This window comes from Achromobacter sp. K91 (genome assembly GCF_003576205.1).
Taxonomy (GTDB): Bacteria; Pseudomonadota; Gammaproteobacteria; order Burkholderiales; family Burkholderiaceae_B; genus Achromobacter; species Achromobacter aegrifaciens.
This window is the reverse complement of sequence record NZ_QWFB01000044.1, coordinates 112,109-169,184: the sequence shown is the minus strand read 5'-3', so window position 1 is coordinate 169,184 and position 57,076 is coordinate 112,109. Positions and strand designations below refer to the sequence as shown.

Annotated in this window: 48 protein-coding genes and 1 pseudogene (2 of these 49 cut by a window edge); 13 read left to right on the top strand and 36 right to left on the bottom strand. The window is 66.7% G+C overall.

Going from position 1 to position 57,076, the window contains the following annotated elements; all coding sequences use genetic code 11:
• Positions 1-222, bottom strand: partial view of a ribonuclease activity regulator RraA gene (locus tag DXK93_RS22560; RefSeq protein ID WP_054454693.1) — the beginning only. It extends 489 nt beyond the left edge of the window; only the first 222 of its 711 coding nucleotides appear in the window; its start codon is at positions 220-222; its stop codon lies off the left edge, out of view.
• Positions 223-277: 55 nt separating this feature from the next.
• Entirely contained in the window at positions 278-2,008 is a 1,731-nt protein-coding gene (gene araD, locus DXK93_RS22555; protein ID WP_119451167.1) for an L-arabinonate dehydratase, read from the bottom strand.
• Positions 2,009-2,131: 123 nt separating this feature from the next.
• Here araD and DXK93_RS22550 point away from each other — a divergent pair, with 123 nt between their 5' ends.
• Both DXK93_RS22550 and DXK93_RS22545 read left to right on the top strand, forming a co-directional pair.
• Positions 2,132-2,821, top strand: coding sequence for a GntR family transcriptional regulator (locus DXK93_RS22550; RefSeq protein WP_054454703.1), 690 nt, complete (start codon positions 2,132-2,134; stop codon positions 2,819-2,821).
• 119 nt (positions 2,822-2,940) lie between these two features.
• Positions 2,941-3,405 (top strand): surface-adhesin E family protein, encoded by a 465-nt coding sequence (locus DXK93_RS22545; RefSeq protein WP_119451166.1) that lies wholly within the window; start codon positions 2,941-2,943, stop codon positions 3,403-3,405.
• Positions 3,406-3,434: 29 nt separating this feature from the next.
• On the opposite strand, the gene DXK93_RS22540 is transcribed toward DXK93_RS22545, so the two are convergent.
• From DXK93_RS22540 to DXK93_RS22525, 4 genes are all read right to left on the bottom strand, one after another.
• The gene (locus tag DXK93_RS22540; protein ID WP_119451165.1) at positions 3,435-4,547 is read right to left on the bottom strand and encodes an acyl-CoA dehydrogenase family protein; all 1,113 of its coding nucleotides are present in this window, start codon (positions 4,545-4,547) and stop codon (positions 3,435-3,437) included.
• 123 nt (positions 4,548-4,670) lie between these two features.
• Complete coding sequence (locus DXK93_RS22535) at positions 4,671-5,498, bottom strand: alpha/beta fold hydrolase (protein ID WP_233564590.1); 828 nt, start codon at positions 5,496-5,498, stop codon at positions 4,671-4,673.
• Positions 5,499-5,501: 3 nt separating this feature from the next.
• Complete coding sequence (locus DXK93_RS22530; protein ID WP_119451164.1) at positions 5,502-6,797, bottom strand: O-acetylhomoserine aminocarboxypropyltransferase/cysteine synthase family protein; 1,296 nt, start codon at positions 6,795-6,797, stop codon at positions 5,502-5,504.
• Between the two features lie 37 nt (positions 6,798-6,834).
• The gene (locus tag DXK93_RS22525; protein WP_119451163.1) at positions 6,835-7,974 is read right to left on the bottom strand and encodes an aminotransferase class V-fold PLP-dependent enzyme; all 1,140 of its coding nucleotides are present in this window, start codon (positions 7,972-7,974) and stop codon (positions 6,835-6,837) included.
• A 168-nt stretch (positions 7,975-8,142) separates the two neighbouring features.
• Between DXK93_RS22525 and DXK93_RS22520 the strand changes: the two genes are divergently transcribed.
• Together DXK93_RS22520 and DXK93_RS22515 are read left to right on the top strand one after the other, a co-directional pair.
• Positions 8,143-9,165, top strand: coding sequence for an amino acid ABC transporter substrate-binding protein (locus DXK93_RS22520; protein ID WP_119451162.1), 1,023 nt, complete (start codon positions 8,143-8,145; stop codon positions 9,163-9,165).
• An 84-nt stretch (positions 9,166-9,249) separates the two neighbouring features.
• Positions 9,250-11,352: an ABC transporter permease subunit gene (locus tag DXK93_RS22515; protein ID WP_233564589.1), complete on the top strand. Its 2,103-nt coding sequence runs from the start codon at positions 9,250-9,252 to the stop codon at positions 11,350-11,352.
• A 35-nt stretch (positions 11,353-11,387) separates the two neighbouring features.
• On the opposite strand, the gene DXK93_RS22510 is transcribed toward DXK93_RS22515, so the two are convergent.
• The 16 genes from DXK93_RS22510 to DXK93_RS22435 form a co-directional block, all read right to left on the bottom strand.
• Positions 11,388-12,104 (bottom strand): SDR family oxidoreductase, encoded by a 717-nt coding sequence (locus tag DXK93_RS22510; RefSeq protein ID WP_119451160.1) that lies wholly within the window; start codon positions 12,102-12,104, stop codon positions 11,388-11,390.
• Between the two features lie 122 nt (positions 12,105-12,226).
• Positions 12,227-12,649 carry an SCP2 domain-containing protein gene (locus tag DXK93_RS22505; RefSeq protein WP_119451159.1) on the bottom strand — a complete coding sequence of 141 codons (423 nt, stop codon included), beginning with the start codon at positions 12,647-12,649 and terminating at the stop codon, positions 12,227-12,229.
• The gene (locus DXK93_RS22500; protein ID WP_119451194.1) at positions 12,646-13,539 is read right to left on the bottom strand and encodes a U32 family peptidase; all 894 of its coding nucleotides are present in this window, start codon (positions 13,537-13,539) and stop codon (positions 12,646-12,648) included. The genes DXK93_RS22505 and DXK93_RS22500 overlap by 4 nt, the downstream gene beginning before the upstream one ends.
• Positions 13,536-14,552, bottom strand: coding sequence for a peptidase U32 family protein (locus DXK93_RS22495; protein ID WP_119451158.1), 1,017 nt, complete (start codon positions 14,550-14,552; stop codon positions 13,536-13,538). Before DXK93_RS22495 ends, DXK93_RS22500 begins: the two co-directional genes overlap by 4 nt.
• Before the next feature lie 78 nt (positions 14,553-14,630).
• Entirely contained in the window at positions 14,631-15,302 is a 672-nt protein-coding gene (locus tag DXK93_RS22490; protein WP_054454724.1) for a response regulator transcription factor, read from the bottom strand.
• A gap of 11 nt (positions 15,303-15,313) precedes the next feature.
• Entirely contained in the window at positions 15,314-17,251 is a 1,938-nt protein-coding gene (locus DXK93_RS22485) for a type IV pili methyl-accepting chemotaxis transducer N-terminal domain-containing protein (RefSeq protein WP_119451157.1), read from the bottom strand.
• Positions 17,252-17,330: 79 nt separating this feature from the next.
• Positions 17,331-17,828, bottom strand: a complete 498-nt coding sequence (gene mobB, locus DXK93_RS22480; protein ID WP_082401034.1) for a molybdopterin-guanine dinucleotide biosynthesis protein B — start codon at positions 17,826-17,828, stop codon at positions 17,331-17,333.
• Positions 17,825-18,484: a carbonic anhydrase gene (locus DXK93_RS22475; protein WP_054454736.1), complete on the bottom strand. Its 660-nt coding sequence runs from the start codon at positions 18,482-18,484 to the stop codon at positions 17,825-17,827. Before DXK93_RS22475 ends, mobB begins: the two co-directional genes overlap by 4 nt.
• Before the next feature lies 1 nt (position 18,485).
• Positions 18,486-19,484 carry a GTP 3',8-cyclase MoaA gene (gene moaA / locus DXK93_RS22470; RefSeq protein WP_119451156.1) on the bottom strand — a complete coding sequence of 333 codons (999 nt, stop codon included), beginning with the start codon at positions 19,482-19,484 and terminating at the stop codon, positions 18,486-18,488.
• The gene (locus DXK93_RS22465; protein ID WP_054454740.1) at positions 19,481-20,242 is read right to left on the bottom strand and encodes a peptidylprolyl isomerase; all 762 of its coding nucleotides are present in this window, start codon (positions 20,240-20,242) and stop codon (positions 19,481-19,483) included. The genes moaA and DXK93_RS22465 overlap by 4 nt, the downstream gene beginning before the upstream one ends.
• 22 nt (positions 20,243-20,264) lie before the next feature.
• Complete coding sequence (narI, locus tag DXK93_RS22460) at positions 20,265-20,948, bottom strand: respiratory nitrate reductase subunit gamma (RefSeq protein ID WP_054454742.1); 684 nt, start codon at positions 20,946-20,948, stop codon at positions 20,265-20,267.
• A 19-nt stretch (positions 20,949-20,967) separates the two neighbouring features.
• Complete coding sequence (gene narJ / locus DXK93_RS22455) at positions 20,968-21,615, bottom strand: nitrate reductase molybdenum cofactor assembly chaperone (protein WP_054454743.1); 648 nt, start codon at positions 21,613-21,615, stop codon at positions 20,968-20,970.
• A 14-nt stretch (positions 21,616-21,629) separates the two neighbouring features.
• Positions 21,630-23,195 (bottom strand): nitrate reductase subunit beta, encoded by a 1,566-nt coding sequence (gene narH / locus DXK93_RS22450; RefSeq protein ID WP_119451155.1) that lies wholly within the window; start codon positions 23,193-23,195, stop codon positions 21,630-21,632.
• Positions 23,192-26,932 (bottom strand): nitrate reductase subunit alpha, encoded by a 3,741-nt coding sequence (locus tag DXK93_RS22445; protein ID WP_119451154.1) that lies wholly within the window; start codon positions 26,930-26,932, stop codon positions 23,192-23,194. Before DXK93_RS22445 ends, narH begins: the two co-directional genes overlap by 4 nt.
• 154 nt (positions 26,933-27,086) lie before the next feature.
• On the bottom strand, positions 27,087-28,475 hold the full coding sequence (locus DXK93_RS22440; RefSeq protein WP_054454746.1) for a NarK family nitrate/nitrite MFS transporter: 1,389 nt from the start codon (positions 28,473-28,475) through the stop codon (positions 27,087-27,089).
• A 10-nt stretch (positions 28,476-28,485) separates the two neighbouring features.
• Positions 28,486-29,763 (bottom strand): nitrate/nitrite transporter, encoded by a 1,278-nt coding sequence (locus tag DXK93_RS22435; RefSeq protein WP_054454748.1) that lies wholly within the window; start codon positions 29,761-29,763, stop codon positions 28,486-28,488.
• 234 nt (positions 29,764-29,997) lie between these two features.
• On the opposite strand from DXK93_RS22435, the gene DXK93_RS22430 reads away from it, so the two are divergent.
• Entirely contained in the window at positions 29,998-31,248 is a 1,251-nt protein-coding gene (locus tag DXK93_RS22430) for an NnrS family protein (protein ID WP_119451152.1), read from the top strand.
• Between the two features lie 3 nt (positions 31,249-31,251).
• Here DXK93_RS22430 and DXK93_RS22425 read toward each other — a convergent pair whose 3' ends face one another.
• From DXK93_RS22425 to DXK93_RS22405, 5 genes are all read right to left on the bottom strand, one after another.
• A complete protein-coding gene (locus tag DXK93_RS22425) occupies positions 31,252-32,082 on the bottom strand; it encodes a hypothetical protein (RefSeq protein WP_119451193.1) in 831 nt (276 codons plus the stop codon).
• 61 nt (positions 32,083-32,143) lie between these two features.
• Positions 32,144-32,350, bottom strand: coding sequence for a hypothetical protein (locus tag DXK93_RS22420; protein WP_125470364.1), 207 nt, complete (start codon positions 32,348-32,350; stop codon positions 32,144-32,146).
• Positions 32,351-32,434: 84 nt separating this feature from the next.
• Positions 32,435-32,701, bottom strand: coding sequence for a hypothetical protein (locus DXK93_RS22415; protein WP_119451151.1), 267 nt, complete (start codon positions 32,699-32,701; stop codon positions 32,435-32,437).
• A 40-nt stretch (positions 32,702-32,741) separates the two neighbouring features.
• Complete coding sequence (locus DXK93_RS22410) at positions 32,742-33,824, bottom strand: flavodoxin family protein (RefSeq protein WP_119451150.1); 1,083 nt, start codon at positions 33,822-33,824, stop codon at positions 32,742-32,744.
• A complete protein-coding gene (locus tag DXK93_RS22405; protein WP_082401036.1) occupies positions 33,821-34,291 on the bottom strand; it encodes a low affinity iron permease family protein in 471 nt (156 codons plus the stop codon). The genes DXK93_RS22410 and DXK93_RS22405 overlap by 4 nt, the downstream gene beginning before the upstream one ends.
• Before the next feature lie 116 nt (positions 34,292-34,407).
• On the opposite strand from DXK93_RS22405, the gene DXK93_RS22400 reads away from it, so the two are divergent.
• Positions 34,408-35,493: a calcium:proton antiporter gene (locus DXK93_RS22400; protein WP_054454757.1), complete on the top strand. Its 1,086-nt coding sequence runs from the start codon at positions 34,408-34,410 to the stop codon at positions 35,491-35,493.
• A gap of 22 nt (positions 35,494-35,515) precedes the next feature.
• On the opposite strand, the pseudogene DXK93_RS22395 reads toward DXK93_RS22400, so the two are convergent.
• The 6 genes and pseudogenes from DXK93_RS22395 to DXK93_RS22370 form a co-directional block, all read right to left on the bottom strand.
• Positions 35,516-36,289 (bottom strand): annotated as a pseudogene (locus DXK93_RS22395) (FAD-dependent monooxygenase); the annotation flags it as partial.
• 106 nt (positions 36,290-36,395) lie between these two features.
• Positions 36,396-38,267, bottom strand: coding sequence for a PepSY domain-containing protein (locus DXK93_RS22390; protein WP_119451149.1), 1,872 nt, complete (start codon positions 38,265-38,267; stop codon positions 36,396-36,398).
• 70 nt (positions 38,268-38,337) lie between these two features.
• Complete coding sequence (locus DXK93_RS22385) at positions 38,338-40,812, bottom strand: TonB-dependent siderophore receptor (protein WP_119451148.1); 2,475 nt, start codon at positions 40,810-40,812, stop codon at positions 38,338-38,340.
• Between the two features lie 120 nt (positions 40,813-40,932).
• A complete protein-coding gene (locus DXK93_RS22380) occupies positions 40,933-41,985 on the bottom strand; it encodes a FecR family protein (protein ID WP_119451147.1) in 1,053 nt (350 codons plus the stop codon).
• 2 nt (positions 41,986-41,987) lie between these two features.
• The gene (locus tag DXK93_RS22375) at positions 41,988-42,650 is read right to left on the bottom strand and encodes an RNA polymerase sigma factor (RefSeq protein ID WP_119451146.1); all 663 of its coding nucleotides are present in this window, start codon (positions 42,648-42,650) and stop codon (positions 41,988-41,990) included.
• A gap of 99 nt (positions 42,651-42,749) precedes the next feature.
• Positions 42,750-43,217, bottom strand: a complete 468-nt coding sequence (locus DXK93_RS22370) for a YMGG-like glycine zipper-containing protein (RefSeq protein WP_119451145.1) — start codon at positions 43,215-43,217, stop codon at positions 42,750-42,752.
• Between the two features lie 301 nt (positions 43,218-43,518).
• Between DXK93_RS22370 and DXK93_RS22365 the strand changes: the two genes are divergently transcribed.
• Complete coding sequence (locus DXK93_RS22365) at positions 43,519-44,244, top strand: hypothetical protein (protein ID WP_147400261.1); 726 nt, start codon at positions 43,519-43,521, stop codon at positions 44,242-44,244.
• Here DXK93_RS22365 and DXK93_RS22360 read toward each other — a convergent pair.
• Entirely contained in the window at positions 44,241-45,086 is an 846-nt protein-coding gene (locus DXK93_RS22360; protein ID WP_054454772.1) for a DUF4189 domain-containing protein, read from the bottom strand. The genes DXK93_RS22365 and DXK93_RS22360 overlap by 4 nt on opposite strands.
• Before the next feature lie 370 nt (positions 45,087-45,456).
• Between DXK93_RS22360 and DXK93_RS22355 the strand changes: the two genes are divergently transcribed.
• The 6 genes from DXK93_RS22355 to DXK93_RS22330 all read left to right on the top strand — a co-directional run bounded on the left by DXK93_RS22355 (position 45,457) and on the right by DXK93_RS22330 (position 55,140).
• On the top strand, positions 45,457-46,020 hold the full coding sequence (locus DXK93_RS22355; RefSeq protein WP_054454773.1) for a hypothetical protein: 564 nt from the start codon (positions 45,457-45,459) through the stop codon (positions 46,018-46,020).
• A gap of 14 nt (positions 46,021-46,034) precedes the next feature.
• A complete protein-coding gene (locus tag DXK93_RS22350) occupies positions 46,035-46,808 on the top strand; it encodes a hypothetical protein (RefSeq protein ID WP_119451143.1) in 774 nt (257 codons plus the stop codon).
• A 373-nt stretch (positions 46,809-47,181) separates the two neighbouring features.
• Complete coding sequence (locus DXK93_RS22345) at positions 47,182-47,706, top strand: N-acetylmuramoyl-L-alanine amidase (RefSeq protein ID WP_233564588.1); 525 nt, start codon at positions 47,182-47,184, stop codon at positions 47,704-47,706.
• 104 nt (positions 47,707-47,810) lie between these two features.
• Complete coding sequence (locus tag DXK93_RS22340; RefSeq protein ID WP_119451141.1) at positions 47,811-48,977, top strand: efflux RND transporter periplasmic adaptor subunit; 1,167 nt, start codon at positions 47,811-47,813, stop codon at positions 48,975-48,977.
• Entirely contained in the window at positions 48,974-52,054 is a 3,081-nt protein-coding gene (locus DXK93_RS22335) for a multidrug efflux RND transporter permease subunit (protein ID WP_119451140.1), read from the top strand. The genes DXK93_RS22340 and DXK93_RS22335 overlap by 4 nt, the downstream gene beginning before the upstream one ends.
• On the top strand, positions 52,051-55,140 hold the full coding sequence (locus DXK93_RS22330; protein WP_119451139.1) for an efflux RND transporter permease subunit: 3,090 nt from the start codon (positions 52,051-52,053) through the stop codon (positions 55,138-55,140). Before DXK93_RS22335 ends, DXK93_RS22330 begins: the two co-directional genes overlap by 4 nt.
• Before the next feature lie 21 nt (positions 55,141-55,161).
• Here DXK93_RS22330 and DXK93_RS22325 read toward each other — a convergent pair whose 3' ends face one another.
• Positions 55,162-56,142, bottom strand: a complete 981-nt coding sequence (locus DXK93_RS22325) for a tripartite tricarboxylate transporter substrate binding protein (RefSeq protein WP_233564587.1) — start codon at positions 56,140-56,142, stop codon at positions 55,162-55,164.
• A gap of 33 nt (positions 56,143-56,175) precedes the next feature.
• Positions 56,176-57,076: the 3' portion of a tripartite tricarboxylate transporter substrate binding protein gene (locus tag DXK93_RS22320; protein ID WP_054454785.1), read on the bottom strand. The gene runs 86 nt beyond the window's last position; only the last 901 of its 987 coding nucleotides appear in the window; its start codon lies beyond the right edge, outside the window; its stop codon occupies positions 56,176-56,178.

Below are 57,076 nucleotides of genomic sequence, written 5' to 3'. Positions count from 1 at the left end.
GCGCTGCGGATGGGCGCGGTCCTCGAACACCTTGATGGTGTTCAGGTCCTCGCGCGCGGGGATGTAGCGCAGGGTGAACGCCGGGCCGACCATATTGGGCAGCGTGGCGTTCAGTGGACGCACGTCCTGGATGAACTGGTTGCGCAGGCCGCGCTTGAACAAGGCCGTGCACAGGGTGGCGGTGCTGACGCCGGCCAGGCGGGCGCGGGTTTCGGGATTCATTTGGGACACGATGGCTCCGTATTCTGAAGACGGTGGGATGGGCGCGGATGACGCTTTAAAAGATCTCGGGTTCGGGCACGGGCGCGCCGAAAGCGGTTTCCAGGAAATCGAAATCGCAGCCGTCGTTGGCTTGCAGGATGTGCTTCGAGTACATCCAGCCGTAGCCGCGCTCGTAGCGCCGGGGCGGCGGCGTCCAGGCGGCGCGGCGCGCGGCCAGTTCTTCGTCGCTGACGTTCAGGTGGATGCTGCGCGCGGGCACGTCGACGGTGATCAGGTCGCCCGTCTTCACCAGGGCCAGCGGGCCCCCGATATAGCTTTCCGGCGCCACGTGCAGGATGCAGGCGCCGTAGCTGGTGCCGCTCATGCGGGCGTCGGACAGGCGCAGCATGTCGCGCACGCCCTGCTTCACCAGCTTGGTCGGAATGGGCAGCATGCCCCACTCCGGCATGCCGGGACCGCCCTGGGGGCCGGCATTGCGCAGGATCATGATGTGGTCGGCCGTGACGTCCAGGTTCTCGTCGTCCACCGCGGCCTTCATGCTGGGGTAGTCGTCGAACACCAGGGCCGGCCCGGTGTGGCGCAGGTACTGCGGCGCGCAGGCGCTGGGCTTGATGACGCAGCCGTCCGGCGCGATATTGCCGCGCAGCACGGCCAGCGCGCCTTCGTCGTAGATGGCCTGGTCCAGCGGGCGGATCACGTCGTCGTTGTAGACCTCGGCGCCGGCGATGTTCTCGCCCAGGGTCTTGCCGGTGACTGTCATGGCGGACGGATCCAGATGATCCTGCAGCCGCGACATCAGCGCCGGCAGCCCGCCCGCGTAGAAGAAGTCTTCCATCAGATAGGTGTCACCGCTGGGCCGGATGTTGGCGATCACCGGGACCTTGCGGCTGGCGGCGTCGAAGTCGTCCAGGCCCACGGCGCAACCGGCGCGGCGCGACAAGGCCACCAGGTGCACGATGGCATTGGTGGAGCAGCCCATGGCCATCGCCACGTTGATGGCGTTCTTGAAGGAGGCCTGGCTCAGGATGCGCTGCGGCGTCAGGTCCTCCCAGACCATCTCCACCACGCGCCGGCCGCATTCGGCCGACATGCGCATATGGTTGACGTCCGCCGCCGGGATCGAGGAGGCGCCCGGAAGCGTCATGCCTATGGCTTCGGCGATGGCGGTCATGGTGCTGGCCGTGCCCATGGTCATGCAGGTGCCGTAGCTGCGGGCGATGCCACCCTCGACCTCGGTCCATTGCTCCTGCGTGATCTTGCCGGCGCGGCGCTCGTCCCAGAGCTTCCAGGCATCCGACCCGGACCCGAGGATCTTGCCCTTCCAGTTGCCGCGCAGCATGGGGCCGGCGGGCACGTAGACGCAAGGCAGCCCGGCGCTGACCGCGCCCATGATGAGACCCGGCGTGGTCTTGTCGCAGCCGCCCATGAGCACCGCGCCGTCGACCGGATGGCTGCGCAGCAGCTCTTCGGTCTCCATGGCCAGGAAGTTGCGGTACAGCATGGTGGTCGGCTTGACGAAGGATTCCGATACCGAAATCGCGGGCAGCTCCACCGGAAACCCGCCCGCCTGGAACACGCCGCGCTTGACGTCCTCGACGCGCTGCTTGAAGTGGCTGTGGCAGGGATTAAGGTCCGACCAGGTGTTGATGATGGCGATGACCGGGCGGCCCGCCCAGTCGTCGGGGCCATAGCCCATCTGCATCATGCGGGAGCGGTGGCCGAAGGAACGCAGGTCGTCCCGGGCCATCCAGGCGGCGCTGCGCAGGCTTTCGTAGGAGCGTTTCATAGGAGTGAGGCGGTCTTTCGTAATGTTGACCGGGCCATTTAAACACTAATACATTAGTGCGTCAGCTAGGTAAAAACCCGCTAAACTCCGTTACTCTTCAGGCCCAACTCCGCACGCGACCCGATGCAAAGCACCAAGCTCAGACTGGACCGTTCGCGCCACGCCGCGCCCCAGGTCTTCGAACATCTACGCGAACAGATCGTGTCCCTGGAACTGGCTCCGGGCACGCCCCTGTCGCGCATCACGCTGGCGGAAACCTACGGCCTGAGCCAGACCCCGATCCGCGACGCGCTGATGCGGCTGGCCGAGGAAGCGCTGGTCGAGATCTATCCGCAGCACACCACGGTGGTCAGCCGCATCGATGTGGACGCCGCCCGCGAGGCGCATTTCCTGCGCCGCTCGCTGGAGCTCGAGATCGTGCAGATGCTGGCGCAGCGCCCGGATCCGCAGCTCTTCCAGCGCCTGCAGGCCAGCATCGACCTGCAGCGCGCCAGCCACGCCAGCAGCCAGTACCAGCGCTTCATCGACGCCGACCAGGCCTTCCACCGCGACATGCACGAAGCCGCCGGCGTGACCCGGCTGTGGGAACTGGCGCAACGCTACAGCGGCCACCTGGACCGCTTGCGCCGCCTGCACCTGCCCGAGGCCGGCAAGGCCGAGCGCATCCTGGACGACCACCAGCGCCTGCTGGACGCCATCGTCGCGCAGAACCCGCAGCGCGCCCAGCAGGTGCTGCGGGAACACCTTTCGGGCACCCTCAGCCAAGTAGCCGAGATCTGCAGGCGCTATCCGGAATATGTGTTGACGGCTTAGGCCCCGCCGCCCCTCGGACGTATTCGCTCCGCGCGCACGCGCCCTGCCCGGTATGATCAGGTACACGCCATGGCCACAAGCCTGGCGCCGGCGCGCCGCGCCACCACCGGAAAACACCAATGACCGCAAGGCACGCATTCCTGATCGCCCTGGCCGTGACCGCCTGGGTCCACCCCGCGCAGGCCGCGCCGCCCGGCGACATGCCGTCCGCCGCAGCAGCCTGGCTGCCGTTGGACCCCCAAGCCATGCCTGGCGTGTTCTACGACAGCGCGTCGATCAAGGTGGTATCGGAGCGCCCGGCCGTGATGGCCGTGAACGTAGCCTGGTTCTACGCCCAGCCCAAGATTTCCGCCGCCAACGGGCAACCCTACCGCTCCGTGATCCAGCCGGTCACCATGAACTGCACCGCCGGCACCTATACCGTCAGCCAGGTCGTGCACCATGCGGGCGAGAACGCCACCGGCCCCATCGTCGAGTCCCTGCCTCCGCCCGGCATCCGCAATGCGCCAATCGCGCAAGACCCCGTGCAGCGCAAGCTGCGCGAGATTGTCTGCCCGGTCAATGGCAAAGGCATGCGGCGATAAGACCCGGCCGTCGCGGCCTCGCCGCGCCGCTATCCACCCGCTTCGGCCGCCAGCCGCGCCTGGCGCTTGGCCAGCTCCGTCTTCAATTGCACCAGGCTGGGCGTGACGATGGGCAGGAATGCCGCTTCCCGCCAGCGCCGCGCAAAGCCTGCGCCAGCCGGCCGCAGATAGGCCGCGCCGCCGCTGGCCTGCAATTCCAGCTGCACCGCCTGCTGGGCAGCTTCGGCCAAGGCGATGCGGAGCTCGAACAGCCGCCAGGGCTGCGAGACGAAGCTCCCGCTGCGCACCCCATCGATCAAACCCGCCGTCAGCGCGTGCAACTGCGTCTCCAGCGCTTGCAGCGGCTGGCCCAGGATGCCGCGCGAGTCCTGGCCCTGCCCTGCCTGTTGCGCGGCGCGCAAAGCGCCCCGCGCCAGGCCGATGGACAGGCCGCATTGCATGCCCGCAAAGGCCGGCCGGGCCTGGGGCAGATACTCGCGCGCATCAGGATGGATGATCCATTCGGGACCCATGCGCACGCCGCGCAGGTCCAGCGCCGCGGTGTGGGTCGATTGCAGCGCCAACAAAGGCAGGTCCGGGCTGCGGGCAAGTCCCGCGATGCCATGCGGCAGCGCGACCACCGCCGGCGTTCCATCGGGCGCGGCAACAGCGGCGGCCACCAGGAAGCCCTGGGGCCGCAGATTGGTGACCCAGGGCATCCGGCCGTCCAGCACCCACGCGCCGTCCGCCTCGCGCGCGGCGATCTGCAGCGACTCGATGCCGCTCAGGAACTTCATGGCGTTCGACAGCGCGGTCGCACCGGCCTGCTCACCCTTCAGCAGCGGCGCCAGCCAGGCTTCCGCAAGAGCCTTGTTGGGGCTGCGCAGCAGATACTCGATGAAGACTCGCTGGCTCCAGGCCACGAAGGCCCCGGCAACGGAAAGCTCCGCCAATTGCGCGATCATTTCGATCGCGTCGCCGATATCCGTGTCTGGCAAGCCGCCCTGCCCCACGGGCACGCCATGGCGCAACACGTCGGCGGCAGCCAGTTGCGGCAACACTACCGCCGCATCCATGCTGCCGTCGTCCAGCGCATCGGCATGCTGTCGCAGCCAGGCTTGCAGATCCGCGGGCAGCGCGGCGTGGACGGTCGGACGGGCCATGGAGGTCTCCTGCGGGTCGGCATCGGACGCGCGGGCACTGGCGGCCCGGCGCAATCCCGCATGATGCCCGCAAACTGCGATGCCCGGGCGACCGTATCAGCCGCCCATCCTGGCCGTGCCGGCTCAGGCCAGGCCCAGCAGCAGATCCGCCAGCAAGGCCGGATGCGTGATGTGGGCTTCGTGCGGCGCGGCGATGTCGACCCAGTTCCAGCCCGCTTGGGACTGCACCAGCTTGCGCGATTCATCCAGCACGGCCAGCTCGGGCTGGGTGCAATGGACATAGGTGCGGGCCACGCCATTGCCGATGGGGTGTTTCAGGTTCAGCGGCGTGGTGTAGCTGGCCAGCGGATGGGCGGTCAGGCGGCGCTTGACCCAATCATGGTCCGCGCTGCCCGGCGTGAATCCCCAGGCCGCCGGCAGCGGATCGGGAATCGGCACGGCCAGTCCATCGGTGGCCTTCGAGGCCGCGGCGATGCGCGCGTCGGCATCCGCCTTCGGATAGACCGAGAATGCATTCTGGCCGCTTTGCAGCACGATGGCGTCGAAGTACACCAGATGCGCCAGCCGCTGCGGAATCCGTTCGGCCACGCCCGTGATGGGAATGCCGCCGAAGCTATGGCCCACCAGGATCACGTCCTTCAGTTCCTGGGTCTCGATGACCTGGACCAGGTCCTCGACAAAGGTGTCGATGGTGATGTTCTTGCTCAGCAGATGGGCGCGGTCGCCCATGCCGGTGTAGCTGGGCGCGTACACGCGGTGGCCGGCCGCCAGCAGGCGGTCCGCCACCGGACGCCAGCACCAGCCGCCATGCCATGAGCCGTGGGCCAGGACATAGTTGCGGGCCTTTGCGGCCGGGGCAGCCGGGGCTGCCGCCCCGGCCGCTCCCGCGGCTGCCAGCGCGGGCAAGCCCGCGGCCAGCTTCAACAAGGTTCTGCGGGGAAGCATCGTCATGGCTTACACCTGCGCCAGCGCCTGATCCAGATCCGCCAGCAGGTCGTCGATATGCTCGATGCCGATCGACAGGCGCACGGTTTCCTCGCGCACGCCGGCTTTCTGCAGCTCTTCGGGATTGAGCTGGCGGTGCGTGGTGGATGCGGGGTGCGTGGCCAGCGACTTGGAGTCGCCGATATTGACCAGGCGGGTGAACAGCTGCAGTGCGTCCTGGAAGCGCGCGCCGGCCTCGCGGCCGCCCTTCACGCCGAAGGTGAAGAGCCCGGGCGCCTTGCCGCCCAGGTACTTCTGCGCCAGCGCGTGGTCGGGATGGTCCGGCAGGCCGGCGTAGTTGACCCACTCGACCTTCGGATGTTCACGCAGGTACTTGGCGATCTTGACGGTGTTCTCGACGATGCGGTCCACGCGCAGCGCCAGGGTCTCGATGCCTTGCAGGATCTGGAACGAGTTGAAGGGCGAGATCGCCGCGCCGGTATTGCGCAGCGGCACCACGCGGGCGCGGCCGATGTAGGCGGCCGGACCGAAGGCTTCGGTGTAGACCACGCCGTGGTAGCTGACGTCCGGCGTATTCAGGCGCTTGAAGCGCTCTTTATGCTCGGCCCACGGGAACTTGCCCGAGTCGATGATGGCGCCGCCCAGGCTGGTGCCGTGGCCGCCCAGGTACTTGGTCAGCGACTGCACCACGATGTCGGCGCCGTGCTCGATGGGACGCAGCAGGTACGGCGACGGCACGGTGTTGTCGACGATCAGCGGCAGGCCGTGGCGGTGCGCCAGGTCGGCCAAGGCGGCGATGTCGGTGATGTTGCCCAGCGGATTGCCCACGGATTCCGCGAAGATGGCCTTGGTGCGGTCGTCGATCTGGGCCTCGAAGGCGGCCAGGTCGGAAGGATTCGCGAAACGCGTGGTGATGCCGTATTGCGGCAACGTGTGCGCGAACAAGTTGTAGGTGCCGCCGTACAGCGTGCTGGACGACACGATGTTGTCGCCCGCCTCGGCAATGGTCAGGATGGCGTAGGTCACCGCGGCCTGGCCCGAGGCCAGCGCCAGCGCGGCGATGCCGCCCTCCAGGGCCGCCACGCGCTGCTCCAGCACGTCGGTGGTCGGGTTCATGATGCGGGTGTAGATATTGCCCGGCACCTTGAGGTCGAACAGGTCGGCGCCGTGCTGCGTGTCGTCGAACGCGTAGGCCACGGTCTGGTAGATGGGCACGGCCACGGCGCGCGTGGTCGGATCGGGGCGGTAGCCGCCATGCACGGCCACGGTTTCAAGCCGCCACTGGGGCTTCTTCGCTTCGGTCATCAGTATCTCCTGAAGTGTTGCTTATCAATGATTCTTCTCAGACGGGAAGCGTCCGCGCTGCGCGCAGTATGCGTTCCACGTCCGCATGATTGTTATAGGCGCCGACGGACAAGCGCACGTAACCATACTCCACTATGCTGGCCACGATCCCGGATTGTGTCAGATGCGCCAGCGCGGCCGCGGGATCCGGCACGCGCAGCGCCGTCGTCGTGCTGCGGAATTCCGGACCGGCCGGTGACGCGACCTGCAGGCCCACTCCGCGCAAGCCGGTGCTCAGCGCTTCCGAAAGCTCCAGCACCCAGGGCTCGATACGTTCGGGCCGCGCGCCTTCGATCAGGTCCAGCGCGCCGGCCCAGCCCGCGATGCCCGGATAGTTCAGGTTGCCTGATTCGAGCCTGCGGGCGTCAGTAGCATCGGCGATGCCCACCTGCCATTGCAGTCCGGATTTATCCAGCGTGTTGACGCCGGAAGGTCCGATATACAGCGGATCCAGGGCTTCGAGCAGCCGGGGCGATACATGCAGCAGGCCCACGCCCAGCGGTCCAAGCATGCCCTTATGCGCGCCGCAAGCAAAGGCATCCACGCCCCATTCATCCACGTTGACGCGCAACAGCCCCGCGCCCTGAATCCCGTCGACGACCAGAAAGATGCCGCGTTCGGCGCAGCGCCTGCCCAGTTCGGCGATATCGGTGCGCAGGCCGGTGCCGTACTGCACCCAGGACACTGCAATCAGCCGCGTGCGCGCATCCACATGCTGCCAAAGGTCATCCACCGTGTAGCGATGCGAATTCGCCTGCGCCACGCGCACCTGGACGCCACGGCGCCGCAGGTTCAACCAGGGCAAGGCATTGGTGGGATGCTCCTGGTCGTCCACCACCAGGTTGTCGCCTTCCTGCCAGGCCAGCCCCTGCGCAACGATGTTCAACCCTTCGGTGGTGTTCTTGGTGAAAGCCAGGCGCTTGGCGTCGCCGCCGATCAGGCGGGCCAGCCGCAAGCGCAACGCATCTGCGTCCCGCAGCCACTGGGGCTTGTCGCTGCGTGCGTAGGTTATGCCTTGGAAAAATGCGCCGACCGCCTCGGCCACCTTGGGCGCCAGCGGGCTGGTGTAGGCAATGTTGGCGTAAGCCTGGTCTTGCGTGATCGGAAACAACTGCCTGAATTCGTCCTGCCAGCTCATGCGCCACCGCTCCGTCATTTCAACTTGGTATGCAGCGATTCTAGGTATATGACGCGGATTTGAGTAAGGCTTAGTTTTTATATCCATATGACCATATAGTCGCTCGCCGAACGTCATAGCACCCATAGAATTCCTGCCTTTCCGGACTGCATCAAACAAAGGAATGGCATGCGTTTGACTCAACAACTGAAGATCGCGGGCGTGGCGGCGATGCTGGCGCTGGCCGGCGCGGCTCATGCGGGCACGGTCGAGACCATCAAGAAACGCGGCGAACTGGTCTGCGGCGTGAGCCAGGGATCTGCCGGCTTGTCCATTGCCGACAAGCAAGGCCGTTGGACCGGCCTGGATGCGGACCTCTGCCGCGCGCTGGCCGCCGCCGTGCTCGGCGATCCGGAGAAGACGCGCTTCGTGCCGTTGAGTTCGCAGCAACGTTTTCCTGCGCTCCAGTCGGGCGAGATCGATGTGCTGAACCGCAACACCACGATTACCTCCAGCCGCGACGCCGGCTTGGGCATCGCGTCCGCCGGCATCGTGTTCTATGACGGCCAGGGCTTTCTGGTGCCGCGCAAGCTGGGTGTCAAGAGCGCGACGGAGCTCGAAGGCGCGCAGGTCTGCGTGCAGCCCGGTACGGTCAACGAGCAGAACCTGGTCGACTACTTCAAGAAGCACAAGCTGAGCTATCGTCCGGTCGTCATCGAGAATCTGGTCGAGCTCGAACAGGCCTTTTACGCAGGACGCTGCGACGTCTACCTGTCGGATGCGTCCACCCTGGCCGCCAGCCGCGCGGCGCGAGCCGGCCAGCCGGACGACTTCGTCATCCTGCCTGAACGCATCAACAAATCGCCGCTAGGCCCCTTCGTGCGGCAAGACGACGCCAACTGGGCCGCCATCGTCCGGTGGACCATCAACGCGCTGGTGGCGGCCGAGGAACTCGGCATCACCGCGCAGAACGCCGACAACCAGGCGCAAAGCAGCGATGCCCAGGTACGCCGCCTGCTGGGCGTGGACCCCGGCATAGGCAAGAGCTTCGGGCTGGACGAAGGCTGGGCCCGCAACGCCATCAAGGCCGTGGGCAACTATGGCGAAGTCTGGAACCGCAATCTGGGCGCCGCAACGCCGCTGAAGCTGGAGCGCGGCCTGAACGCGCAATGGAACCAGGGCGGGCTGCTGTACTCGCCGCCGTTCCAGTGATCCTGGCCCGACTCTTTCTCGACCATGGCAGCGACCGCTCTCCGTTTTCCCTCCACCGGCCCGTGGCGACGCTGGCTGCCAGCGTTGGCGTGGACGCTCGCGCTGGGCGGCATGGCCGCGGTCCTGCTCTGGCACATCGAATCGGTGCAGACTGCACGCGGCATCCAAGGCGGCTTCGGATTCCTGTTCCAGCCCGCAGGCTTCCGCATTTCCGAAAGCCTGCTCGATATCAAGCCGGAGGATCCCTACTGGATGTCGATAGCGGCCGGCCTGGTAAACACCTTGACCGTCGCCGCCGTGGCAATCCCGCTGGCGACGGCGCTGGGCCTGGGACTGGGCTTGTTGCGCATGTCGCGCAACCCGTTGGCCGCGCGTTGCGCCGCCGCCATCATCGCGCCCTTGCGCAATACGCCGGTCCTGCTGCAACTCTTCGTCTGGTACGGGCTGCTGCTGCGCCTGCCCGATCTGCGCCAGGCGTGGTCGCCGTTGCCGCACATGCTGCTGTCCAATCGCGGATTGGCTCTGCCAGCCGTGCACGGTTGGCTGCCCTACGCGGCCGTAACGGTGACCGCGCTGGCGCTGGGCGGCCTGGTCCGACGCCGCTGGGGCAATCCTGCGCTGTATGCCGCGCTGGCCGGCGCGCTGCTCGCGTGGGTCCTGTTGCCGCCCATGCGCATCGATATGCCGGTCAGGCGCGGCCTGGGACTGCAGGGCGGCTGGCAGCCCAGCATAGAATTCGCGGCGCTGACGATAGGCTTGGTGGTGTTCCATGCGGCCTACATCGCCGACATCGCACGCGCGGCCGTGCGCGCCGTGCCGGTTGGACTTGTGGAGGCCGGGCAGGCGCTAGGCTTGAAGCCCCGCAGCGTGCTGCGGCTGGTGATAGCACCCTATGCCGCCCGCGTGGCGCTGCCGCCGTATGCCAACCAGTGCCTGGCGCTGGTGAAGAACAGCACCCTGGCCATTGCCATCGGCTATCAGGAATTGATGGCGGTGATCAACACCGCCATCACGCAGACCGGCCTGGCGCTTGAGGGCATCGCGCTGGCCGTCACGGTCTATCTGGGCCTGGCGCTGGCGCTGGGCGGCGGATTGTCGGCATGGAACGCGCGCAATACCCGCCACGGCCCCGGCGACACGCATGGCGCGCGCCTGGGCGAGCGGCCTTCGTGGAACGCTGCGGGCGAACGCCGCAGTTGGCGTGGCGGGCTGTTATCGACCGCGTTGGCCGCTGTCCTGGGCTTGATCCTATGGCGGCTGCTGGAATGGGCCTTGCTCGACGCGGTGTGGCGCGGCGATCCCGCAGCATGCGCGAACGCGGCGGGCGCATGCTGGGCCGCCGTGGGCGAGAACCTGCCAGTGCTGTTCTTCGGCACCATGGCCCAGGCCGACCGGGCGCCCGCGCTGGCCGCCTGCGCAGCCCTGCTCGCCGGAGTTGCGCTGGCGTTGACTGCTCCGCGTGTCCGTCCCGCGACGCGTGCGGCCCTGCTCGCCGTCCTGCTGGGCGCGGCCATCAGCGCGCTGTCCGGCTGGCCCTGGGGCGGCGCCGCCATCGGTCCGCAACGCTGGGGCGGGTTGCTCGTCACATTGGTTCTGGCCATCTCCGCCCTGCTGGCGGCCGTGCCGCTGGCTTTCGCGCTTGCGTTATTGCGCCGTAGCCACAACCGCGCCGCCTCGCTGGCTGCCGCCGGCCTGATCGAGGCCGTCCGCGGCGTGCCGCTGGTGACACAGCTGTTGTTCGCGTCCTTCGTGCTACCCATGCTGCTGGGCGGCGGCGTGTCCAAGTTCGCCATGGCGCTGGCCGCCCTGACGCTGCACACCGCCTGCCTGCTGGCCGAGGTGCTGCGCGGCGCGCTGCAAGCCATACCGCCCGGCCAGATGATGGCGGCGCGCGCCCTGGGCATGCCTGCGGCCATGGCCTACGGTTCGGTGATCTGGCCGCAGGCCCGCCGCATTGCCGCGCCTGCAGCCCTGGGCGTATTCGTGGGCGCGGTCAAGGACACTTCGCTGGTCAGCATCATCGGCGTGTTCGACGTGCTGGGCGCAGCAAAGGCGGTGGTGGCCGGCACCGATTGGCGGCCCTACCACGTCGAAGTCTACCTGGCCGTGGCCGCCTTGTACTTCGCCGCCAGCCTGGCCCTATCGCGCGTGGCCCGCGCCATGGAAGGCAAGCCCGGCCGCAGTTGAGGCCGGCATGACGCCGTTGGCGCGGTGGACCCGCTTCAGAAGCGCTCGTCCATCAGCGCCGGCATGACGATTTCCCGCACGAACGACGCATCGGACAGATTCAGCAGCGCGCGTGTCATCGTCACCACGTCGTGCACGGGTATCAGGCCGCCCTCTCCCCGCAGGCTGGCCGCGTCGCGCGGCACGCCCAAGCCGTCTTCCGTGTTCAAGTAGCCCAATTGCAGGCAGGTCACCGCCAGCCTTCGCGCTCTGAAGCTTTCGCGCAGGGCGTCCGCGATACCCCGCAGCGCGTGCTTGGACGCGCCGAACGTCACCTCGGGACGGCCGCTGCCGGCCAACGCGGAGGTCGAACCAGTGAGAATGACTTGCGGTTTGCGCGCACCGAGGACGCGCGGGATCAAGCGCTGGAGCAACAGGATGGTCGCGGTGACGTTGATGTCCACCATGCGCGCGATCTCCGCGGGCGAGTCCGTCAGGAAGTCGTAGTGTTCGCTGAATGCGTGCTCTTCCCACACGCCCAGGTTGTAGAGGATGGCATCGAGACCGTCCGGGGCCTGCGCCGCGATCTGCTCGACGGCGGCCACTGGCTGCGACAGATCGGCCTCGATCCAGCGCAGTTCGCAGCCGGGCGCAACGGCGATATCCTGCGGCGCGCGGCGCGCTACGCCCACGATCAGCGTGGCATCCTGGCCCAGTCCTTCCACGAACGCCCTGCCCAGCCCCTTGCTGGCGCCCACCACCATGATCCGCATTGCTGTCTCCATCCGATCACGCCCGGGAAAGCGCCAAGCTCCCCCGCGGCAACGACGCCCGGTATAGCACGATCCCTTGCGGATTCAAGCAATGCCCGCAAGCGACGGCGGGCATTGCGCCGTCAACGCGCCGCGCCCTGCAGCCACGCCGGCCGTGGCGCCGCGTCCAGCCAGTTCTTGACGATCAGCCCCAGCTCCGTATCGCCGGAGATCCGCAGCCGGCGTTGGAAGAACAAGGTATCGGCGTCCGTTTCCGAACGCATCAGGGCCAGCAGATCGGCCAGCTTCGCGCCCAGTTCCAGTTCGGCGGCAGCGCCGTTCCATACCGGGCGAAAAGCGCCTTGTCGCACGGCGAAACTGCTGCGCAGGCCCAGGTCCTCGACCGTGATGCCGAAGCTGCGGCCCTCCAGTTCGGCCGGCGGTGTGAGCCATTTCAGCCGCCGCGCCAGTTCCAGTCCGACGGTGAAGTGCAGCGAGACAAACGGCGCAGGCAGACGCCGCCCCAGCCTGGCGAGCACGCCCGGTACTTGAATCGCCGCGCTCATGCCACGGCCTCCAGCAGGTCGATGCCCGGCTTGCCATGGAAGTAGCCGTTGCAGCGGGCCATGCCGGCAGGCGGCCGCGCCTCCATCGGCGCCAGGCCGCGCCGCATCGCATCCAGCGCGGCGATCGCTTCCAGCGTGCCGGCCGATTGAGGACTCACCCGCAGCACCTCCACGCCCAGGGCGGCCAGCGCCGGCGCCTGCGACAGCAGGTCCAGGCAGGCTCCGGACTGCACCTCGATGCCGTTGATCGCCAGGAAATCGCTCGACTCCCGTGTACGCATGTCCAGTCCGTCCGGATGTTCGATGCAGCGAAAGCCGCAGTCGTCCTTCTTCAAACGGAAATGACGCGCCGTGAAACAGCGTGCGGAGAACGCCAGCGCCATGCGGCCCCAGACCATGACTTCCGTCTCCAGACCGGCGGGCTTTTCCGCCATCAGAAGAGCCAGCGTCTTGCTGTCCATTTCCAGCGGTGCGACAAAACGCGCGGCGCCGCGTGCGGCCAGCCATTCCAGGGTGCCGCCGTGATAGGCGTTGACATGAGGCCCCGCCACGAAGGCGCGGCCGTTCAGGTGACGCACCGCGCCCAGCTCGCCGGCTTCGACCATGAAGTCGTCCTGCCCGCAGAGCTTCTTCAGCGCGCTGGCCTCGGCCCCGGTCTCGATCAGCGTGCGGCCCGACAGCACCACCGCCTTGCCCGCGGCGCGCAGGTCGCGCGCCAGCTCCATCCAGTCCTCTGCGCGCAGCTCGTGCCTGCGGCTACAGACGGTTTCGCCCACGTAAATGATGTCGGCGGGGCTGTCGGCCAGCGACGCGTAGAAATCCAGCGTGTGCTGGCGCGGCCAGTAATACTGCAACGGTGCGACCGATATCCGGTACGCGCTAGGTTTCATTTCCATGGACGTTCGAATGCGCCTTGCGTGACTTGGGAACCTTCGGAATGGCGCGCCAGCATGGCGTTCCATTCGGGACGGGGCGAAAAGCGGGAAGCGTCCGCATGCGCGCTGTCCAGCGCGGCGCGCAAGGTCGACACCACCTGGGTGACATAGGCCGGGCTGCGCTGCCGCCCTTCTATCTTGATGGCGGACACGCCCATCTCCGCCAGGCGCGGCAACAGGCCGATGGCGTTCAGGCTGGTGGGTTCCTCCAGCGCATGGTCGGCCTGGCCGTCGACGTCGAAGCGGCCCTTGCACAGGGTGGGATAGGCGGCGGGTTCGCCCGGCTCGTAACGGTCGATCAGGATGCCGTTCAGGCGTGCGTCCATGCGGCCGTTCTCTTCCGACCAGCGCACCGCATGCGCGGGCGAACAGACGCCCTTGTTATTGGGAGAATCGCCGGTGGCGTAGGACGACAACAGGCAGCGGCCTTCGGCCATGACGCACAGGCTGCCAAAGCCGAACACCTCGACCTCGACGCTGACGTTGGCGCAGATGCGCGCGATCTCCGCCAGCGTCAGCACGCGCGGCAGCACCACGCGGCGGATGCCGAACTGTTCCTTCATCAGTTCGATGGCGTCCGTATGGGTGGCGGAACCCTGCACCGACAGGTGCAGGCGCAAGTCCGGATAGCGGTCACTGGCATAGGCCAGCAGCCCCGCATCGGCCATGATGACCGCATCGGCGCCCAGCCCGTAGGCGGCGTCGACGGCGGCGCGCCATTCGGGCGCCCGTCCGGCCTGCACAAAGGTATTGATGGCGAACAGCACCTGTCGTCCGCGGCTGTGGGCGAGTTCGACGCCCGCGCGGATATCGCTTTCGGTGAAGTTGAGTCCCGCGAAGTTGCGGGCATTGGTGGCGTTCTTGAGCCCGAGGTAGACGGTGTCGGCGCCGGCATCGATGGCGGCCTTCAGCGCGGCCAGGCTGCCGGCGGGGGCCACGAGCTCCAGGGGAGAGGTTCGAGTTTCCATGCCGGCCAGTCTATGGGGCCGTCACGCCCCTGGCCTTGTCGCAGATCAAACGGCCTATGCCGAACGCCGCATGCCGCCCTATTCTTCCGTGTACAGGCCGTGTTCGACCGCGTACACCGCGACCTGCACCCGGCTGGTGAGATTGAGTTTCTTCAACACGTTCTGCACGTGGATCTTGACCGTGCTTTCGCTGACGTCCAGTTCGCGCGCAATGACCTTGTTGCTGGCGCCGCGCGCCAGCCATTGCACGATCTGGGTCTCGCGCGCGGTGAGGCGATGGCGCTCGGCGCTGCCCCCCGGCTGCGGCGCTTGCGCGGCCAGGCTGGCCTGTCCGCGGAACTGTTCGACCAGCTTGGCGGTCATGCTCTCGGCGATGACCGGCTCGCCGCCCGCCGCGCGGCGGATCGCGGCGGTCAGCGCTTCGGCATCGATGTTCTTGACCAGATAGCCGCGCGCGCCGTCGCGCAACGCCTGCCCCAGTTCGTCTGCCTCTTCCGACACCGTCAGGATGATGACCGCACAAGACGGCAACTCCTGCGTCAGCAGCTGCAGCGTTTCCAGCCCGGACAAGCCGGGCAGGTTGAGGTCCAGCAGCACCACGTCGGGCTTGAGTTCCTTGGCGCGTTTCAGGCCTTCGACGCCGTCGCCGGCCTCGGCCACGACCTCGAAGTCGGGTTGGCGTTGCAGCAGCAGGCGCACGCCCGAGCGGAACAGGGTGTGGTCGTCGACGAGGAGGATACGGATGGGCATGGTGGGAAAATTCAAGCGGCCTGGCGTTCGCTGCCGGGCAAGGTCAGCGCGACGCGCGTGCCGGCGCCGGGCTGCGATTCAAGTTTTATCACGGCGCGCATGCGCGCGGCGCGTTCGCGCATGATGTGCAGGCCCACATGCGATTCGCCGCGCTCGGCCACCTCCGCGGGGTCATAGCCCTGCCCATCGTCGGTGATGACCAGGCTGAAGTCGCGGTCATTGGAGACGTCGATGCGCACGTGGCTGGCTTCCGAGTGCTTGCGCACGTTGGACAGCGCTTCCTGCAGGATGAAGAGCACCTGCAACTGCTCGTCAGGCGGCAGCGGCGCGCCCTCGCCCCGGCCGAAGCGCAGTTCGGTCTCGATGCCGGTCTGGCGGCGGAAGCGCGCCACCGTGTCTTCGATGCCGGCCTGCAGGTCGCCCTGTGACAGCTTGGTGCGGAAGTTGGTCAGCAGTTCGCGCACGTCCTGGTAGCTTTCGTCGACGCCAGTACGCAAGAGCGGCAGGATCTCGTCGATCTCCGCCTGGTCGCCGCGCTTCACGGCAGCGTCCAGCATCTGCAATTGCAGGTTCAGGAAGTTCAAGCCCTGCGCCAGGCTGTCGTGCAGCCCCTGCGCCACCAGCCCGCGTTCGCGCACCACCGCCAGTTGGCGCGCCTGCGCGCTCAGGCGGCGGTTGTCCAGGGCCACGCCCAGATGCTGGCCCAGCGTTTCCAGCAGCTGCGATTCTGCGGGCGACAGGCGGCGTTGCTGGCGGAAATGCAAGGAATACGAGCCCAGCACCTCGTCGCGCGTGACGATGCGGAACACGGCCACGCTGGCAAAGCCGTCGCGCTGGCAGTTCAGTTCCATGGCTGGCGGCGACTCGCGGAAATCCTGGATGACGATGACCCCGGCCTGGCGCGTGGCGACGCCGCAATAGCAGTCGTTAACGCGCATGCAATGCTCGGACTCGACCAGTTCGTCGGACAAGCCCACCGACACCATCAGGTTGAGCTTTTCGTTGTTGGGATCCAGCGCCCGGATGCTGCCGCCCTCGGCGTCGAACTGCAGCATCACGCGCCGCAGGAAGCCGTCGCACAGCGCTTCGATCTCGTTGGGCTGGTTCAGGAAGGCAGCCATGTCGTAAAGCGCGCCGATGTCGCGGTTCTGCGCGGCCAGTTGCGCGGTCTTTTCTTCGACGCGCCGCTCCAGGCCGGTGTACAGGTCCTGCAATTCATCGGCCATGCGGTTGTAGCCGCGCGCCAGCACGCCGAACTCGTCCTGGCTTTCCACCGGCAGCCGGGTGCTGAATTCCCTGGCCGCCATGCGCTGCAGGCCGTCGCGCAGGCGCAGCACCGGCGAGATGATCCAGAGATACAACAGATAGATCATCGCCAGCGTGCCGGCGCTGGCAATGGCCGCCAGCACGCCCTGCGACAGGCGCAGCGAGGTGGTCTTGCCGGCGTTGTCCTGTTCGATCATGCGCACCAGCGTGTCGGCCCGGGCCACGAATTCCGGCAGGGTCTCCAGATAGGTGGCGGCATCCGGCTGCGCCAGGGCGCGCGTGGCGGCCGGCTTCATGACGTCGTACCAGTAGGCGGCCACGTCATGCCATTGCTTGCGGATGGCTTCGTCGTTGGGAATGAACAGCGGGCGCGCAGGATTGCCGCGCGCCAGGCGGGCGATGGTGTCATCCATGAGCTGCACCTGCTCGTTGGTGCGGAACTCGCGCCCGGCCTGCGGCCGCATCAGCTCCACCGCCACCCGGTTGGCCCGCATGCGCAGGCTGCCCGTATCGTTGATGGCCGCGCCCGCGCCTTCCAGTTGCCAGGACAGCCACAGCGTCCAGCTGACCATGGACAGCACCACCACGAGCGCCACCAGGGAGCTGATGACGATGCGCGTGGACAGGCGATGCCAGGGCGAAGGCAGGCCGTCGGCTGGGGCGGCGGTATCGGTGGGCTTCATGGCTTTCAACGCGATCTTGCTGTAGGAATGCTGCGGCTTCCAGTGTAGCCGCTGCGCCTCCTGCTCCCGAGCCAGGCCCTCAAGCCAGCCCCAGGGTACGGCAAATGAAATCCGCGACTTGCGCCGGCTCGTTGAGCGGCAGGCAGGGCAAACCGGTATCCAGCGGCGCGTCGGTGGCCACCGCCACGAAACTGCTGTCTTCCGCATGCAGCGGCGGCTTGCCCACGGCGGGCCGGTACACCTCGATGCGCGGGATCGCGGCCTGCTTGAAGCCTTCGACCAGCACCAGGTCGGCCGGCGACAGGCGCGCCAGTTGCTCGTCCAGCGTGGGTTCGGGCGCGTCGCGCAGCTCGTGGACGATGGCGTAGCGGAACGGAGAGGCTACCATCACCTCCAGGGCCCCCGCCTGGCGGAAGCGCGCGCTGTCCTTGCCAGGCGGCTCCATCTGGAAATCGTGGTGGCTGTGCTTGATGACGCTGACCCGCAGGCCGCGCGCGGCCAGCAGCGGCAGCATCGCCTCGATCAGGGTGGTCTTGCCGCTGCCGGAACGGCCGGCGATGCCGAAAACTGGGGTCATGCAAGCTCCGTGAACAATGGGCATACGATGGGCAGGAATGCGTCCGCCCGCGCCGAGTATGCCAGCAAAGCGCCTGCCACCAGGTCGAAATACCAGCCGTGCAGCGTCAGGCTGCCCGCCTCCACCGCACGCCGCACAAAGGGCAGGTCCTCCAGGTTGCGCAGCGAAATCAGGATGGAGGCCTGTTCGCAGGCGCGCCGGCGCTCGGCCGCGGTTGCCTGCGGCATCTGTTGCAGCACCTGCCTGCGGGCCGGTTCGGCGATGTCCATCCAGCGTTCCAGGTAGTCGGTCTCGCCGTCGCCCCGGGTGCGTCGGTCCATCAGCGCCCGTATGCCGCCGCAGTGGGCGTGGCCCAGCACGATGATGCGGCTGACCTGCAACTGCTCCACCGCGAACTGTATCGCGGCCAGCACGCCTTGCAGGCCGCGGTCGGTGCTGGCCGGGGGCACCAGATTGGCGACGTTGCGCACCGTGAAGATGTCGCCAGGGTCGCAGCCCAGCAGCATGGCCGGATCCACCCGCGAATCGCAGCAGCCGACCAGCAAGGTGCTGGGGTGCTGGCCTTCGCGCAGATTGCGGTAAAGCGATGGCGCGTCCTCGTAGTACTGCTGCTGAAAGCGCTGGAAGCCGTCGACCAGCCGTTCGATATCGCGCATGTCAGCCTCCTGTCTGCGCCATGAAGCGCACGATGCGTTCCGGACGGGCCACGAAATCATGGCGCTCCGGCTTGGCGGCGATACCGGCCCGGATCGCCGCTACCAGTTCGGCGTCGCTGGCGCCCGCGCGCAGCAGGCGACCCAGCGGCACCTGGTCTTCCTGGCCCAGGCAGAGGTACAGGGTGCCGTCCACGCCCAGCCGGACGCGGTTGCAGCTTGCGCAGAAGTGGCGCGACATGGGGGTGATCACACCCAGCACCGGCGTGCCATGGCCCGTGGTCCAGTAGCGCGCCGGTCCCGCGCCCGCCCCGTTCAGCGCGGGAACCAGGCCGGTTTCGGCGGCCAGCCGCGCGCCCATGGCGTTCAGGTCGGTGTGGGCGTAGCCCTGGCCGCAGCTGCCCATGGGCATGGGCTCGATCAGGCGCAGCACGAAGCCCTGTGCCATCGCGTAGTCCAGCAGCCTGCGCACTTCGGCCTCCGGCGTGGCTGCGTGCACCACGCTGTTGAGCTTGATCGGCGCAAAGCCCGCGTCCTTGGCTGCAGCGAGCCCCGCCAGCACCGATTCCAGGCAATCCCGGCCCGTGATCTGGCTGAAGGCGGCAGCATCCAGCGTGTCCAGGCTGATGTTCAGCCGGTCCACGCCGGCGGCGCGCAGTTCCTGGGCATGGCGGACCAATTGGGTGCCGTTGGTGGACACGGACAAGTCCTGCAATCCCGGCATGGCGGCGATGACGCCGGCCAGTCCGGCCACGCCCCGGCGCAGCAGGGGCTCGCCGCCGGTCAGCCGGACCTTCTGCACGCCCAGCCCGACGAACAGCCCCACCAGCCGCGCCATTTCCTCGTGGCGCAGCCAGTTTGCTGGAGTTTCAAAACCTTTGAAATCCTTGGGCAGGCAGTAGCTGCAACGCAGGTCGCAGCGGTCCGTGACAGAGACGCGCAGATAGTCGATGCGGCGTCCGTAGCCATCCGTTAGAGGTCCCGCAGCCGGCTCGTCCATCATGCGGCGCTCCCGCCGTAGACGCGCTCGGGCTCCTCGCCCTGCAAATCTATGCCCTGGATATCGGCGCGCTCCACCAGCAGCTTGGCATACTGGCGCCAGGCAGTATCGCGGCTCATGGACGACAGCGCGGCAGCGATCTGCTTGTCCACATGCTCGTAGGGTTGCATGCGGCCCTCGATACGGCGCGTCACCCGCACGATATGCAGGCCGTGGCGGGTTTCCAGCAGCTGCGGCAGCAGGCCGCCGGCGGGCAGCGCGAATACCGCCCGCTCGAACTCCGGCACCGTATCGCCCCGGCCCAGTTGCCCCAGGCTGCCGCCCAGCGCGGCGGACGGACAGTTCGATTGCTCGCGCGCTACCTCGGCAAAGCGCGAGGGATCTTCCAGCAGCTCGGCCAACACCACGTTGGCGTGGGCCCGCAGCATGTCCAGATTCACGCCCGGCGTGACCTGGAACAGGATGTGATCCGCCTCGATCAGCTCGCCCACCATGAAGCGCTGCGGGTGCATCTGATAGAAGCGGCGGCAGGCGGCCTCGTCGGCTACGGGCGCGGGCGCCTCGCGGGCCAGCAAGGCGCCGATGGCGCCCTCCTCGTCCGCGGCGTCCAGGCCCAGGCGGCCAGCCTCGTCCAGCAGCACGCGGCGCAACACCAGGGCAGTGATCGCCTCGCGCATGGGGTTGCCGGCCTCTGCATGCAGCGGCAGTTCGCGTTCCAGGTCCGCGTCGTTCAGTTCGACGCCATTGACGATGACAGGCATGTTCGGCTCCTGGGACAGGGAATCAGCGCGGGCGGACCAGCTGCCAGGCGCGGCCCAGGTAGCCCACCGACGCGAAGCCGCTCCAGACGTGGACCAGGCGCGTGAACGGAAAGATCACGAACAGCGTGAGGCCCATGAAGAGGTGCGCCTTGAACAGCAGCGGCACGTCGGCAACATGGCTGGCCGCGTCGCCCTGGAAGGTGACGATGTGCTGCGCCCAGGTCATCAGGCGCACCATCATTTCGCCGTCCATGTGGCCTGCAGACAGCGCGATGGTGGACAGGCCCAGCAACAGCGTGACCAGGATCCACAGCAGCAACAGCTTGTCGCCGGGCCGCGTGGTGGCGCGGATGCGCGGGTCGCTCAGGCGGCGATGGATCAGGATCAGAAGGCCGATCAGGCACAGGCCGCCCATGACGCCGCCGGCCACCATGGCCACGGTCTGCTTGAGCGTGTGCGATACGCCCAGCGTGTCCCACACCACCACCGGCGTCAGCAAGCCAGCCAAGTGGCCGAAGAACAGACCCAGGATACCGATGTGGAACAGGATGTTGCCCAACCGCAATTGCCCACGATGCAGCAACTGCGAACTGTCCGTCTTCCAGGTGTATTGCTCGCGCTCGAAGCGCACGAGGCTGCCCAAGAGGAAGATCGTCAGCGCGATGTAGGGATAGATGCCGAAGAAGAACTGATTCAGGGAGTTCATGATGCGTCGTCCTGAAGATTTAATGAGCCGCGGGCGCGCGGGGATAGAAGCGCACGGTCTGCGCGCCATCGCCCGAGAACGGCCGCAGTAGCGGTTCCACGCCGTCCGCGCCTATGCCGAACGTTTCCATCGCCTCGTCCATGTCGCGCACGGGCGCCTCGGTCTGCTCGCGCGGAATCACGCGGGATTGCGCGCGCAACACCGCGAAAATGCAGGCGTAGGGGCTTTCGCCCTTGGCCAGGCGCGCACCGATGGCGGCCAGCACGTGGATGGCGTCGTCCAGCAGATCCTGCGCCTGGGCCGGGTCGATGACGCCCAGGAACTCCAGGAACAGCGGCACATGGTCCGGCAATTCGGACACCACCGGCTCGAAACCGTGCTCGCGGTAGGTATCCAGCAGGTCCACCATGGCCTGGCCGCGGTCGCGGCTTTCGCCGTGCACATGCTCGAACAGATGCAGCGAATGCGAGCGGTTGCGGTCGAACGTGGCGACGTAGTTCTCCTGCAGCGCGATCAGGTCGTTGGTGGCCAGGTAGCCGACCAGCGGCTGCAGGGTTTCCTCCGCGTCGGGATAGTCGGCCAAGGCGGTCTCGACTTCGCCCAGCGCGTCCAGCAGCTCGGGTTCCGGGTAGCACAGCAAGGCGGAAAGCAGACGGTACAGACTCATGTTTTTCTCCTTTCCTAGACCGAGGCGGCCTTCTTGCGGGATTTCGGCATCTCGATGAAGATCTCGCTGCCCTGGGGCTTGCGTCCGAACAAGGTGCCTTCCGACACCCCGCCCGAGCAGCCGTTGCCAAAGGTGAAGCCGCAGCTGCCCTTCTCGTTGAAGCTGTCCTCGACCACTTCCTTGTGGCTGCTGGGCACCACGAAGCGGTCTTCGTAGTCGGCGATGGCCATGATCTTGTACATGTCCTGCACGATGGCCTCCGTCAACCCGACCTGGTCCAGCAAGGCCGTGTCGCGTTCGCCGTGCACGGTCTCGGAGCGCTTGTAGGCGCGCATGGCCAGCATGCGTTCCAGCGCCTGCACCACCGGCGCTTCCTTGCCCGCGGTCAGCAGGTTGGCCAGGTAGCGCACCGGGATGCGCAGGCTGTACACATCGGGGATCATGGCGCTCTTGCCCACCGTGCGGCTCGGCATCTGGCCGGACTCGGCGGCCGTCTGGATCGGCGACAGCGGCGGGATGTACCAGACCATGGGCAAGGTGCGGTATTCCGGATGCAGCGGGAAGGCGACGCGCCACTCCACCGCCATCTTGTAGACCGGCGACTTGCGGGCGGCTTCGAGCCACGATTCCGGGATGCCCTGTTCGCGCGCGGCGGCAATCACCTCGGGCGAATGGGGGTCCAGGAACAGGTCCAGCTGCGACTGGTACAGGTCCTGCTCGCTGGCGGTGGACGCGGCGTGCTCGATCTGGTCGGCGTCGTACAGCATCACGCCCAGGTAGCGGATGCGGCCCACGCAGGTTTCCGAGCACACCGTGGGCTGGCCGGCCTCGATGCGCGGATAGCAGAAGGTGCACTTCTCGGCCTTGCCGCTGCTCCAGTTGTAATAGATTTTCTTGTACGGGCAGCCGGAGATGCACATGCGCCAGCCGCGGCACTTGTCCTGGTCGACCAGCACGATGCCGTCGTCTTCACGCTTGTAGATGGAACCGGACGGGCAGCTGGCGACACAGGCCGGGTTCAGGCAGTGCTCGCACAGGCGCGGCAGGTACATCATGAAGGTGTTCTCGAAGGTCGAGTACATCTCCTTCTGCACGCCCTCGAACAAGGCGTCGCGGCTGCGTGCGCTGAATTCGCCGCCCAGATCGTCTTCCCAGTTCGGACCCCAATGGATCTTGTCCATCTTCTTGCCGGTCAGCACCGACACCGGACGCGCGGTGGGCGGCGTCTGCGACAGCGGCGCCTTCTGCAGGTGCTCGTAGTCGAAGGTGAACGGCTCGTAGTAGTCGTCGATCTGCGGCAGGTTCGGGTTGGCGAAGAGATTGGCCAGGATGCGCAGCTTGCCGCCCTGGCGCGGTTCCAGCTTGCCGGCGGCGGTGCGCTTCCAGCCGCCCTTCCACTTTTCCTGGTTCTCCCATTCCTTGGGATAGCCGATGCCGGGCTTGGTTTCCACGTTGTTGAACCAGGCGTACTCGACGCCGTCGCGGCTGGTCCAGACGTTCTTGCAGGTGACCGAGCAAGTGTGGCAGCCGATGCACTTGTCCAGGTTCAGCACCATGCCGATTTGGGCGCGTATCCTCATGATTGCTTCTCTTCTTGTTGCGTTTCAACCAGCGGACCTTCCAGCCAGTCCACCTTCTTCATCTTGCGCAGCACCACGAATTCGTCGCGGTTGGCGCCCACCGTGCCGTAGTAGTTGAAGCCGTAGGCCTGCTGGGCGTAGCCGCCGATCATGTGCGTGGGCTTGAGCACCGTGCGCGTGACCGAATTATGGATGCCGCCGCGCTTGCCGCTGGTTTCGGCGCCCGGCACGTTCACGATCTTTTCCTGTGCGTGGTACATCAGGCACATGCCCACCGGCACGCGCTGGCTCACCACCACCCGCGCCGTCAGGGTGCCGTTCACGTTGAAGACTTCGACCCAGTCGTTGTCGACCAGCCCGGCCTGCTTGGCCTCGGCTTCCGAAATCCACACGTGAGGACCGCCGCGGCTCAGCGTCAGCATGCGCAGGTTGTCCGAGTACGTGCTGTGGATGCCCCACTTCTGGTGAGGCGTCAGCCAGTTCAGGACCAGTTCCTTCTCGCCATTCGGGTAGCGGCCCAGCATGGGCGCAACCGTCTTGGTGTCGATGGCCGGCTTGTACACGCAGGAGCCTTCGCCAAAGTCCAGCATCCAGCGATGGTCCTGGTAGAACTGCTGCCGGCCGGTCAGCGTGCGCCATGGGATCAGCTCGTGCACGTTGGTATAGCCGGCGTTGTAGCTGACCTCTTCGCTTTCCAGGCCCGACCAGGTGGGTGCGGAGATGATCTTGCGCGGTTGCGCCTGGATGTCGCGGAAGCGGATCTTGTCGTGCTCGCGGCCGATGGCCAGGTGTGCGTGGTCACGCCCGGTGATCTTGCCCAGGGCTTCCCAGGCCTTGACCGACACGTGGCCGTTGGTCTCGGGCGCGAAGGTCAGGATCATCTCGGCCGCATCGATGGCGGTGTCGAGCTTGGGCCGGCCCTGGCTCACGCCCGGCTCGGTCACGGCCTCGTTGATGCCGGCCAGCTCATGCACCTCGTGCTCGGTGTTCCAGTTGATGCCCTTGCCGCCGTTGCCCAGCTTGTCCAGCAACGGCCCCACCGACGTGAACTTGCGGTAGATGTCGTTGTAGTCGCGCTCGACCACGGTCATGTTGGGCGCGGTCTTGCCGGGAACCAGGTCGCATTCGCCCAGCTTCCAGTCCTTGGGTTCGAAGGCCTGGCCCAGTTCTCCCGGGGTGTCGTGCATCAGAGGAGTCAGCACTACGTCGCGGCGCTTGCCCAGGTAGGGGCCGCCGATTTCGCTGAACTTCTTGGCCAGCAGCTTGTAGATCTCCCAGTCGGTCTTGCTTTCCCACAAGGGCTGCACGGCTTCGCTCAGCGGATGGATGAACGGGTGCATGTCCGAGGTATTGAGGTCGTCCTTTTCGTACCAGGTGGCCGTGGGCAGCACGATGTCGCCGTACAGGCAGGTGGTGCTCATGCGGAAGTCCAGCACCGTCAGCAGGTCCAGCTTGCCTTCGGCCGCGTCTTCCTGGTAGGTCACCTCGGTGGGCTTGATCGCCTCGGTTTCGTCGCCGAACACCGCGTTCTGCGTGCCCAGCAGGTACTTCAGGAAATACTCATGGCCCTTGCCGCTGGAGCCCAGGATGTTGGAGCGCCACACGAACATGTTGCGCGGGAAGTTGGCCGGATCGTCCGGGTTCTCGCACGACATGCGCAATTCGCCCGACTTGAGCTGCTCTGCGACGAATGCCACCGGATCCTTGCCCTGGCTTTCGGCCTGCGCCACCACGTCCAGCGGATTGGTGCGCAATTGCGGCGCCGACGGCAGCCAGCCCATGCGCTCGGCGCGGGCGTTCAGGTCGATCATGCTGAGGTCGCCGTAGCGGCCCCGGTCTGCCGTCGGACCCAGGATCTCCTGGACGTTCAGCTTTTCATGGCGCCACTGGCTGGTATGCGCATAGAAGAACGAGGTGCCGTTCATCTGGCGCGGCGGACGGACCCAGTCCGCGGCGAAGGCCAGCGGGGCCCAGCCGAACTGCGGACGCAGCTTTTCCTGGCCCACGTAGTGCGCCCAGCCGCCGCCACTCTTGCCCACGCAGCCGCACATCATCAGCATGTTGATGATGCCGCGGTAGATCATGTCCATGTGGTACCAGTGGTTCAGGCCGGCGCCGACGATCACCATGGACTTGCCTTCGGTGTCGTGGGCATTCTGCGCGAATTCGCGCGCCACCTGGATGACCTGCGCGCGCGGCACGCCGGTATGCTTTTCCTGCCAGGCGGGCGTGTAAGGCACGTCATCGTCATAGGAACTGGCGACGTTGCCGCCGCCCAGGCCGCGGTCCAGGCCGTAGTTGGCCATCTGCAGGTCGTACACCGTGGCCACCAGGGCTTCGCTGCCGTCGGCCAGGCGGATGCGGCGCGCCGGCACATTGCGCACCTGCAGCTCGCCATGCTCGCTGCCGAAATACGGGAAGCCCACGCCGACCACGGCGTCGGATTGGTCCAGCAGGCTCAGCGTGGGTTCGATCTCGCGGCCGCTGCCGCCGTCCTTGGACTCCAGGTTCCAGCGGCCGACCTTTTCGCCGCCGTTGACCGCGCCCTCGCCCCAGCGAAAGCCGATGCTGCCGTTGGGCGCGACCAGGTCGCCGCTCTTGGCGTCCAGCACCAGCGTCTTCCAATCGGGGTTGTTCTGTTCGCCCAGCGCGCCGTCCAGGTGCGAGGCGCGCAGGAAGTGGTCCGGCGCGTAGAAGCCGTCGCGCTCCTTCAGCTGCACCAGCATGGGCATGTCGGTGTAGCGGCGCACGTAGTCGCGGAAGTAGTCCGACGCGCCGGAGAGGTGGAATTCCTTCAGGATCACATGGCCCATGGCCATCGCCAGCGCGGCGTCGGTGCCCTGCTTGGGCGCCAGCCAGATATCGCCGAATTTGACCATTTCACCGAAGTCGCTGGACACGGCCACCGTCTTGGTGCCCTTGTAGCGGACTTCGGTGTAGAAGTGCGCGTCCGGCGTGCGGGTCTGGGGCACGTTGGAACCCCACACCATCAGGTAGGTCGAGTTGTACCAATCGGCCGATTCCGGCACGTCGGTCTGTTCGCCCCAGATCTGCGGGCTGGCGGGCGGCAGGTCGCAGTACCAGTCGTAAAAGCTCAGGCAGGCGCCGCCCAGCAGGCTGAGGTAACGCGCGCCAGCGGCGTAGCTGACCATGGACATGGCCGGGATCGGCGAAAAGCCGATCACGCGGTCAGGGCCGAACTTCTTGATCGTCAGCGCGTTGGCGGCGGCCACGATTTCCATCGCCGTATCCCAGTCGGCGCGCACAAAGCCGCCCAGTCCGCGCACGGCCTTGTAGCGCTTGGCGCGCTTGGGATCCTGGCTGATCCACTCCCAGGCCGCGATCGGGTCCATGGTCTTGCGGGCCTCGCGCCACATTTCCATGAGGCGACCGCGGATCATCGGGTACTTCACGCGCTGCGCCGAATACACGTACCAGCTGTACGAAGCGCCTCGCGGACAGCCGCGGGGCTCATGGTTGGGCAGGTCCGGCCGCGTGCGCGGGTAGTCGGTCTGCTGGGTTTCCCAGGTGATCAGGCCGTTCTTGACGTAGACCTTCCAGGAGCAGGAGCCCGTGCAGTTCACGCCGTGCGTCGAACGCACCACCTTGTCATGCTGCCAGCGCGCGCGGTAGGCGTTTTCCCACTTGCGGTCCTCGTTGACCGTTTCGCCGTGACCGTCCGCGAAGGTGGACTTCACCCGCGACATGAACTTCAAGCGGTCCAGAAAATGGCTCATTCTCTATTCTCCAAGAGCGCCGGTCCGGCCGGCGCGTACTGCGATCAATGCTGTTGAATCCATTGTGGGCGCGGCCCGCCTGCCGGACCATTCGCCGGTGGCACAGGCCGGGCGCGGCAGAATGACTAGTCACTCCGGCCGCGTCCGTTTCGCTCTAGCAAGGCACCGGCGCATTGCGGCGGGCGTAGTACCACCAGGTGATGACCATGCAGGTGGCGTAGAAGCCGATGAAGCAATACAGGGCCGCCTGCACGCTGCCGGTCATCTCGAGCGAGGTGCCGAAGCTGCGCGGGATGAAGAAGCCGCCGTATGCGCCGATCGCGCCCGAGAAGCCCAGCACCGCGGCCGACTCCTTGGCGGCGTCCGCCTGGGCCTGCTTCTGCGCCGCGGCGCCCTTGCCTTCGGCCGCCTGCGTGCGTTCACGCAGGAAGATCACGGGAATCATGCGGAAGGTCGAACCGTTGCCCACGCCGGTCAGCGCGAACAGCACGATGAACATGGCCAGGAAGCCGTTGAAGTTGCCGGGCTGTCCGGCGACCGGCAGGAACATCACCACGCCCAGCACCGCGACGATCATCGCCGCGAAGGTGAACAGCGTGACCCGCGCGCCGCCCAGCTTGTCCGACACCCAGCCGCCGAACGGCCGCGTCAGCGAACCCACCAGCGGGCCGAGGAAGGCATAGGCCATGGGGTCGACCTGCGGGAACAGCGTCTTGGTCAGCATGGCGAAGCCGGCCGAAAAGCCGATGAAGGAACCGAAGGTGCCCACGTACAGCCAGCACATCAGCCAGTTGTGCTTGCGCTTGAAGATGACGGCCTGGTCCGCGAACGAGGCGCGGGCATCCGCGATGTCGTTCATGCCGAACCACGCGGCGATCGAGGCCAGCGCAATGGGGATCACCCAGATGAAGCCGGCGTTCTGCAGCCACAGGTTCTGCTGCGCGCCATTGGCGTTGATGACCTGGGGCTCGCCGCCCGCCACGCCGAATACGCCGATGGAGATCACCACCGGCACCACGAACTGCACCAGGGACACGCCCAGGTTGCCGATACCGGCATTCAGCCCGGTGGCCAGGCCCTTCTTCTCCTTCGGAAAGAAGAAGCTGATGTTGGCCATGCTGGAACTGAAGTTGCCGCCGCCCAGGCCGCACAGCAGCGCCAGGATCAGCAGCGTCGGGAACGAAGTCGTCGGGTCGCGCAGGGCGAAGCCCATGCCCAGCGCCGGAATCAGCAGCGAAGCCGTGGAAATGGCCGTCCACTTGCGCCCGCCGAAGACGGGCACCAGGAAGGAATAGAAGATGCGCAGGGTCGCGCCCGACAGCGCGGGCAGCGCCGTCAGCCAGAACATCTGGTTCTTGGACAGCATGAAGCCGGCGCGGTCCAGATTGACCACCACCACGCTCCACAGCATCCAGATGCTGAACGCCAGCATCAGCGCCGGAATGGAGATCCAGAGATTGCGGTTGGCGACGCGGGCGCCGGTCTGCTTCCAGAAACCGGGATTATCCGGCTCCCAGCGCGCAAGGACTTGAGTGGAAGACATAGGGATACTCTCAGGAGGTGGTGGAGGGAGAGGCGGCGTGTTGCCGGGCAATGGCCGCGCTTTCCGGCCGGAAACTGAAGTGCATGAAGATGAGGGAGACGCAGACGGTGCCGTACAGCAGCATGAAGGCGCTGGAGCGGACGCCCGTCAGGTCGAGCAGGATCCCGAACATGATCGGCAGCACAAAGCCGCCCAGCCCGCCGGCCAGGCCGACGATGCCGGAGACGGCGCCGATGTTTTCGCCGAACTCGTCCGAGATGAACTTGAAGACCGAGGCCTTGCCGATGGCCATGGCGATGCCGACCACGAACAGCAGCACGGTGAAGGTGACCGGCCCCAGCGCGATGCCGAAGCTGCGCGGGCCGTTGGCCGTCACGATGGTGAATTCCGTCTGCGGATAGCTCAGCAGGAAGAACGCCACCCAGCACACCCACATCACCCACCAGGTGGTCTTGTAGGCGCCGTAGCGGTCCGAGATCCAGCCGCCGACGGCGCGCAGCACGCCCCCGGGCAGGGAGAAGCAGGCTGCCAGCAGCGCCGCCAGCTTCATGTCGAAGCCGTATTCGCCGATGTAGTACTTGGTCATCCACAGCGCCAGCGCCACGTAGCCGCCGAACACCACCGAGTAGTACTGGCAATAGCGCCAGACGCGCGGGTCCTTCAGCATGGCCATCTGGGCCGACAGGCTGGCGCCGCTCTTGACGCGGTGCGCGGGGTCGGAAGAAGAGAACAGCCAGAACAGGATGGCCGTCACCAGGAGCGCCACGGCATAGACCTGGGGCACGATGACCCAGGCGCCGCCCGCCGCCGCGATCAGGGCGGGGGCCACGAACTTGGTGATGGCCGAGCCCGAGTTGCCGGCGCCGAACACGCCCATCGCGAGGCCCTGCTTGTTGCGCGGGAACCAGCGCGCCACGTAGGGCGTGCCGACCGAGAACGAGCCGCCAGTCAGGCCGACGAACAGCGCCAGCACCAGGAACTGCCAGTACTCGGTGGCGTAGGACAGCAGCCAGATCGGCACCACCGCAAGCAGCATCAGGATGAAGAACACCGGCCGGCCGCCGTAGCGGTCCGTCCAGATGCCCAGCGGCACCCGCACCAGCGAACCGGTCAGCACCGGCATGGCGGCCAGCAGGCCGAACTCGGTTTCGGACAGGCCCAGTTGCTGCTTGATGGGAATGCCCAGCACCGCAAAGATCATCCACACCGCGAAACAGATGGTGAAGGCGAATGTGCTTGAAATCAGGACCCGCATCGGCGCGCCGGCGGAAGGTTGACTTGCTGCCATGGTTACTCTCGCTTTACTCACGAAGACATGTGGCTAGCCTAGGCATGGCGGGCCTTGCGGACCATTCGCCAGCCGACCAGAAGCCCCTTGCCGATGTGACTAGTCACCCCTTTCCTGGCGGCCCGGCTTGCGCTGGATCAAGCGGCCGCGCTGGCGGCAACGCGCGGGAGGCATTAATATGCATTTCAAATACACCTTTAAACGCGAAGCCGAAACGGCGCCGCGACTGCCCTCATGAGCACGCTGCTTAGCATCGAAGAACCCGCCGCTGCCCCTCCCCGTCCGCGGCCCCAATGGCGCGCCTTCACGGAAATGGGCTTCCGGCCGCTCTACCTGGCCGGCTGCTTCTGGGCGCTGGCGTCCGTGCTGCTATGGGTGCATGCGCCGGCACGCCTCACGGGCGTGTTGAACGGCATGTTCTGGCACGCGCACGAGATGCTGTGGGGCTTCGTCGCCACCATCGCGGTGGGCTTCCTGCTGACGGCGGGCGCCAATTGGACCGGCAAGAACCCCTTGCGCGGCACGCCCCTGGCCATCTTGTGCGCGGTGTGGATCGTGGCGCGCGCGGGCTATCTCGTACCCGGACGTCCGGCTTTCGTGGTGGCCGCGTCGGCGGATCTGCTGTTCTTCCTGTGGGCCGCGGGCGCGCTGGGCCGCGCCGTCGCCGTCACGCGCAACCAGCGCAACTACGGCATACCCTTCCTGCTGCTGGGCCTGGCCGCCACCAACGCGCTCTACCTCTGGGCCTCGGTCCAGGGCGACTACTTTGCGCTGATGCGCTACTTCAATGCCGGATTGCTGTGCATGGCGGTGCTGACGCTGCTGATCGCGCGCCGGGTCATCCCCTTCTTCGCCAAGCGCGCCGTGGCGGGACTGGACATCCCGCCGCACACCCGCAGCGGCCACTGGCAGCTGGGTACGGGCATCGTCGCCATCGCCTGCCTGCTTGCCGGCCAGCCGCAAGCTGCGGCGCTGGCGCTGGCCGCGACCGGCTTGATCGCCCTGGCGCAATGGATATCCTGGAAGCCCTGGGCGGTGCGCAAGGTGCCGCTGTTGTGGATCCTGTATGCGGGGTATTGCGGCCTGGGCATCGGCCTGCTGGCAGGCGCGGCGCAATTGGCCGGCTATGTGCTGCGGCCCGCCTGGCCCGCCCACGTGATCGGCGTGGCCGGATTCTCGGTGCTGATCCTGGGCATGGTCACGCGCACCGCGCTCGGCCACCTGGGCCGGCCGCTGCAGACCGACCGCAGCATGGTGTTGAGCTATGCGCTGATGATTCTGGCGGCCCTGCTGCGCCTGGCCGCCCTGCTCCCGACCGCCGCCACCATCGGCTTCCTGCATGCCTCGGCGACCGCCTGGGCGCTGGCCTTCGCGCTATACCTTTGGCGCTTCTTCCCGATGATGATCCGGCCGCGGGCCGATGCGGGCAAGACGGCCGCGCCGGTGATGAAGGTGGTGCCGGTCGCTCGGCGTCCGGCCGCCTGAGCCTCAGCCGCGCCCCTCGCGCCGGCGTGTGGCCGCCAGCTGCTGCTTCATGGCCTTGAGCCAGGCCTTGACCTGCTGCATGTCGACGAACTGCGACAGCTCGAATTCGAGTTCGCCTATGTATTCCTCGGCATCGGCGATCTCCGCGTCCAGGTCTTCCATCAGTTCGGAAGGGTCTATGGATTGCGCGGGATCGAAATGGTACTTGGCCTTGAAGCCGTCTTCCGCGGCTGCGATTTCGCCGGCCAGCTTGGCGAGCTGCGCGCCCAGCGCCTGGATGTACTGCGCGTAGCGTTCCTCATCGACGCCAGCCAGACGATCGGGACCGGCAGCGGCCAAGGCTTCGATTTCCGCCAGCGTTTCGGGCGCGGGTGCGGGGCTATCGCCCGCCGCCCGGGTCAGCAGCGCTTCGGCATCGTCCTCGTCCTGTCCGTCTTCCGCGCCGGCGTCGTAGTCCGAGCCGGCATGCTTGAGATACAAGGCCTTCAGCCGGTCCGTGTCGCACTCGGCCGGCGTGCCATCCAACACGATGGCGTCCAGCGTTTCCTGTGCCAGCTGCGCAGCGATCTCCGACGCCAGGGCGCGTTCCGCCTTGGTCAGTTCCTTCTGCTTGCAGGCATGGTCGAAGCAGGCCACCAGCTTGGCCTTCAGTTCGACCTCGACCGTCTCCAGCGGCGCCAGCACGTCTTCGTATTTCTTCTGGTATTCCGGCAGCACGGCCTGCCAGCCGCGCAGGCGGGCGCGCTGCGCTTCGAGCGTGCGCACGAACGACTCGAATCTCTGACGTTGCGGCGTTCCGGATGCCGGCTGCGCGGCGGACGTGTTTTCTTGCATGGAGGGAACCTGGGCAGGCGGCGCCATAGGCGCCTTGAAATGATCGGAGCGCCATTTTAGGTTACCTGTCCGCCGAACCCTCGGCGGCGTTGTCCTTGGACGTCGTGTCGGCGGGCTCGATGTCCTCGTCGGGCACCTCATCGCCTTGAGCGCTGTCGTTGGCGTCATCCGGATTCTGCGCCGGCGGCCGATGGGCTGGGGTCCCGGGCGGCGGCACGGACGCCATCGTTATCGGATGCAAAGCCAACTCGAATTGGATCTGGGGCATCGCAGCACCTATCAGGAAGTGCGGCGAAATCCGCCGCAGCCCGGTATCAGCAAGCGCCATGCCACAACGCCCGCGCAAGAGGCGTCAGAACCGTGGATTCTTGCCGAACGGCACTTCCGTGTCTGTCGGCTTCTCGAACGACGCGGTATCCCCGTTCAAGTCCGCGACGTGGATCTGGGCCAGCCGCGTCGCCTCGTCTATCGCAACCTGGGCCGAGGCGAAGCGCTCCTCGACGGCTATCCGCTCCTGCGGCGCTCCCGCCGCCGGCGGCACCAGCACATAAGCGATGCTCCAGCTGCCCTGATGCTCAACCGGACGCTCGAGCTCGAAATCCCAACTGGCGTGTTCCATAGGGGCCTCCTGTCGAATCCTGCCTTCATGCTACTGCGGTTTACTTCGGCCTGGGATCGCGGATGCCCTGATCCAGTCCCTCGAATTCGCCGCGCCGCAGGCGCGGCAGGAAATTGGCCATGGCCTGCGCCACGTTGCGCACTTCCTGCTGCACCGCCTGGTCCTGGTCCAGGTCGTCGTGGCTGGTGGCATACGGGCGGTAATAGCTGATGTAGCGGTCCAGCCGCGACGCCGCGCCCGCGTCCATCAGCCCCATCCAGTCCAGCCAATCGGCCAACCCGCGCCGCTGCGCCTCGACGCCGGCCACGTCTCCATGCACCACCAGGCCGTAGGCGCGGCCGGCCAGATGCTTGGGGTATGGCCAACCGGCAAGCTCGACCTGTTTGGCTTTGAGCGGATCCTTGCCGCCAGTCAGCGTGGGATCGGGATTGCCGCCGTCGGCGCACACCAGCCTGTCTATCATCAGCTTCAAGGGGCTGGGCGATTGGTACCAGTACGTGGGCGCCACCAGGATCACGCCATGTGCCGCGACCCATTGCTCATAGATCCCGGCCATGGCGTCGTTGGACTGTCCCAGCGAGTGGTTCGGATAGCAGCTGCATGGCCAATGGCACAGGGGCATCGCGGTCGACACGCAGCCCTTGCAGGGATGGATGCGGTACTCATATTCGGAAACCAGGCGGCTGAGATCCAACAGGTCCGTCTGCACGCCGGCCGTCTGCAGCTCATCCAGGACGAGGCGCGCCAGCCGCCAGCTCTTGGAGACCTCCCCGGGACAGGTGCCGTCATTGCGCGCGGCGCCGACGATCACCAGGACGCGAGACGGGGTGTCCGGATCGCGCTGAACTGCCTCCGCGCGCTCCAGGCGGTCGCGCGTTTCCTTCCACTCCTGGGAAAGATCGTAATCGGGATCGGCGTAGCCCTGGCCGGCTTTCACCGTGACAGGCGCCTTGCGCCCTGCTTCGTAGCCTTCCCAGGCAATCGCTTCCAGGCGCTCCAGCGCGTCGCGCTCGGCCTCGAAGGCCGGATCGTAAAAGCGCCGCATGAAGCGCAGGCGGAATTCTTCCCGCGCTAGCGGGCCGTCGTACTGGCCCTTGCGGACCGTGAGCTTGATTCCGATCATGGCTGCCTCCTTTTGCGGGCGCGGCGGCGGCGTTCCTGCCTGGCGCGAGCGGTACAGGCCGCGGCCAGGGCGAGCAGCTTGTCTTCGTCCAGGCGCTCCGCGTCGACCAGCCCTTCGTCCGCGCCCTCCAGCGCAATAAGCAATTCATCGAGTTTGAGGTGCAACGCCTCGCTGTCCTTGTTCTGGCTTTGTTGAATCAGGAACACCATCAGGAATGTGACTATGGTCGTGCCGGTATTGATCACCAATTGCCACACTTCGGAATAGCCGAACGCAGGACCGGAGGCCCCCCACAGCACAACAGTGATGACCGCCAATCCGAAGGCGATGGGCGACCCCACCCACTTGGTCACATGCGCGGCAAAATGATCAAAGAAGCGCGCTACCGGATGGTCAGCACCGCCCGCGTCGGGTGCAGCCGAACGCTTCGGCGCCGGACGCCGCCTGGGTACGCGAGTGTTGAGCATGCTGGCCCCCTTGCTCCACGGGACATCCTGTTCAGCAAGTTCCGTGCCCGCCCCCGGCCAGGGAAAGAAGACATGCGGCGTGCTAGGCTGACAGGATTGCGGCCGGCGGAGCCCAGATGAAATCCATTCTGCAGTCCGAAAAGCTCCTGTTGCTGGCCTGCGCGCTGGCCGCCGCCGGATACCTGGCCGATTCCGGCGCAAGCGGTTACGGCCGCCTTGCCAGCCTGGTCGAGACTGCCGTTTTGATCACCGCCATCCTGGCCGCTTCGCTGAGCGTCGCCCGCCACGCCGAGCGTGTCGCGCAGAAGCTTGGCGACCCTTACGGCAGCATGATCCTGACGCTATCCGCCGTGCTGGTCGAGGTCATCGTGCTGGCAATCGTGTCCACCAAGGCCCACTCACCCACGCTGGTGCGCGACAGTATCTATTCGGCCGTCATGCTGGACATCAACGGCATCCTGGGCGTAGCCGCCCTGATCGGCGGTTTCAAGCACGGCGAGCAGGCATACAACGACGATTCCGCCCGAACTTACAGCGTGATGATCCTGACCGCGGTTACGGTCTCGATGATCATTCCCGAGTTCATTCCGCAGTCGCGCTGGCGCGCGTATAGCAGTTTCACGATTGCGGCCATGCTGCTCCTGTACGGCGTGTTCCTGCGCATGCAGACCGGCCCGCACAGCTACTTCTTCAGCTACAGCTATCCGGACAAGAAAACCCGCAGGCCCCTGCCAACCTCAGGCTACCCAACCCGAGGCCAATCGGCGGCGGTCATGGCGATCGGCATCATTGCCGTGGGCGCGCTTGCCGAACTGATGTCCCATTCCCTCGATCGCAGCCTGGAAGGCATCGAAGTGCCTCCTGGCTTGGTGGCACTGATCGTGGCCGGCATTTCCGCCGCGCCGGAAATGCTGACCGCATTGCGCGCGGCGCTCGCGAACCGGATGCAATCGGTGGTCAATATCGCGCTTGGCGCTTCGTTGTCCACGGTGATACTGACCGTGCCGGCGATGGAGGCCCTGGCCTTGATCACAGGTCAGCGCATCGTCATGGCCATGACGCCGGCGCAGACATTGATGATGCTCGTCACCCTGCTGGTGGCGGCAATCAACCTCAATGACGGCCAGACCAACGCGATCGAGGGCATGACCCATTTCATCCTGTTTGGCACCTTCCTCATGCTGCTGGGACTGGGCTTGTAGCGTTCTGACCTGGCTCAGGCGTTCAGATGCGGGCCAGGGGGCCGAATCCGGCGCCGTGAACGGGCGCGCCGCTCCCGAGTCCGGGCATAGGCAACTCTTGGGCCCAACCCGCCGCCAGGGCTTGCGCAACATGCACGGGATCTGCCGTCCTGGCGTGCTCGTTGCGGATGCGGCAGGTCTGCGGGTCCATGGCGAACAGGCCGCGCGCAGATACCCGCGCCTGTTCGATCAACTGCGTGGTCTTGGGAATGCGTATCTGCGCAAATTCACTCAGAGCCGCCGCCAGGCCCGCGTCCGGGCCGTTCAGGCATCGGGCCAGGTGCCAGGCATCCTCCAGCGCCTGGCACGCGCCCTGCCCCGAGGTCGGCAGGGGCGCGTGCGCGGCGTCGCCCACCAACAGCACGTTGCCCCGGCTCCAGCTTGTCAGGGGATCGAGGTCGTGCACGGCGATCAGGCGGATGGCGTGCGCCGGCGTCGCGCGGATGATGCGGGCGACAGGGTCGGGCCATTTCCCGAACAACGCCTCGACCTCCTGGCGCAGGTCCGCCGCAGGCCCGGCCGCGGACAAGGGCCGCGCCTGCGCGCCCGCCCAGTAGACCAGGCCCGGCCGCACCGCCACGGCGCCAAAGCGCTCGCCCGCGCCCCAATAGTCCTGGATGGCGATTTCGTCGACCAGCACACCGTCCGCCTGCGCCACGCCTATCCAATTCACGAAGCCCTGATAAACCGGCGCGTTGTCTCCCGCGACGAATCGGCGCGCCACCGAATCCATGCGGCCATCGGCGCCGATGATCACGGCGCGGGTTCGGGCGCTGCTGGAATTGATGCAGGCGCGGCTGGGTGCGATGGGCCGCCGTTCCTGACGTTTCCCATCGGTAGCCAACGGATAGCGCAACCCGCCCTTATGGGCGCAGACCGAGTACCAACGCGCCAGATGCCAGGCTGGCCACCGCGATCAGCGCCCAAGCACGTTGCGCGCTGCGGGCGCCGAACACGCCTACGCCGATCGCCGTGTATACGACAAAGCTCAAAAGCGTTCCGCCGAGCACGCCGGCAGCCGGCGAGGCGCCGGCCCTGGCAGGCCACGCCAGCGCCAGGACCGACATCGCCAGGGCGGACAACAGGTAGCCGCCCGCTGCCGCAGCCATCACGCGGCTCGCGATTCCCCAGCGATAAACTGCATCATCGTGGCTGGCAGGAGGCGCTTTGCGCGACGGCGGCGCGGCGACCGCCGGCACAGCCTTCCAGCGCCGCCCCAGCGCATGAGCCATGCAGGCAAGCAGCAGGCCAAACCCGAGCGCAGTGATCTCCACTGCCGCCTGCGGCCATTCTCCCCGGGCTGCATAGGTCCATGCATGCCGGCCCGTCGTCACCCAGTTCAATAGCGGCAGCCCCAGGCAGAGCACGGCAGCCGCAGCCAGTTGCTCGATCCATGCGCTGCGCGGCGCGCGCAACAGCGCATGGACCAGGGTCGCGGCCCACACGGCGAAGAAAATGCGAATCTCCCAGGCGCTGCGTTCCGGCCAGGCGGCGGGGATCAGGCGGTTGCCGTAAAAGTAGGCGATGCTTGCCACGGCGACGCCCGCCAGCGCCGCCACGTTCAATGCCTCCACGCAACGGTAGACCCGCGCCGTGCCCCTCCCGAATTCATGCTCGCTCTTCTTGCGCCGCTTGATGGAGTACAGCAGCGTGCCGATGGCGATCATGGCGGTTCCCATCAGGCCGCTGAAGAAATACAGCCACTTGATGGTCCATCCGCCGAAGTCGGCCTTGTGCAGGGTTTCGATCGTCTCATGGACCTGCTTTGCTTCAAACCCCTCGTGATGAGCGGGCACGACCTGCAAGACCGCTCCGCTCGCGCCATCGAACACGACGCGGCTGGCATCTGTGAGCAGGCGCGGGGCGGCGCCGGCCAGGGGCTTGCGGCCGGACACCAGGACGATGCCTCGCGCATCGCCGGGACGCTCTATCGTGAGGCGCGCCGCTTCCTGCCCGGTCAGTTCGCGCGCGCGCGACAGCAACGGGTATAGATCCGGAACCCCGTCCAAACCCGGCCCCGCGATGCGCGGCACAGGCTGCGCTGGCGCAAGCTCGGCCTGGTAACGGCGATAGGCGCCGGCGTCTCCGCCATACGCCGCATGCAGCGGCCAGGGCATGTAACTGGTGTAGAAGAACGCCAGGCCCGTGTAGCCGATCATGAAGAGGAACGGCAGCGTCAGCACCGCCGTGGCGTTGTGCGCGTCCAGCCAGCTGCGCAGTCCCTTGCCCGGACGAAAAGTGAAAAAGTCCTTGAAGATGCGCTTGTGCACCACCACGCCGGAGACCAGCGCGACCAGCATGCACATGGATATCCAGCCCACCAGCCAGTAGCCCGGCAAGCCGCCGTGCAAGGTGTAGTGGAAGGACATGAAATGCCGGCCGCCCTCGGTCTCGCGGATCTGGGGCGGCGGCTGCACCGCGCCCGTGCGCGAGTCCAGCCAGATCTCTTGGCGTGCGCCGTCGTCGGTGCGCCAGGAAAGTTGCGCCGGCCAGCCGGGCCGGACCGGCAGGGAGATGTCCCAGGCGGAAGCCGCCGCCGCGCGGGACGACAGCTCCTGCGTGGCGCGCGGCAGCCACTGCCGGGCGTCCACGGCCGCGGCAGCGGGATCGGCCGGCGGCCCTGCTTCCATCCAGCGCGTGATGGGTTCCCGGAACACGCTGAGCGTGCCGGTCAGGAAGATCGCGCACAGTAGCCAGCCGCAGGTCAGGCCGCACCAGGTGTGCAGCCATGACATGCTTTGGCGAAATCCCCCTTTCACAACCGGGTCCGCAGGACGCCGTGATCATCGGCCGACACGCGGCCGGTCACAGCGTACCCCGCAAGGTCAGCATCACGTTGCGAGGCTCGCCGTAGTGGTTGCCGCGCCGGATCTGGCTGACCATGCCGTAGTAGTCCTTGTCGAACACGTTCGCCACGTTCAGGCTGGCGGACCAGTGCTTGTTGATGCGATAGCCCGCGCGCAGGTCCCACACCGCGCGGCCGGGCGCGCCCATCCGCACCGACATGTCGTCATAGGCCTTGTACGAGTAGCCGCTTTGCGCCGACACGCCGCCGCCGACGCTGAAGGCGTTCCAGCGCCCCGGCAGCTGGTACGTGGTGGACAGGCGGAACAGATGGCGCGGGGTTTCCGCGCTGATCGTCTCGCCTTCGTCGTCGCGGCTGGTGACGTAGGTGTAGCCGGCCATCACTTGCCAACCCGGCGACAGTTCCCCGCTGGCTTCCAGTTCAAAGCCCTTGCTGCGCAGCGTCCCGCCGTTGCGATAGCAATTGGGCGAGGCCAGCGAACCCGGGCAGTTTCCGGGGGCAGACAAGTCCTCCACTGCGATGCCGGACTTCTTCACGGTGAATACCGCTGCGGATACGTTCAGGCGTCCGTCGTAGAGTTCGCCCTTCACCCCCGCCTCGTAGTTGGCGCCGATGGACGGGTCCAGCGGCTTGCCCGAAGACGTTACGTAGGTGCTCTGCGGCTGGTAGGTGTCCGCATAACTGGTGTAGACCGACCATTGCTGGTCCAGGTCGTAGACCAGGCCGGCATAGGGCGTGAATTCGTGCTTCTGCTCATAGTCCCGGGTCATCCTGCCCGTCAGCCCATCGTCGGACCGGTACTTCAGCCAGCTGAACTTGCCTCCCAGCAGCAAATGCAACGGGTCCGCCAATTGCAGGCGCATGCTGCCGTACAGGCTGGTCTGCTCCAAACGCGACGTTTCCTTGCTGCCCCACGCTGGACGCGTGGGCTCAGGAATGGAGGAATGGTCCGGGTCGTACACGTTGATGGGCGAGTCGCTGTCCAGATTCGCCGACTTCTGGTTGACGCGCTGGCGCGACCAGCTGGTGCCAAGCAGAATCTGGTGCGTGCCGCCCAGCGCCTGGAAACTGCCCGTGGTGTTCAGATCGATGCCATCGCTTTTCACGCTCGCATTGTTGAAATAGATGGTATAGAAGCTGGAACCCACGCCGGTCGCCCGATCCACGCCGCCGACCGGAATGGCCACGCGCTGATCCAGGTCGACCTCGGTGTGATTGAGCGACAGGCGCACTTTCCAGTCCTTGTCGAGCCGGTGCTCGGCTTCGGCGAACACTTCGTTCACCTGGCCCTTCTGCCGGTTCCAATCCTGGATCAGCGAGGTCGAGCGCGAAACGTCCAGCGCGCCGCCGTCGGTATAGCGCGGTAGGCCGAACAACCAATAGCCGTCCGTATCGGTGGCCTGGTGGCGCGCCCCGAACGTCAGCGTCGTGTCGCGCCCGAGATCGGCGTCGATCACGCCGTAGACCAGGGGCGATTTCGACTTCGTGCCATCGTAGAAGTAATGGCGGTCCTGATAGGCGGTCACCAGGCGGCCGCGCACCGTGCCGGACTCGTTGAGCGGGCCGCCGCCATCGAGTTCCATGCGGTAGTTGTCCCAGGATCCCACCGTGGTGGAGCCCTCGAAATGGCCTTCGCCGCGCGGACGCTTGCGCACCATGTTGATCGCGCCGCTGGGATCCGCCGAGCCCAGCATCAAGCCGGCCGCGCCGCGCAGCACTTCCACACGATCGAAGACAGCGGTGTCGATGGGCAGCCAGCCCACCGGGGCATAGACCACGCCGGCCACGCCGTCGACCAGGTAATTGCTGTCGTCCACCGTGAAGCCGCGGATCGAGAACTTGTGGTTGCCGAAGTTTCTTGCCGTCTTGGTCACGCCGGTGGTCTGCGCCAGCGCCTCGTCCAGCGTGGTCAGGTTCTTGTCGTCCAGCAGCTGGCGCGTGAGCACGCTGACCGATTGCGGCGTCTCCTTGACCGACTGTGTCATCTTGCTGATCGTGATGGCATCGCTCGTGTATGAGCCGGTTCCTTCGGTGGTGGGATTGCCCACGCCGCTGCCGGTGACTGTCACCGACTGCAGCGTGACAGCATCGCCCGAGGCTTGCCCGACCACCGTCAAGGTGTACACATTCGGCCTGGCGCTGTTCACACGCACGTTGCTACCGGACAGCAACTGGTCCAGCGCTTCCCGCGGCGTGTAACGGCCGTTGACCGCTGGCGAGCGTTTGCCCGCCACCACGGCCTCGTCGAACAGCACCTGATGCCGGGACTGCTCCGAAAACATCCTCAAGGCATGCTCCAGCGGCTGAGCCGGAATGCTGAAATCCACCTGCGACGCTTGCGGCTGCGCATGCACCGCAGCGGGCCATGCCAGCGCAGCCAGCGCGCCCGCCACCATTGCCGGCATCGCCCTGAGCTGCATGCCCGTCGTCAACGCGCCGCCAACAAGCGCGCCCTTCAACAATCCCCGTCCCATTCCCGCTCCATCGTTGTTGGCCGCTACCGGCCTTGCGGGAGTAAACGGATTCCGGGGCGGGATTGGGAACCCGCACACCACATGCGAATAAAAATAATTTTCAGGCAGGCGCCTGGACGCTCAGCGATCCAGGATCAGGTAGCCGCCGTCGGGCGCGCGCTTGACCTGCACCGGGAGCAGATCCGGCAAGGCTTCCAGGAATGCGGCGGGCGCATTGGTCGCGGCAAAGCCCGAGACCGGCAGGGACTTCAGGCCCGGGCTGGCCAGCGCCACCGGCTTGCCCAGGTACTGCGCGACTTCCTGGACCACTTCGCCCAGCGGCGTGCGCCGGTACACCAGACGGCCATTGCGCCACCCGCCCACGCCGTCCGGCACCGCTGCCACTGCCTGATAGGTGGCGTTTCGCGCATCCACGGTCACGCCTTGCTCGGCGTTCAGCGACAATTCCGGCGTGGCCTTGTCGCGATCGGGCTGCACACGCACACGGCCATGCGACACCTTGACGACGACCTGATCCGGGGTGTTGCGCACATTGAAGGCCGTGCCCACCACGGTGATCCGGCTTTGCCGTGCATCGACGGTGAACGGACGGCTGGTATCCGGCGCCACGTCAAAGAACCCTTCGCCCTGGTTCAGCACCAGCTCGCGGCGCCGCGGGTAGTAGCGGACCTCCAGCGTGCTGCCGAAATTCAGCGCGACATGGGAGCCGTCGGGCAGGTCCAGCTGACGCACCTCTCCCGCCGCCGTGTTCACGCTCAACACATAACCGGGCGTGTTGTCCCAGCGATACCAACCGTAGCCGCCGCCCACGACCAGCGCCGCACAGGCGGCGGCGAAGGTCTTCGAAAAGACGGGTTGCCCCAGCAGCGCGCCCCAGAAACGCGGCTGGGTGGAGGCCTTCCACGAGGCGCGTCGCGGCAAGCGCGGGGATGGACGGCTGGCCGCCTGCGCGTCGCGGGCCAAGACGGGGCGAGGCGCCTGCGACAGGTCATCCCAGGTTCGCGATACCCGCGAATAGGCCTGCCGATGCGCGGGCTGGGCGGCCAGCCAGGCATGCAATTCCTGCTCATCAGCGTCCGACCAGCTGGCGTCCTGGCGACGCACCAGCCATTCAGCCGCCGCTTCGTGCAAGGCGAGCGTGTCCGGCAAGGCAGAGGAAGACGGTTCGGTCATGACTAGGCGGAGTCGCTATTGTTGTTCTTGTCCAGGCCGGCGTCATCGCCAGCGGGCCGATGCAATTGCTGCATCTGGGCAACCGTAGCATAGTGCACGCGGACCTCGCAGTAAGCGATTGCCCGCGCCAGATGCTTGACCACCATGCGCCGCGATATCTGCATGCGGGCGGCGACTTCGTCCTGTGTCAATCCATCGAAACGGCTCAGCACAAAGGCTTCGCGCTGGCGTTCGGGGAGTTCCTGCAAGGCCTCGCCCAGGCGCGCCAACCGTTGCTGATGCGCGGCAGCGCGCATGGGACATGAAGCATCGCCCGCCGCCAGGGCCCGCACGCCCTCTTCCGCTTCATCGAGCGACACGGTCTGCAGGCGCCGCCCCGCCTTGCGCTCGCGGAATTCGTCCGCCACGCCGTTCAATACCGTCCTGCGCAGGTATGCGCCCTGCTCATCGGAAGAATCCAGCGCGGGATTGGCCGCCACCCATTTGACGACGCCATCGTGCAGCGCGTCCTCGGCGCTGCCGATGCTGCCCTTGAAGCGGGCCAGGCCGCGCATGAGCGGCAAGCGCCAGCGCGCATAGGCTTTGGCGATCGCGCTGGAATTTCCGTTCTGGTCGTCGGCGGATGCGGGCGTCGTGTCGGACGCCAGCAAAGGGTTGCGGCTCATGCGGCGCGGGTCGGTTGAAAGTGGCCGGATTGTACTGAGATTTATTCTCAGTCGCAATGCAGCGCACCCCCAGCCCGTTCACCGGTCAACCCTCGCGCCTCACGGCGCCACTTGATACCCGCGCTGCTGCATGCAATTGCTATATGTGGAGGCCGCTGCCGCATTCTGTTGCGACGCTTCGGCGCGATCCTGGCGGCGGTCCTGGCGTTGCCGCGAACCGCCCACGACCATCCCTGCCGCCGCCGCGTCTTTCGCCTGGTTCTGCCGGTACTGCTGCTTGGCATCGTCGCTCATCCGGTCGTAGACCTCCTCGTGCTGATTGCCGCGCACGCTGGCTGCCGCCGCACCCGCAGCCGCGCCCGCAGCGGCGCCACGGACCCGTCCGCCGGATTTAGGATCGTTCGTGCTGGTGCTGGCGCCGCTGCCTGCCAAAGCCTGGCATGCGCTGATGTCCTGCTGGGTGGTTTGGGGCGATTGCCCTTTGAGCGGGGTTACCGTCTGTGCGGTGGCGCACAGGCAGAACAAGGAAAGAAGCGTTGCGGTACAGGGGCGTATGGACTTTTTCATGAAAAACTCCATTGAAGGCAAGAAACCCACCACCTTCGAGTTTAGCGCCGCACATCGAAGCCAGCCCAGGAACTGCGCAGCGAAATCCTATGCCAAATGCCTGATTAACGCTGAAACCGCTTGATTGATGAACGGATTTGGCATTCCGGCAAGCTGGAACAATGCGGGGCGCGACCTGGAGCGGGTTGGAATATTGAAGCAGGCAGCCTTGCTGCACGTAAGCACTTCAGTAGTGTGAGCAATAGATCAAGCGCAGCTTCGCCGCTCCTTTTGGCCATCCATTTCCAGGCACCCACGGACCGTGACAAGCAACAATCTACGAGAGATTATTCATTCGCTACGCGAACGGCTGACCACCGGCAGGCTCGGCGCCGGCATCGTCAGTTCGATGACTGGCATGCTTGCCGCTGCCGGATACGAATACGACGTGGCCCGGTTTCCCGCGCTTCCTTCCAACCACGCCTGGCCCACCGATTTGCAGGACGCTCCGCAATCCCTGGCTGAGGCCCTGCTGTGGAAAATGGGCAAGTGGGAAGTCTATAGATCGTTCGTCGCATATGTCGCCGATGCCAACAGCGCGCCAAAGCCCACCGACGTTGTTTTCTACGCGTTCGCAAAGCATCTTGCGAATTCATCCCGGCCCATCTACGACCAGCACGCCCTGCGCGCGCTCTGGGCCATCGACAGCAGCATGACCCATGGCCAGATCGGACTATGCCGCAGCCTCCTGGCCACTAGGGATGGAAAATGGAAAGCCTCGGCCAGCGGCGCAAGCACGTCCGAGGGATATCAACTCTATCTTGATCGCGTGGAGCGGATCCGCGATGAGAGCCTGACTCTGGATGCGCTCGACAAATTGCTGATGCCGCTGGGGCAGGCCCTGAAGCAACACACCGCAGACCGGGCCGACAAAGAGCGCACCACGCACATCACCGAGTTCAACCGGCTCGCCGGTCTTGCGAGTGACGCCACGCGCCGCCGCATGACATGCCTGGACGCCCCACGGCCTCCAGGCCCCGGGGCTTAATTCGCCTTCTCGTCCTCGCCCTTGTAACCGCTGATATAAGCCCGCCCCGAGCAGCGCACGAAGGCCACGCAGGTCAGGCCGCCGCTCTTGGCGTCGCAGGTGGCGCGCGCTTCGTTGCGCGCGGCCACGGGGTCGGGATTCTTCGCGGTAAAGCTGGTGCCGCGGCCCTTGCTGCCCTTGCCCCAGGCCATGCCGACGCAGGTGTCGGTATAGGTGAGCACCGTGCGGCAGCCCACGCAGTCTTCCCACTTGAGCAAGGCGTCGACCGCTTCCTTCTCGCTCGGATAGCCATCGGCATAGGTCAGCTGGCCCGAGTCCTTCTCGGCCACGGAGCCCCAATAGCCGCGCGAATCCAGCTTGGCCGACAGGGCTTCGAGCTGGGCGGGCGTGGCGGTGTCGGGCGCCTTCAGGTCGGCTTCGCTGTAGCCCGGGCCGACGCACAGGGGCATGACGGCAAGCTTGCACTTGCCGTCGGCGCTGTCGTTGGTGCAGGTGCGGATGGCCTTCTTCGCGGCGACCTCCGACGACACGCTGGCGCCCCAGAACAGGTCGCCGCGCGAATTGCGCGAGAATGCCACGCAGCTGTCAGAGAATGAGGTGACGCTCTTGCAGCCCTTGCCCCCGGCCTTGTTGCACTTGGCCAGCGCGGCGTCCTGCGCTTCCTTGGTGGAGGTTTCGGGCATGACCCAATACAGCTTGGCGTGCGCTTCGTCGGTGGCCACGGCGCCGTACAGCGTGTCGGCATGCGCCGCTGGGGCAGCCAAGCCCAGCGCCAGCGCGCCTGCGCCGGCCAATGCGGCCACGGTGGAACGGAACTGAACGAGCAATCGCGCGAGCATCATGGGTGTGCAATATCCAGTGGTTGTGGCGCCGTGCGCCTCGCGATCTGCCATCGCCAAGGTGCCCCCCGGGGCGCAGAACGCGCGGATCGTAGCACGTTACAGTTTGTCTTCCTCTCCCCGCTTTCTCACGTTTCCAGGTATTACGTAACCAATTTTTCAGCGGGAGAAAGCCGATGCGCCACTATTTTTTCGTTAACATTCTGCCCTCGCAGCGCAGCGTCAGACGACCGCCTGCAGGTGTACGCCGCACTGCCAGCGCTCGGGCGCCGCGATACGACTAGTCACGAAACGAAACTAAAACAAGACAAAATCTTGCGGCCGCTGAATTATGTTCCGGCACGCCGGATCTTTGAGGGAGCTAGGGCTCAGCATGAATAAATCGCGACTCCGTTCGACCTGGTTGCTGGGCCGCGCCCTGCCGGCGGCCCTGGTCCTTGCCGCCTTGGCCGGCTGCGCGCCGATGCCCACGGGCGGCAGTTCCACGCTGCCGTCGCTGACCAATATCTTCTCGTCCGGGCTATCGTTCTCGCCCAGCGTGAACGTGGCCAAGAACATGAAGGGCCGTCCGGTCGGCGACGCCATCACGGCGCTGGGCGAACCGTCGAAGAAGCGCGGCGTGGGCAACACGATGGAGCTCATCTGGTCGGACTACCAGACCGCGCCCTATACGGAATGGGTCTCGACCGGCACCTCCCAGCAGGTGGTGGGCATGATTCCGGCCACCTCGACCAGCGCCGCGACCCCCGTCTTCCAGAACACCAACCACGGCTATTACAACAACCGCACCAAGGTCTACGAATGCACCGTGGTGATGCGCATGCAGAACAGCGTCATCATCGACAGCCAGGTGGACGGCAATGTCTGCCCCGAATTCATCGCCGCGCTGCGCAAGTGGGCGGGCGAGCGTGAAGCCAACAACTACCGCAGCAATTAAGGCAGCGCCCCCTCTTGTCGAACAAACTCGGAGCCCGCCATTTCCTCGCGGCGACGGCTGACGCCATGCGCCAGCAGGGTCGCGCCATGCTGGCCGCGGCCCCCTGGTCGCTGGCGCTATTCATCCTGTCGCTGCCTTTCGCCTTGCTGATCACCAACCTGTTTCCGTACGGGAATGGGCTGTTCATGGCGCTGGCGCTGATCAACCTGATTGCGTTGGCGCGCATGACCTGCGCCTGGCATCGCGTCGTCCAGCCGGCGGACTTGACGGGCGTCGGCGCCACCCGCGGCAGCGCGGCGCAGGCTCGTCATCTGGCGTTGCTCTGCGCGCTCGTCATTGCAGGCACTGCGATGGCCCGCGCCACCGGGGACCTGCCCTATGTGATCTACATGGTGCTGGCGGGATCGAATGACGCCGTGTTCTGGAGCGCCTTGTGCGCCGCGCTGGCGCTGATCTGGGTGCCCACGCTGTACGCGCTGGCAATGTATGGACTGAGCCTGCCGCGCGCGGCGGTAGCCGGCGAGTACCGTTTCCACGCCGCGCGCGCCGCCATGCCGTACAAGCCCTGGCCGCTGATGCTGGCGCTGCTCATGTTGATCGCGGCGGCCGGCCATGCCGGCTACATCCTGGGCATGCTCGCGTACGGCTACCCGGACGTTGGACTGGCGCGGGCAGCGATGAGCGCACTGCTCTGCGTCCCGCTCGTGTTTGTGGTGGCAACGATGTATGCGGTTGCCTATCGCGATTCCTGCGAACCGGCTGCGCGGACACTCTCCAGCCGTTCTTGAGCCCGAGCGCAGGCCGTCCAACGAGGCGTGAAGCACGTCTTTTGCTCCCATGCCCTAGTCCAGATCCGACGATCGCGGATACTCGATTTGGAGTATTGCCCGGCCACGCCAGAACTGCAAAAGTCGCTGACAGCGGTTCCCGGGCCACCGCGACGTCGATCATGATGCCGCAGGCCCCTCCCCCAAGTACTTATGAGCACGAGGAATCAGGAGGTGTCGCCATGGACCCCAAGAGTTTTCACTCCTGCTTCCAGCGGACAAGCGCCCGTCATTCAGCCCGCTGAACGAGGAGGTACACCCCGACTTCCCCTGGCTGACCGCGAATCGCGCTCGGTCGCGCGGAGCGGACGTCTTCGCGGTCATCGACACGATCGTGATCCACGCCACGGCGGGTTATGCCACGCAGCACGCCATTGACAACTGGAAAGTCAGAAAGGCGAGCGCCCACTGGATCGTCCCGGATGAAGACGAGCCGCAGCATGGCCACTTCGTCTGGTCCGTGGTCGCCGAAGCCAAGGCGGCATTCCATGTCGGGGACGTCAACTACGCGCCGCATCTGGGCCAGGGTCCGAACGTCAACAACCGCAGCCTGGGGATCGAGATCGTCAACACCCAGGATGTCCAGAATTACAAGGACCCCTATTCGGCTTGGCAAATCGAAGCGACGGCCCGGATCATTACCTATGCCTGGAGCAAGTATCCGAACCTGAAGCATGTCATTTCGCATGCCAAGCTGGACCCGGGCCGCCGGTCGGACCCGGGAATCAACTTTCCCTGGCCCAAGCTGGAGAATCTGGTGTTGTCCCATACTGCGGTAGCGCAACGGAACCCGCTTGTGTTTGCCGCCTATGCCGGCGCGCCGCGAGCCGATTATCCGGGGAACTGCTGCGGGCCCTGATCGCGAAGCCGCTCGAAGCTGACATTTCACTGACTTAAAAACGCGAATAGTTTTTATTCATATAGAATCCGGACTGTCCGTAACCCCATAGCCTGGCAGTCCCGATGTCCCTGCCCCTTTCCACGGGCCCTCATTTCCCACGCAAACGCCTGGTCCTGATCGCCGCCGCGCTGGTCATATTGGCTGCCCTGGCGCTCTGGTACGTCGGGTCCAAGGGCACACCCGCCGCGCGTCCGCCCGAGTATGGCCAGATCCCTGTCGCCGTCGCGGTCGAGGCTGCCAGCGCCGGTCCGCTGCAGCGCGACCTGCACGCGCTTGGCACCATCACGCCCCTGGCGCAGGTGACCCTGCGCAGCCAGGTCGACGGCGAACTGCTGAAGCTGCATTTCACTGAAGGCCAGGCCGTGACGCGCGGCCAGTTGCTGGCGGAGATCGATGCGCGTCCCTACCTTGCGGCGCTGGCCGCGGCCGAAGGCGAACTGGCGCGCACCCAGGCGCTGCTGGAGAACGCCGAGGCCGATCTGCAGCGCTACCGCAAGCTGGCGCGCCAGGAAGCGGTGTCGGGTCAGCAATTGGATACCGCCGAAGCCCAGGTGCGCGCCTATGCGGCCCAGCGGCTACGCAACCAGGCCCAGGTGGCCGACGCGCAGCGCCTGCTGGACCACACCCGTATCGTTGCGCCCCACGACGGCCGCATCGGGCTGCGCCGCATCGACGCCGGCAATCACGTGCGCGCGGCCGACGCCGACGGCCTGACCACGCTGGTCCAGACCCGGCCGATCTCGGCGCTCTTCAGCATTTCCGAAACGCGCCTGGACATCCTGCGCCAGGCCCAGGCGCGCGACGCCGCGCTGCGGGTCCAGGCCTGGGACGCGGACGACCGCCGCCTTCTGGCCGAAGGCACTTTGGAGGCACTGGACAACCGCATCCAGGCCGCCAGCGGCACCGTCCGGCTACGCGCGCGCTTTGCCAACGCCGACGAATCGCTGTTTCCGAACCAGTTCGTGAACATCCGGCTGGCGGTAGTACAGCAGGACAACGTCATTTCCATTCCCACGGCCGCGGTGCAGTACGGCTCCGAGGGCGCCTTCGTGTTCGTGATCGGCGAGGACACGCGTGCCACGCGCCGCGTGCTGGAGCTGGGCCCGGCCAACGCCGGCCGCATCGTGGTGCAGGCCGGCCTGGCCGAAGGCGAACGCGTGGTGGTCGAAGGCGTGGACCGCCTGCACGACGGCCGCGACGTGCAAATTGTCGAATCGCAGAAATCATGAGCCTGTCGCGCCCCTTCATCCTGCGCCCCGTCGCCACGTCCTTCCTGATGATCGCCCTGCTGCTGTCGGGCATCCTGGCGTGGCGCATGTTGCCCGTGGCGGCGCTGCCGCAGGTGGATTACCCCATCATCCAGGTGACCACGCAGTACCCCGGCGCCAGTCCGAATGTGACGGCGCGCACCGTCACCGCGCCGCTGGAACGGCGCTTCGGGCAGATACCGGGCCTGAAGCAGATGTCCTCCACCAGCGGCAGCGGCATCTCGGTGATCACGCTGCAATTCGCGTTGGACGTGTCGCTGGGCGTGGCCGAGCAGGAAGTCCAGGCGGCCATCAGCGCCAGCGGCGCGCTGCTGCCCAATGACCTGCCGACGCCGCCCGTGTACCGCAAGGTCAACCCGGCCGACGTGCCTATCCTGACGCTGGCGGTCACGTCGGATTCCCTGCCCTTGCCCCAGGTCTACGACCTGGTCGACACCCGCATGACGCAGCGCCTGTCGCAGTTGTCCGGCGTGGGCATGGTCAGCCTGGCGGGCGGCCAGCGGCCGGCGGTGCGGGTGCAGGTCAATCCCATGGCGCTGGCCGCGCGCGGCCTGCAGCTGGCCGACGTGCAGGAAGCCATCAGCAAGGCCAATTCGAACCAGCCCAAGGGCAGCTTCGACGGGCCGGTGCGCTCGGTCATCATGGACGCCAACGACCAGCTGCAAAGCGCCGAGGAATACCGCGAACTGATCGTGGCCTGGCGCAACGGCGCGCCGGTGCGGCTGGGCCAGGTCGCCACGGTCGAAGACGGGGCGGAAGACCGCTATCTGGCCGCCTGGGTCGACAAGCAGCCGGCCGTGTTGGTCAACATCCAGCGCCAGCCGGGCGCCAACGTCATCGCCGTGGCCGACCAGGTCAAGGCGCTGCTGCCGCAACTGACGGCCAGCCTGCCCGCCGCCGCGCAGGTCCGCGTGCTGACGGACCGCACCGAGAGCATCCGCGCATCGGTGCGCGGCGTGCAATGGGAACTGGCCTTCGCCGTGGGCCTGGTGGTGCTGGTGACGTTCCTGTTCCTGCGCAACCTGCCCGCCACGCTGATCCCCAGCCTGGCGGTCCCCTTGTCGCTGATCGGCACCTTCGGCTTCATGCATCTGGCGGGCTTCTCCACCAACAACCTGACGCTGATGGCCCTGACGATAGGCGCGGGCTTCGTGGTGGACGACGCCATCGTGATGCTGGAAAACATTGCGCGCTACCGCGAGCAAGGCCACAGCCCCATGTCGGCCGCGCTCAAGGGCGCCGGCCAGATCGGCTTCACGCTGGTGTCCCTGACGCTGTCGCTGATCGCCGTGCTGATTCCGCTGCTGTTCATGGAAGACGTGGTGGGCCGTCTGTTCCGCGAGTTCGCTGTGACGCTGGCGGTCGCCATCCTGATATCGCTGGCGGTGTCGCTGACGCTGACGCCGATGATGTGCGCGCGGCTGCTGCCCGCGCACGAAGCGACGCGCCCGGGGCTGCTGGACCGCATCCAGGCCGGCTACGCCCGTTGGCTGGACCTGACCTTGCGCCATCAACGGCTGACGCTGGCCGTGATGCTGGCGACGGTGGCGCTGACCGGGCTGCTGTACCTGGCCGTACCCAAGGGCTTCTTCCCGACCCAGGACGGCGGCACGCTGCAAGGGGTCACGCAATCGTCCCAGAGCACCTCGTTCGACGCCATGTCGCGGCGCCAGCAGGCGGTGGCCGAGACACTGCTGGCCGACCCCGACGTGGCCAGCCTGTCGTCCTTCATCGGCATCGACGGCATGAACACCACCTTGAATACCGGCCGCTTTCTGATCAACCTGAAACCCTGGTCGGACCGCAGCGCGCCGCTGGCGGACATCATGGCGCGGCTGGATGCGCGCGCCCGCGAGGTCCAGGGCATCTCGCTCTATCTGCAGCCGGTGCAGGAACTCAATATCGAGGACCGCGTGAGCCGCGGCCAGTACCAGTTCACGCTGACCTCCCCCGACAGCGCGCTGTTGGCGCGCTGGACCCATGCCCTGGCCGAACGCCTGGCGCAGTCGCCCGCGCTGGCCGACGTTTCCACCGACCTGCAAGGCGACGGCCGCCAGGCCTACCTGCAGGTCTCTCGCGACGCCGCCGCCCGCCTGGGCGTGACGATGGACGACGTGGCGCAGACCCTCTACAACGCCTTTGGGCAGCGCCAGGTGGCCACCCTGTTCACGCAGTCCAACCAGTACCGGGTCGTGCTGGAAGTGGACCGCAAGCTGGCGCTGAACCCGGACGCGCTGGAACGCATCCATCTGCAGACCGAGGACGGCCAGGCGATCCCGCTGTCGGCGCTGGCCACCGTCAGCGAACGCGCGGCGCCGCTGGCCGTGAACCACTTGTCGCAGTTCCCCGCGGTCAATCTGTCCTTCAACCTGCCCGCCGGCGGCTCCCTGGGGGAGGCCATCGCAGCCATCGAATCGGCGCGGCAGGAGATCGGCATGCCGGTCAGCGTGGAGCTGCGCTTGCAGGGGGCTGCCGCGGCCTTCCAGGCCTCGCTGTCGAACACGCTGTGGCTGATGCTGGCCGCGGTGGTCACCATGTACCTGGTGCTGGGCATGCTGTATGAAAGCGCCATCCACCCGGTGACCATCCTGTCCACCCTGCCCTCGGCCGCGGTGGGCGCCTTCCTGGCGCTGCTGCTTACCGGGCGTCCGCTGGACCTGATCGCCGTCATCGGCATCATCCTGCTGATCGGGCTGGTGAAGAAGAACGGCATCATGATGGTGGACTTTGCCCTGGAGGCAGAACGCTCGCGCGGCCTGGCGCCGCAGGCCGCCATCCGCGAAGCCGCGCTGCTGCGCCTGCGTCCCATTCTGATGACGACGCTGGCCGCGCTGTTCGGCGCGCTGCCGCTGATGCTGGCTACGGGCTCGGGCGCGGAACTGCGCCAGCCGCTGGGCTGGGTCATGGTGGGCGGGCTGCTGGTCAGCCAGGTGCTGACCCTGTTCACCACGCCCGCCGTGTACCTGTTCTTCCACCGCCTGGGCCAGCGCCGCGGCGCCGCAGCCGCCAAACCCGGGGTTGAAGGCCCCGCGCCATGATCCGCGCCTTGCTGCACCGCCCGACCGCCTGCATCTTCCTGGCGATCGCGCTGACCCTGCTGGGTGCGGTCGCATGGCGGCTGCTGCCGGTCGCGCCCTTGCCCCAGGTCGACTTTCCCACCATCGAGGTGCGCGCCGAACTGCCGGGCGCCAGTCCCGAAAGCATGGCCAGCACCGTGGCCGCGCCGCTGGAGCGCGCGCTGGGCAGCATCGCCGGCGTCAGCGCCATGACTTCGTCCAGCAACCAGGGCGCGACCCGCGTACAGCTGCAGTTCGATCTGGATCGCGACATCAACGAGGCCGCGCGCGACGTGCAGGCGGCCATCAACGCGGCCCGCGCCGAGTTGCCCGCCGGCATGCCCGGCAATCCCAGCTATCGCAAGGTCAACCCGTCCCAGGCGCCGATCATGGCACTGGCGCTCAGTTCGCCCACCCGTCCCGCGGGCGAACTCTACGACCTGGGCTCGACCGTGCTGGCGCAGAAGATTTCGCAGATCAACGGCGTGGGCGAAGTAACCATGGGCGGCAGCTCCCTGCCCGCGGTGCGCGTACAGGTCAATTCCAACGCCCTGGCCCACTATGGCGTGGCGCTGGATGAAGTGCGCCAGGCCATCGCCGACGCCGCGCCCATGCGGCCGCAAGGCCAGTTGGATTCCGCCAGCCGGCGCTGGGAAGTCGGTACGCCCGAACAACCCCGCGCCGCGGGGGACTACGAAAGCCTGATCGTGCGCCACCAGGACGGCGCCGTGATCCGGCTGTCGCAGATCGCACGCGTCAGCGATTCCGTCGAAAACCGCTACAGCAGCGGCTTTCACAACCGCAACCCGGCCGTGGTCCTGACAATCAGCCGCCAGCCCGGTTCGAACATCATCGAAACCATAGGCGCCATCAACCAGGCCCTGCCCGGCCTGCGCGCGCTGATGCCGGCCGACGTGGACCTGACCGTGGCGCTGGACCGCTCGCCTGGCATCAACGCCACCTTGCGCGAAGCGCACATCACGCTGGGGCTGGCCACCGCGCTGGTGATCCTGGTGGTGTGGGCGTTCCTGGGCAATGCACGCGCGGCGGCCATCCCCAGCGTGGCGATTCCGGTGTGCCTGATCGCCACCTTCGCCGTCATGTACCTGTGGGGCTTTTCGCTGAACAATCTGTCGCTGATGGCGCTGATCGTCGCGGCCGGCCTGGTGGTGGACGATGCCATCGTGGTGCTGGAGAACATCTCGCGCCATATCGAGCGCGGCCTCTCGCCGCGCAAGGCCGCGCTGCGCGGCGTGCGCGAAGTAGGCTTCACGCTGGTGGCCATGACCGTGGCGCTGAGCGTGGTTTTCGTCTCCATCCTGTTCATGGGCGGCCTGGTCGAGCGGCTGTTCCGCGAGTTCTCCATCACCCTGGTCGCCGCCACCGTCATCTCGCTGGTGGTCTCGGTCGCCATCATCCCCAGCCTGTGCGCCCGCTGGCTCAGGCCCGCCGTTCCCGCCGCGCACATGGCGAACGCGCGTCCATCGCGCATGCAGGCGATCTTCGAACGCCTGCATGCCTGGTACGGCAACACCCTGTGGCGGGTGCTGGGCCATGCCCGCCTGACGCTATTGCTGCTGGCCGGCGTGGTGGGGCTGAATGTCTACCTGTACGTGCAGGCGCCCAAGGGCTTCCTGCCGGTGCAGGACACCGGCCAGTTGGTGGGCTTCGTGCGCGGCGACGACGGCTTCTCGTTCCAGGTCATGCAGCCCAAGATCGACCAGTACCGCCAACTGGTGCTCAAGCATCCGGCGGTGCAGGACGTCATCGGCTACAACGGCGGCAGCCTGGGCATCAGCAATTCCCTGTTCCTGATCCGCCTGAAGCCCGCCGCCGAACGCCAGGAATCGTCGACCGAGGTCATCAACTGGCTGCGCACCAATGCGCCGGCAGTGCCGGGCGGCATGTTCTTCCTGAACGTGGACCAGGACCTGCGCATGCCCGGCGGGTTCGGTAATTCGGGCGACCATGAACTGGCCATCATGGCCAGCGACGTGCCGGCGCTGCGGCAATGGTCGCGCAAGATCTCCAAGGCCATGCAGGAGATCCCCGAACTGCGCGACGTCGACGCGGAAGGCGACGGCGCCACCCAGCAGGTCGTGATCGACATAGACCGCGCCGCCGCGCAGCGCCTGGGCGTGGACATGGGCACCATCAGCAGCGTGCTCAGCAACTCGTTCAGCCAGCGCCAGGTCGCCACGCTGTACGACGCCATGAACCAGTACCGCGTGGTGCTGGAGCTGGACCCGCGCTACACCGAGGACCCCGAGGTGCTGGAGCAGGTGCAGGTGGTCGCCGCCGACGGCACGCGCGTGCCGCTGACGGCCTTCGCCACCTATGACTACGGCCTGGTGAACGACCGCGTGTTCCATGATGGCCTGTTCGCCGCCGTGGGCGTGGGCTTTTCACTGGCCGAGGGCGTATCGCTGCAACAGGCCCTGGCCGCCATCGACAAGACCATGGCCGAGCTGATGGTGCCCTCGTACATCCAGACCCGCCTGGGCGGCGATGCGCGCAACTTCCAGCAAAGCCTTCAGGACCAGCCCTGGCTGATCCTGGCGGTGCTGGTCGCGATCTACCTGGTGCTGGGCATCCTGTACGAAAGCCCGCTGCATCCGCTCACCATCCTGTCGACCTTGCCGTCCGCCGGCGTGGGCGCGCTGCTGGCGCTGCGCCTGGCCGGCATCGAATTCACGCTGATCGCGCTCTTGGGACTGTTCCTGCTGGTGGGCATCGTCATGAAGAACGCCATCCTGATGATCGACTTCGCGCTCAGTCTGGAACGGCGCGAAGGGCTCACGCCGGAACAGGCCATCCACCGCGCCGCCATGCTGCGGCTGCGACCCATCGTCATGACCAACCTGGCGGGGCTGCTGGGCGTCCTGCCCCTGGTGCTGGGTATGGGCGAAGGCTCCGAGCTGCGCCGCCCGCTGGGCATCGCCATCGTCGGCGGGCTGATGATCAGCCAGTTCTTGACGCTGTACACCACGCCGATCGTGTATCTGGCGCTGGAGAGGCTGCGGTTGAAGTGGAAGGCTGGCCGGCTGCGTCCTGGCCCCGAGGCCTGACGCAGGGCCCAGCCTGCAGGGTCAGTCCGGGAGTATTCCCGCCGCCTTGATGACCTGCGCCCATTTGCGCTGCTCAGCCCGCTGGAAGTCCGCCAGTTCGCCCGGCGTGCCGCCTGCCGGAATCGCGCCCAGTTCAGCCAGGCGCTGCTTCACCGCCGCGTCGCCCAGGGCCTGGTTGATGGCCAGGGACAACTTTTGCTGCACCGCCTGCGGCGTGCCTGCCGGCGCATACATCGCAAACCAGGACGACGCTTCGAAATCCGGCGCGCCCAAGGCCTCGGCCATGGTTGGCACTTCTGGATAGTCCGGCAGCCGCTGCGCTGTCGTGACAGCCAGCATGCGCAGTTTGCCGGCCTTCACGAAAGGCGTGCTGGTCAGCAGCGTATCGAACATGACCTGGACCTGACCCGCCACCAGATCGGTCACTGCCGGGCTTGAGCCCTTGTAGGGAATGTGGGTCATGGAGGTGCCGGTCTTGTACTTGAAATACTCCGGCACCAGATGGGAAGAGCCGCCATTCCCCGCCGAGCCGTAGTTCACGCGATCTGGGTGGGCTTTCAGGTAGTCCACGAGCTCGCCCACGGTCTGCGCCGGCATCTGTTGCGGGTTGATCACGACTGCGATGGGCACCGTAAGGACCAGCGCCAGGGGCGTGAAGTCCTTGTTCGCATCGTAGGGAATGTCGGGATAGAGCCCCGGATTGATCGCCATGGTGCCGATGCTGGCCATCATCAGCGTGTATCCGTCCGGCTTGCTGCGGGCGACGTCGCCTGCGCCGATGAAGCCATGCGCGCCGGCCTTGTTCTCGATGACGAAAGGCGTGCCCAAGCGGTCGGAGAGCGCCTTGCCGACCACGCGCGCGGCGATATCGGTCGGACCGCCTGCGGGAAACGGTACGACCAGACGGATGGAACGTTCGGGCCATTGCGACCCGGTACTGCCCAGCGCGGGCTGTGCCACGACAGCGCAGGCAAGCGCGGCAATTCCTAAAAGATGCTTCACGGATTTGTCTCCTGGTATGGTCTGCGGCGCGCGTCAGGCGGCGGTCTGGATGCCGGCTTCGCGTATCAGGCGCGCCCACTTCTTCTGTTCTTCCTGGATGTAGCGCTGCGCGGCCTCCGGAGATCCGCCCATGGCCGTACTGCCCTCAGCGGTGAACATGGCAACTGTGGCCGGATCCGCCAGCACCTTCTCCACTACCGCATTGACGGCCCGGACCACCTCGGGCGGGGTGCCGGCCGGCGCGACCAGCGCCTTCCAGTCCAGCGCCTCGAAGCCCTCGTAGCCGGACTCGGCCACGGTGGGCACATCGGGCAGGATCTCCAGCCGCGCGCGCGAGCTGACGGCCAACGGCCGCAGCACCTTGCCCTTGAGCATTTCCTGCGCGGCCTGCGGCGTGGCGAACATGTAGTCGGTATTGCCGCCCAACAAGTCGTTGAGCGCAGGCGCCGCGCCGCGATAAGGCACGTTAAGCACTTGGAACTTGCCCTGATAGGCGAGCAGTTCACCCGCCAGATGGCCCACCGTGCCGGAACCCGCCAGCGCCTGCTTGATGGCGCCAGGCTCGGCCCGCGCGTCCTTGATCAAGTCGGCCAAGGTTTGCCAACGTGCGTTGGCCTTGACCACCAGCACGACCGGCAGCGATGCGATCAGGGAGACCGCCGCGAAGTCCTTTTCCGCGTCGAAGGGAATCTGCGGCATCAGGGCGGGATTGATGGCCAGGTTGGCGGTCTGGCCCAGGCCCAGCATGTAGCCGTCCGGCTTGGCCTTGGCGACGAAATCCATGCCGATGTTGCCGCCCGCCCCGGGACGGTTCTCCACCACCACCGACCAGCCGGCCAGCGCAGTGACCTTGGCCGCGATGGCGCGCGCCACTGAATCCGTGCCGCCGCCCGGCGTATAGGGAACGATAAGGCGCACAGGCCGCCCGTTCGGA

Excerpts from the sequence above, each read along its gene's own strand:
- araD (WP_119451167.1), bottom strand. The coding sequence starts at position 2,008 with ATGAAACGCTCCTACGAAAGCCTGCGCAGCGCCGCCTGGATGGCCCGG.
- DXK93_RS22550 (WP_054454703.1), top strand. The coding sequence starts at position 2,132 with ATGCAAAGCACCAAGCTCAGACTGGACCGTTCGCGCCACGCCGCGCCC.
- DXK93_RS22545 (WP_119451166.1), top strand. The coding sequence starts at position 2,941 with ATGACCGCAAGGCACGCATTCCTGATCGCCCTGGCCGTGACCGCCTGG.
- DXK93_RS22540 (WP_119451165.1), bottom strand. The coding sequence starts at position 4,547 with ATGGCCCGTCCGACCGTCCACGCCGCGCTGCCCGCGGATCTGCAAGCC.
- DXK93_RS22535 (WP_233564590.1), bottom strand. The coding sequence starts at position 5,498 with ATGACGATGCTTCCCCGCAGAACCTTGTTGAAGCTGGCCGCGGGCTTG.
- DXK93_RS22530 (WP_119451164.1), bottom strand. The coding sequence starts at position 6,797 with ATGACCGAAGCGAAGAAGCCCCAGTGGCGGCTTGAAACCGTGGCCGTG.
- DXK93_RS22525 (WP_119451163.1), bottom strand. The coding sequence starts at position 7,974 with ATGAGCTGGCAGGACGAATTCAGGCAGTTGTTTCCGATCACGCAAGAC.
- DXK93_RS22520 (WP_119451162.1), top strand. The coding sequence starts at position 8,143 with ATGCGTTTGACTCAACAACTGAAGATCGCGGGCGTGGCGGCGATGCTG.
- DXK93_RS22510 (WP_119451160.1), bottom strand. The coding sequence starts at position 12,104 with ATGCGGATCATGGTGGTGGGCGCCAGCAAGGGGCTGGGCAGGGCGTTC.
- DXK93_RS22505 (WP_119451159.1), bottom strand. The coding sequence starts at position 12,649 with ATGAGCGCGGCGATTCAAGTACCGGGCGTGCTCGCCAGGCTGGGGCGG.
- DXK93_RS22500 (WP_119451194.1), bottom strand. The coding sequence starts at position 13,539 with ATGAAACCTAGCGCGTACCGGATATCGGTCGCACCGTTGCAGTATTAC.
- DXK93_RS22495 (WP_119451158.1), bottom strand. The coding sequence starts at position 14,552 with ATGGAAACTCGAACCTCTCCCCTGGAGCTCGTGGCCCCCGCCGGCAGC.
- DXK93_RS22490 (WP_054454724.1), bottom strand. The coding sequence starts at position 15,302 with ATGCCCATCCGTATCCTCCTCGTCGACGACCACACCCTGTTCCGCTCG.
- DXK93_RS22485 (WP_119451157.1), bottom strand. The coding sequence starts at position 17,251 with ATGAAGCCCACCGATACCGCCGCCCCAGCCGACGGCCTGCCTTCGCCC.
- mobB (WP_082401034.1), bottom strand. The coding sequence starts at position 17,828 with ATGACCCCAGTTTTCGGCATCGCCGGCCGTTCCGGCAGCGGCAAGACC.
- DXK93_RS22475 (WP_054454736.1), bottom strand. The coding sequence starts at position 18,484 with ATGCGCGATATCGAACGGCTGGTCGACGGCTTCCAGCGCTTTCAGCAG.
- moaA (WP_119451156.1), bottom strand. The coding sequence starts at position 19,484 with ATGATGGACGAGCCGGCTGCGGGACCTCTAACGGATGGCTACGGACGC.
- DXK93_RS22465 (WP_054454740.1), bottom strand. The coding sequence starts at position 20,242 with ATGCCTGTCATCGTCAATGGCGTCGAACTGAACGACGCGGACCTGGAA.
- narI (WP_054454742.1), bottom strand. The coding sequence starts at position 20,948 with ATGAACTCCCTGAATCAGTTCTTCTTCGGCATCTATCCCTACATCGCG.
- narJ (WP_054454743.1), bottom strand. The coding sequence starts at position 21,615 with ATGAGTCTGTACCGTCTGCTTTCCGCCTTGCTGTGCTACCCGGAACCC.
- narH (WP_119451155.1), bottom strand. The coding sequence starts at position 23,195 with ATGAGGATACGCGCCCAAATCGGCATGGTGCTGAACCTGGACAAGTGC.
- DXK93_RS22445 (WP_119451154.1), bottom strand. The coding sequence starts at position 26,932 with ATGAGCCATTTTCTGGACCGCTTGAAGTTCATGTCGCGGGTGAAGTCC.
- DXK93_RS22440 (WP_054454746.1), bottom strand. The coding sequence starts at position 28,475 with ATGTCTTCCACTCAAGTCCTTGCGCGCTGGGAGCCGGATAATCCCGGT.
- DXK93_RS22435 (WP_054454748.1), bottom strand. The coding sequence starts at position 29,763 with ATGGCAGCAAGTCAACCTTCCGCCGGCGCGCCGATGCGGGTCCTGATT.
- DXK93_RS22430 (WP_119451152.1), top strand. The coding sequence starts at position 29,998 with ATGAGCACGCTGCTTAGCATCGAAGAACCCGCCGCTGCCCCTCCCCGT.
- DXK93_RS22425 (WP_119451193.1), bottom strand. The coding sequence starts at position 32,082 with ATGCAAGAAAACACGTCCGCCGCGCAGCCGGCATCCGGAACGCCGCAA.
- DXK93_RS22420 (WP_125470364.1), bottom strand. The coding sequence starts at position 32,350 with ATGCCCCAGATCCAATTCGAGTTGGCTTTGCATCCGATAACGATGGCG.
- DXK93_RS22415 (WP_119451151.1), bottom strand. The coding sequence starts at position 32,701 with ATGGAACACGCCAGTTGGGATTTCGAGCTCGAGCGTCCGGTTGAGCAT.
- DXK93_RS22410 (WP_119451150.1), bottom strand. The coding sequence starts at position 33,824 with ATGATCGGAATCAAGCTCACGGTCCGCAAGGGCCAGTACGACGGCCCG.
- DXK93_RS22405 (WP_082401036.1), bottom strand. The coding sequence starts at position 34,291 with ATGCTCAACACTCGCGTACCCAGGCGGCGTCCGGCGCCGAAGCGTTCG.
- DXK93_RS22400 (WP_054454757.1), top strand. The coding sequence starts at position 34,408 with ATGAAATCCATTCTGCAGTCCGAAAAGCTCCTGTTGCTGGCCTGCGCG.
- DXK93_RS22390 (WP_119451149.1), bottom strand. The coding sequence starts at position 38,267 with ATGTCATGGCTGCACACCTGGTGCGGCCTGACCTGCGGCTGGCTACTG.
- DXK93_RS22385 (WP_119451148.1), bottom strand. The coding sequence starts at position 40,812 with ATGGGACGGGGATTGTTGAAGGGCGCGCTTGTTGGCGGCGCGTTGACG.
- DXK93_RS22380 (WP_119451147.1), bottom strand. The coding sequence starts at position 41,985 with ATGACCGAACCGTCTTCCTCTGCCTTGCCGGACACGCTCGCCTTGCAC.
- DXK93_RS22375 (WP_119451146.1), bottom strand. The coding sequence starts at position 42,650 with ATGAGCCGCAACCCTTTGCTGGCGTCCGACACGACGCCCGCATCCGCC.
- DXK93_RS22370 (WP_119451145.1), bottom strand. The coding sequence starts at position 43,217 with ATGAAAAAGTCCATACGCCCCTGTACCGCAACGCTTCTTTCCTTGTTC.
- DXK93_RS22360 (WP_054454772.1), bottom strand. The coding sequence starts at position 45,086 with ATGATGCTCGCGCGATTGCTCGTTCAGTTCCGTTCCACCGTGGCCGCA.
- DXK93_RS22355 (WP_054454773.1), top strand. The coding sequence starts at position 45,457 with ATGAATAAATCGCGACTCCGTTCGACCTGGTTGCTGGGCCGCGCCCTG.
- DXK93_RS22340 (WP_119451141.1), top strand. The coding sequence starts at position 47,811 with ATGTCCCTGCCCCTTTCCACGGGCCCTCATTTCCCACGCAAACGCCTG.
- DXK93_RS22335 (WP_119451140.1), top strand. The coding sequence starts at position 48,974 with ATGAGCCTGTCGCGCCCCTTCATCCTGCGCCCCGTCGCCACGTCCTTC.
- DXK93_RS22330 (WP_119451139.1), top strand. The coding sequence starts at position 52,051 with ATGATCCGCGCCTTGCTGCACCGCCCGACCGCCTGCATCTTCCTGGCG.